Annotated in this window: 50 protein-coding genes and 4 tRNA genes (2 of these 54 only partly in view); 29 read left to right on the forward strand and 25 right to left on the reverse strand. The window is 57.2% G+C overall.

All coding sequences use genetic code 11. The features are described 5' to 3' along the window. Positions 1 to 38, reverse strand: partial view of an acyl-CoA dehydrogenase gene (locus JQ848_RS15795; RefSeq protein WP_003441421.1) — the 5' end (the start) only. 1,177 nt of this gene lie to the left of the window's left edge; 38 of the gene's 1,215 nt are visible here — the first part of the coding sequence; it begins with the start codon at positions 36 to 38; the stop codon falls past the left edge of the window. A gap of 151 nt (positions 39 to 189) precedes the next feature. Here JQ848_RS15795 and JQ848_RS15800 point away from each other — a divergent pair, with 151 nt between their 5' ends. Genes JQ848_RS15800 through JQ848_RS15810 form a run of 3 tightly spaced genes read left to right on the forward strand, consistent with a single transcriptional unit; the run spans position 190 to position 2,524 of the window. Further along, positions 190 to 1,155 carry a LysR family transcriptional regulator gene (locus tag JQ848_RS15800; protein WP_003441420.1) on the forward strand — a complete coding sequence of 322 codons (966 nt, stop codon included), beginning with the start codon at positions 190 to 192 and terminating at the stop codon, positions 1,153 to 1,155. A 26-nt stretch (positions 1,156 to 1,181) separates the two neighbouring features. Beyond that, a complete protein-coding gene (locus tag JQ848_RS15805; RefSeq protein ID WP_003441419.1) occupies positions 1,182 to 1,580 on the forward strand; it encodes a MerR family transcriptional regulator in 399 nt (132 codons plus the stop codon). Positions 1,581 to 1,624: 44 nt separating this feature from the next. Beyond that, positions 1,625 to 2,524, forward strand: coding sequence for a hydroxymethylglutaryl-CoA lyase (locus JQ848_RS15810; RefSeq protein WP_003441418.1), 900 nt, complete (start codon positions 1,625 to 1,627; stop codon positions 2,522 to 2,524). 669 nt (positions 2,525 to 3,193) lie between these two features. Here the strand turns inward: JQ848_RS15810 and JQ848_RS15815 are convergent. Continuing rightward, the gene (locus JQ848_RS15815; RefSeq protein WP_202210931.1) at positions 3,194 to 4,876 is read right to left on the reverse strand and encodes an AMP-binding protein; all 1,683 of its coding nucleotides are present in this window, start codon (positions 4,874 to 4,876) and stop codon (positions 3,194 to 3,196) included. A gap of 206 nt (positions 4,877 to 5,082) precedes the next feature. Here JQ848_RS15815 and JQ848_RS15820 point away from each other — a divergent pair, with 206 nt between their 5' ends. The 4 genes from JQ848_RS15820 (at position 5,083) to JQ848_RS15835 (ending at position 10,680) form a co-directional block, all read left to right on the forward strand. Then, positions 5,083 to 6,246: an isovaleryl-CoA dehydrogenase gene (locus tag JQ848_RS15820; protein WP_003441416.1), complete on the forward strand. Its 1,164-nt coding sequence runs from the start codon at positions 5,083 to 5,085 to the stop codon at positions 6,244 to 6,246. Between the two features lie 9 nt (positions 6,247 to 6,255). Beyond that, on the forward strand, positions 6,256 to 7,863 hold the full coding sequence (locus JQ848_RS15825; protein ID WP_160628221.1) for a carboxyl transferase domain-containing protein: 1,608 nt from the start codon (positions 6,256 to 6,258) through the stop codon (positions 7,861 to 7,863). A gap of 61 nt (positions 7,864 to 7,924) precedes the next feature. Further along, entirely contained in the window at positions 7,925 to 8,743 is an 819-nt protein-coding gene (locus JQ848_RS15830; protein WP_003441413.1) for a gamma-carboxygeranoyl-CoA hydratase, read from the forward strand. Continuing rightward, positions 8,740 to 10,680, forward strand: coding sequence for an acetyl/propionyl/methylcrotonyl-CoA carboxylase subunit alpha (locus JQ848_RS15835; RefSeq protein ID WP_202210932.1), 1,941 nt, complete (start codon positions 8,740 to 8,742; stop codon positions 10,678 to 10,680). Before JQ848_RS15830 ends, JQ848_RS15835 begins: the two co-directional genes overlap by 4 nt. A 53-nt stretch (positions 10,681 to 10,733) precedes the next feature. Here JQ848_RS15835 and JQ848_RS15840 read toward each other — a convergent pair whose 3' ends face one another. Then, a complete protein-coding gene (locus JQ848_RS15840) occupies positions 10,734 to 11,393 on the reverse strand; it encodes a LexA family protein (RefSeq protein WP_202210933.1) in 660 nt (219 codons plus the stop codon). A gap of 129 nt (positions 11,394 to 11,522) precedes the next feature. Between JQ848_RS15840 and JQ848_RS15845 the strand changes: the two genes are divergently transcribed. From JQ848_RS15845 to JQ848_RS15855, 3 genes are all read left to right on the forward strand, one after another. After that, on the forward strand, positions 11,523 to 11,870 hold the full coding sequence (locus JQ848_RS15845) for a DUF6124 family protein (protein ID WP_003441410.1): 348 nt from the start codon (positions 11,523 to 11,525) through the stop codon (positions 11,868 to 11,870). Positions 11,871 to 12,831: 961 nt separating this feature from the next. Further along, positions 12,832 to 13,983, forward strand: a complete 1,152-nt coding sequence (locus JQ848_RS15850) for a M14 family metallopeptidase (protein WP_003441409.1) — start codon at positions 12,832 to 12,834, stop codon at positions 13,981 to 13,983. Positions 13,984 to 14,062: 79 nt separating this feature from the next. After that, the gene (locus JQ848_RS15855) at positions 14,063 to 15,373 is read left to right on the forward strand and encodes a leucine-rich repeat-containing protein kinase family protein (protein ID WP_202210934.1); all 1,311 of its coding nucleotides are present in this window, start codon (positions 14,063 to 14,065) and stop codon (positions 15,371 to 15,373) included. Positions 15,374 to 15,457: 84 nt separating this feature from the next. On the opposite strand, the gene JQ848_RS15860 is transcribed toward JQ848_RS15855, so the two are convergent. The 3 genes from JQ848_RS15860 to JQ848_RS15870 all read right to left on the reverse strand — a co-directional run bounded on the left by JQ848_RS15860 (position 15,458) and on the right by JQ848_RS15870 (position 19,002). Continuing rightward, complete coding sequence (locus JQ848_RS15860; RefSeq protein ID WP_003441407.1) at positions 15,458 to 16,162, reverse strand: YebC/PmpR family DNA-binding transcriptional regulator; 705 nt, start codon at positions 16,160 to 16,162, stop codon at positions 15,458 to 15,460. A 107-nt stretch (positions 16,163 to 16,269) separates the two neighbouring features. Further along, positions 16,270 to 17,661, reverse strand: a complete 1,392-nt coding sequence (locus JQ848_RS15865; protein ID WP_202210935.1) for an FAD-dependent oxidoreductase — start codon at positions 17,659 to 17,661, stop codon at positions 16,270 to 16,272. 15 nt (positions 17,662 to 17,676) lie between these two features. Next, positions 17,677 to 19,002: an MFS transporter gene (locus JQ848_RS15870; protein ID WP_003441405.1), complete on the reverse strand. Its 1,326-nt coding sequence runs from the start codon at positions 19,000 to 19,002 to the stop codon at positions 17,677 to 17,679. Between JQ848_RS15870 and JQ848_RS22855 the strand changes: the two genes are divergently transcribed. Next, complete coding sequence (locus JQ848_RS22855; RefSeq protein ID WP_255401988.1) at positions 19,001 to 19,126, forward strand: hypothetical protein; 126 nt, start codon at positions 19,001 to 19,003, stop codon at positions 19,124 to 19,126. The two genes, JQ848_RS15870 and JQ848_RS22855, sit on opposite strands and share 2 nt — an antisense overlap. 165 nt (positions 19,127 to 19,291) lie before the next feature. Further along, a complete protein-coding gene (locus tag JQ848_RS15875; protein WP_010655825.1) occupies positions 19,292 to 20,161 on the forward strand; it encodes a LysR substrate-binding domain-containing protein in 870 nt (289 codons plus the stop codon). 426 nt (positions 20,162 to 20,587) lie between these two features. Here the strand turns inward: JQ848_RS15875 and JQ848_RS15880 are convergent, their stop codons facing one another. After that, the gene (locus JQ848_RS15880) at positions 20,588 to 21,460 is read right to left on the reverse strand and encodes a LysR substrate-binding domain-containing protein (RefSeq protein WP_010655826.1); all 873 of its coding nucleotides are present in this window, start codon (positions 21,458 to 21,460) and stop codon (positions 20,588 to 20,590) included. 115 nt (positions 21,461 to 21,575) lie between these two features. On the opposite strand from JQ848_RS15880, the gene JQ848_RS15885 reads away from it, so the two are divergent. After that, the gene (locus JQ848_RS15885; protein WP_202210936.1) at positions 21,576 to 22,685 is read left to right on the forward strand and encodes a 2-aminoethylphosphonate--pyruvate transaminase; all 1,110 of its coding nucleotides are present in this window, start codon (positions 21,576 to 21,578) and stop codon (positions 22,683 to 22,685) included. Between the two features lie 69 nt (positions 22,686 to 22,754). Continuing rightward, the gene (gene phnX / locus JQ848_RS15890; RefSeq protein ID WP_003441397.1) at positions 22,755 to 23,582 is read left to right on the forward strand and encodes a phosphonoacetaldehyde hydrolase; all 828 of its coding nucleotides are present in this window, start codon (positions 22,755 to 22,757) and stop codon (positions 23,580 to 23,582) included. 78 nt (positions 23,583 to 23,660) lie between these two features. Here the strand turns inward: phnX and JQ848_RS15895 are convergent, their stop codons facing one another. Next, positions 23,661 to 24,221 carry an NADPH-dependent FMN reductase gene (locus JQ848_RS15895; protein ID WP_003441395.1) on the reverse strand — a complete coding sequence of 187 codons (561 nt, stop codon included), beginning with the start codon at positions 24,219 to 24,221 and terminating at the stop codon, positions 23,661 to 23,663. 196 nt (positions 24,222 to 24,417) lie between these two features. Between JQ848_RS15895 and JQ848_RS15900 the strand changes: the two genes are divergently transcribed. Beyond that, entirely contained in the window at positions 24,418 to 24,657 is a 240-nt protein-coding gene (locus JQ848_RS15900) for a hypothetical protein (protein ID WP_003441392.1), read from the forward strand. Positions 24,658 to 24,752: 95 nt separating this feature from the next. Beyond that, complete coding sequence (locus tag JQ848_RS15905; protein WP_202210937.1) at positions 24,753 to 25,664, forward strand: LysR substrate-binding domain-containing protein; 912 nt, start codon at positions 24,753 to 24,755, stop codon at positions 25,662 to 25,664. Between the two features lie 55 nt (positions 25,665 to 25,719). On the opposite strand, the gene JQ848_RS15910 is transcribed toward JQ848_RS15905, so the two are convergent. From JQ848_RS15910 to JQ848_RS15925, 4 genes are all read right to left on the reverse strand, one after another. Further along, positions 25,720 to 26,292 (reverse strand): GNAT family N-acetyltransferase, encoded by a 573-nt coding sequence (locus tag JQ848_RS15910; protein WP_003441389.1) that lies wholly within the window; start codon positions 26,290 to 26,292, stop codon positions 25,720 to 25,722. A 44-nt stretch (positions 26,293 to 26,336) separates the two neighbouring features. Beyond that, on the reverse strand, positions 26,337 to 27,095 hold the full coding sequence (gene dnaQ, locus JQ848_RS15915) for a DNA polymerase III subunit epsilon (protein WP_003441388.1): 759 nt from the start codon (positions 27,093 to 27,095) through the stop codon (positions 26,337 to 26,339). Beyond that, complete coding sequence (rnhA, locus tag JQ848_RS15920) at positions 27,088 to 27,540, reverse strand: ribonuclease HI (RefSeq protein ID WP_003441387.1); 453 nt, start codon at positions 27,538 to 27,540, stop codon at positions 27,088 to 27,090. Before rnhA ends, dnaQ begins: the two co-directional genes overlap by 8 nt. A gap of 85 nt (positions 27,541 to 27,625) precedes the next feature. Beyond that, positions 27,626 to 28,384: a methyltransferase domain-containing protein gene (locus tag JQ848_RS15925; RefSeq protein ID WP_160628227.1), complete on the reverse strand. Its 759-nt coding sequence runs from the start codon at positions 28,382 to 28,384 to the stop codon at positions 27,626 to 27,628. Between the two features lie 119 nt (positions 28,385 to 28,503). Here JQ848_RS15925 and gloB point away from each other — a divergent pair, with 119 nt between their 5' ends. The 10 genes from gloB (at position 28,504) to JQ848_RS15975 (ending at position 40,839) form a co-directional block, all read left to right on the forward strand. After that, positions 28,504 to 29,283, forward strand: coding sequence for a hydroxyacylglutathione hydrolase (gene gloB / locus JQ848_RS15930; RefSeq protein WP_010655831.1), 780 nt, complete (start codon positions 28,504 to 28,506; stop codon positions 29,281 to 29,283). Between the two features lie 98 nt (positions 29,284 to 29,381). Then, a complete protein-coding gene (locus tag JQ848_RS15935) occupies positions 29,382 to 30,782 on the forward strand; it encodes a transglycosylase SLT domain-containing protein (protein WP_029612344.1) in 1,401 nt (466 codons plus the stop codon). Positions 30,783 to 30,939: 157 nt separating this feature from the next. Then, positions 30,940 to 32,769: an extracellular solute-binding protein gene (locus JQ848_RS15940; RefSeq protein WP_127196569.1), complete on the forward strand. Its 1,830-nt coding sequence runs from the start codon at positions 30,940 to 30,942 to the stop codon at positions 32,767 to 32,769. Further along, positions 32,766 to 34,607, forward strand: coding sequence for an extracellular solute-binding protein (locus tag JQ848_RS15945; RefSeq protein WP_003441382.1), 1,842 nt, complete (start codon positions 32,766 to 32,768; stop codon positions 34,605 to 34,607). The genes JQ848_RS15940 and JQ848_RS15945 overlap by 4 nt, the downstream gene beginning before the upstream one ends. Continuing rightward, a complete protein-coding gene (locus JQ848_RS15950) occupies positions 34,608 to 35,681 on the forward strand; it encodes a microcin C ABC transporter permease YejB (RefSeq protein WP_003441381.1) in 1,074 nt (357 codons plus the stop codon). Between the two features lies 1 nt (position 35,682). Next, positions 35,683 to 36,702 (forward strand): ABC transporter permease, encoded by a 1,020-nt coding sequence (locus JQ848_RS15955; protein WP_003441380.1) that lies wholly within the window; start codon positions 35,683 to 35,685, stop codon positions 36,700 to 36,702. Position 36,703: 1 nt separating this feature from the next. Continuing rightward, on the forward strand, positions 36,704 to 38,314 hold the full coding sequence (locus JQ848_RS15960) for an ABC transporter ATP-binding protein (protein WP_003441379.1): 1,611 nt from the start codon (positions 36,704 to 36,706) through the stop codon (positions 38,312 to 38,314). Positions 38,315 to 38,333: 19 nt separating this feature from the next. Continuing rightward, positions 38,334 to 39,128: an enoyl-ACP reductase FabI gene (gene fabI / locus JQ848_RS15965; RefSeq protein ID WP_003441378.1), complete on the forward strand. Its 795-nt coding sequence runs from the start codon at positions 38,334 to 38,336 to the stop codon at positions 39,126 to 39,128. Between the two features lie 659 nt (positions 39,129 to 39,787). Beyond that, positions 39,788 to 40,498, forward strand: a complete 711-nt coding sequence (locus JQ848_RS22910) for a cytochrome P450 (protein WP_328821626.1) — start codon at positions 39,788 to 39,790, stop codon at positions 40,496 to 40,498. Further along, entirely contained in the window at positions 40,495 to 40,839 is a 345-nt protein-coding gene (locus JQ848_RS15975) for an antibiotic biosynthesis monooxygenase family protein (protein WP_003441374.1), read from the forward strand. Before JQ848_RS22910 ends, JQ848_RS15975 begins: the two co-directional genes overlap by 4 nt. A gap of 78 nt (positions 40,840 to 40,917) precedes the next feature. Here the strand turns inward: JQ848_RS15975 and JQ848_RS15980 are convergent, their stop codons facing one another. From JQ848_RS15980 to JQ848_RS16025, 10 genes are all read right to left on the reverse strand, one after another. Then, positions 40,918 to 42,789, reverse strand: coding sequence for a SurA N-terminal domain-containing protein (locus JQ848_RS15980; protein ID WP_010655837.1), 1,872 nt, complete (start codon positions 42,787 to 42,789; stop codon positions 40,918 to 40,920). A gap of 229 nt (positions 42,790 to 43,018) precedes the next feature. Beyond that, entirely contained in the window at positions 43,019 to 43,291 is a 273-nt protein-coding gene (locus tag JQ848_RS15985) for an HU family DNA-binding protein (RefSeq protein WP_003441370.1), read from the reverse strand. Between the two features lie 147 nt (positions 43,292 to 43,438). Next, positions 43,439 to 45,835 (reverse strand): endopeptidase La, encoded by a 2,397-nt coding sequence (gene lon, locus JQ848_RS15990; RefSeq protein ID WP_003441367.1) that lies wholly within the window; start codon positions 45,833 to 45,835, stop codon positions 43,439 to 43,441. Positions 45,836 to 45,998: 163 nt separating this feature from the next. Next, the gene (gene clpX / locus JQ848_RS15995; RefSeq protein ID WP_003441365.1) at positions 45,999 to 47,282 is read right to left on the reverse strand and encodes an ATP-dependent Clp protease ATP-binding subunit ClpX; all 1,284 of its coding nucleotides are present in this window, start codon (positions 47,280 to 47,282) and stop codon (positions 45,999 to 46,001) included. Positions 47,283 to 47,388: 106 nt separating this feature from the next. After that, positions 47,389 to 48,030: an ATP-dependent Clp endopeptidase proteolytic subunit ClpP gene (gene clpP / locus JQ848_RS16000; RefSeq protein WP_003441363.1), complete on the reverse strand. Its 642-nt coding sequence runs from the start codon at positions 48,028 to 48,030 to the stop codon at positions 47,389 to 47,391. 91 nt (positions 48,031 to 48,121) lie between these two features. Continuing rightward, positions 48,122 to 49,432, reverse strand: coding sequence for a trigger factor (gene tig, locus JQ848_RS16005; RefSeq protein ID WP_003441361.1), 1,311 nt, complete (start codon positions 49,430 to 49,432; stop codon positions 48,122 to 48,124). 370 nt (positions 49,433 to 49,802) lie between these two features. After that, a tRNA-His gene (locus JQ848_RS16010) sits at positions 49,803 to 49,878 on the reverse strand. A 135-nt stretch (positions 49,879 to 50,013) separates the two neighbouring features. Beyond that, a tRNA-Leu gene (locus JQ848_RS16015) sits at positions 50,014 to 50,098 on the reverse strand. A gap of 55 nt (positions 50,099 to 50,153) precedes the next feature. Next, positions 50,154 to 50,229 (reverse strand) — tRNA-His (locus JQ848_RS16020). Positions 50,230 to 50,270: 41 nt separating this feature from the next. Further along, positions 50,271 to 50,347, reverse strand: a tRNA-Arg gene (locus JQ848_RS16025). A gap of 280 nt (positions 50,348 to 50,627) precedes the next feature. On the opposite strand from JQ848_RS16025, the gene folD reads away from it, so the two are divergent. Continuing rightward, positions 50,628 to 51,482 (forward strand): bifunctional methylenetetrahydrofolate dehydrogenase/methenyltetrahydrofolate cyclohydrolase FolD, encoded by an 855-nt coding sequence (folD, locus tag JQ848_RS16030; RefSeq protein WP_003441360.1) that lies wholly within the window; start codon positions 50,628 to 50,630, stop codon positions 51,480 to 51,482. Between the two features lie 115 nt (positions 51,483 to 51,597). Here the strand turns inward: folD and cysS are convergent, their stop codons facing one another. After that, the gene (gene cysS / locus JQ848_RS16035; protein WP_202210939.1) at positions 51,598 to 52,980 is read right to left on the reverse strand and encodes a cysteine--tRNA ligase; all 1,383 of its coding nucleotides are present in this window, start codon (positions 52,978 to 52,980) and stop codon (positions 51,598 to 51,600) included. Between the two features lie 21 nt (positions 52,981 to 53,001). Further along, positions 53,002 to 54,699: a glutamine--tRNA ligase/YqeY domain fusion protein gene (locus JQ848_RS16040; protein WP_127196572.1), complete on the reverse strand. Its 1,698-nt coding sequence runs from the start codon at positions 54,697 to 54,699 to the stop codon at positions 53,002 to 53,004. A 279-nt stretch (positions 54,700 to 54,978) separates the two neighbouring features. On the opposite strand from JQ848_RS16040, the gene JQ848_RS16045 reads away from it, so the two are divergent. Next, positions 54,979 to 55,482: a peptidylprolyl isomerase gene (locus JQ848_RS16045; protein WP_003441354.1), complete on the forward strand. Its 504-nt coding sequence runs from the start codon at positions 54,979 to 54,981 to the stop codon at positions 55,480 to 55,482. Continuing rightward, the gene (gene lpxH, locus JQ848_RS16050) at positions 55,479 to 56,231 is read left to right on the forward strand and encodes a UDP-2,3-diacylglucosamine diphosphatase (protein WP_003441352.1); all 753 of its coding nucleotides are present in this window, start codon (positions 55,479 to 55,481) and stop codon (positions 56,229 to 56,231) included. Before JQ848_RS16045 ends, lpxH begins: the two co-directional genes overlap by 4 nt. A gap of 107 nt (positions 56,232 to 56,338) precedes the next feature. On the opposite strand, the gene JQ848_RS16055 is transcribed toward lpxH, so the two are convergent. Next, positions 56,339 to 57,671 carry the 3' portion of a DHA2 family efflux MFS transporter permease subunit gene (locus JQ848_RS16055; protein WP_060781813.1) on the reverse strand. The gene runs 197 nt beyond the window's last position, so only the last 1,333 of its 1,530 coding nucleotides appear in the window; its start codon lies off the right edge, out of view; its stop codon occupies positions 56,339 to 56,341.

The following is a 57,671-nucleotide window of genomic DNA, read 5'->3' on the forward strand; positions in this document are numbered from 1 at the left end:
CGCAGGGCCTGAACTTTCGGGGAATAAGCGAAATCCATGGGTGGCTACCTTTTACCGGGAATAACGAAATGTGATGCCCGATGCTAGAACAGCCACCTACCATTTACCCCGCCTATTTACCGCGTGTATTACCATTCATAAGCAATATATGATTCGCCGCAGTCAACAACTGAACAAGAGCCCCGGGCCATGAATCTGAACAAGGTCGATCTCAATCTGTTTATCGTCTTCGACGCTATCTACACCGAAGCCAATCTGACTCGCGCCGGGCAAATCATCGGTATCACCCAGCCGGCGGTATCCAATGCCCTTGCACGTCTGCGCGAGAGTTTTAACGACCCGCTGTTCGTGCGCACGGCCCAGGGCATGGTGCCGACCCCCATGGCCCAGAACATCATCAGCCCGGTGCGCAGTGCCCTGGCCCTGTTACGTGTATCCGTCCAGGAAAGTCGTATTTTCAATCCGCTACAAGCCAGTAAAACGTTCCGGATCAGCATGACCGACCTGACCGAGGCGGTGATTTTGCCTCCGCTGTTTCAGCGCTTGCGGCGTCAGGCACCGGCAGTAGTGATCGAAAGTTTTCTTTCCCATCGACGTGAAACCACCAGTGACCTGGCTGCCGGGCGCCTGGATTTTGCCGTGGATGCGCCGCTCAACACCGACCCGCAGGTACGTCACGTCAAATTAATGGAAGACCGCTATGTCTGTGCCATGCGCCAGGGCCATCCATTAGCCAGCAAGCCCGTGATCAACCTGGATGAATATCTGGCACTGACCCATATCCATATCTCGACCCGCCGCAACGGCCTGGGGGAAGTCGACCTGGCGCTGGGCAAAATGGGCCTGCAGCGCAAGATCACCCTGCGCTCGCAGCACTACCTGATGGCCTCCAATGTGTTGCAACAAACCGACATGGTAATGACCGTACCCGAGCGTTTTGCCCGGCGTCATGCCCTGCACTTTGTCAAATTGCCCCTCAACGAACTGCCCAACGTCGAAACCCATTTGTACTGGCATGAAAGTACCGAGCAAGACCCGGCCAATCGCTGGATGCGTGAGCAACTGATTGAAGTGTGCCGGGAACAAGTCATCCGCGAAAATGAAGCCGGGGCCGCCAGCTTGCTTGACGTAAACGTCAAGCAGCCATTAGCTTAAGGGCATGAATTCTCAAGAGCCCGCCCATGAGCAGCCAGACGTACAGTATTTCCGACCTTGCCCGCGAGCTCGACATCACCACCCGGGCCATCCGCTTTTACGAAGAACAGGGCCTGCTCGCCCCCGAGCGACGCGGCCAGGAACGGGTGTACTCAGCCCGGGACAAAGTCAGCCTGAAATTGATTTTGCGCGGCAAGCGCATCGGCTTTTCACTGGCCGAATGCCGCGAGCTGATCGAGCTTTACGACCCCAGCAGCGGCAATCAAAAACAATTGAACAGCATGCTGGGCAAAATCGCCGAGCGCCGTGAGCAACTGGAACAGCAATTGCTGGACATTCAACAGATGCAGCTTGAACTCGATACGGCTGAAGAGCGTTGCATCCAGGCCCTCGAACAAACCATAAAAAACCTGCCGGCCTCCTGAGGCCCAAGCTCCCCCAGGGCGCATACAAAAATACGGTGAATCCCATGACACTCCCTACCCATGTGCGTCTGATTGAAGTCGGCCCGCGCGACGGCCTGCAAAATGAAGCCCGCCCCATAAGCGTGGCGGACAAGGTGCAACTGGTTGACGCCCTGACGGATGCCGGGCTTGGCTATATAGAGGCCGGTAGTTTTGTCTCGCCCAAGTGGGTGCCGCAAATGGCCGGGTCTGCCGAAGTCTTTGCCCATATCCGGCGCAAGCCCGGTGTGGTCTATGGCGCTCTGGCGCCCAACATGCGCGGGTTTGAAGACGCCATGGCAGCGGGTGTGAAGGAGGTTGCGGTATTTGCCGCTGCGTCCGAGGCGTTCTCCCAACGCAATATCAACTGTTCGGTCAGCGAAAGCCTGGCCCGCTTTGTCCCCATCATCGAGGCCGCCCGGCAACATGGCATCAGTGTGCGCGGCTACGTGTCCTGCGTGCTCGGCTGCCCCTACGAAGGCGACATCGCACCGCAACAGGTCGCAGCGGTGGCACAAGAGCTGTATGCCATGGGCTGTTACGAGGTTTCACTGGGTGACACCATCGGTACCGGCACTCCGACGGCGACACGGACAATGATTGAGGCGGTAAGCGCTCATGTCCCGCGGGAAAAACTCGCCGGGCATTTCCATGACACCTATGGCCAGGCGCTGGTCAATATCTACGCCAGCCTGCAAGAGGGCATCGCGGTGTTTGACAGCTCGATCGCCGGGCTGGGCGGCTGCCCGTATGCCAAGGGCGCCAGCGGCAACGTGGCCACCGAAGACGTGTTGTACATGCTCAACGGCATGGGCATCGAGACCGGGGTCGACCTGGACAAACTGCTGCTGGCCGGCGAACACATTTGCAAGGTACTGGACCGTGTTACCGGCTCCCGGGTAGCAAGGGCGCGCCAAGGGGCATAAGTGTGGCTGAGTGTTACCTCGTCATCCCCCAAACGAGTAACACGGAAACAAACCGGCCTGCTCCGCGGCCGGTTTTTTATTGCCTGAAATCTCAAGCCATTGATTTATAAGGATTTTAAAAAGTTGGCACGGCTCCTGCTATCTCTATGGCATAACAAGAATAAAAATCGCAGCAACATAATAAAAACAATACGAAACGACTCTGACATAACAAAAACAACACGACAGAGACGCAGCTAACAGATTTTTTTGGAGAAGGTTTACTTTTCCGAGGAGCCAAAAAGCCACCTCGCAACCGGGCAGAGAATAATAAAACTACCTTCAGGTAGCACCCGCACAGGTTGGATCACAGGTTTGATAGCCGGTGATGAAAGTGGATCAGCGCTCAAAAAAATACGTTTGCTCTTGATCCTGCATGGGGATCGCACAAAACAGCAACAAAGGGCCACGGTTCCAAAAACAACAATAGACCGCCCCTCAATAATAAAAAAAGAGCACGCAACGACATATTAAAGGGGAGCCTCGGCTCCCCTTTGTGTTGTCTGTAATCCCCGTTTTTCTGCAGAAGCGAGCTTGCTTCGCGATGGGGAGGTTGGCGCAACCGTTGCAGTTACGCCGTATTGATCCTGTCGCGAGGCAAGCTCGCTCCCGCAGGGATTTGAGCAAGCCTTAAGGTGTGCCGATTTCCTGAATGCTGATTTCACGCATTTTGAATTTCTGAATCTTGCCGGTCACCGTCATCGGAAACACATCCACAAACTTGAAGTAACGCGGCGTCTTGAAGTGCGCGATGCGCGACTTGCACCAGGTTTGCAGTTCCAGCTCGTTGGCTGTGTGACCCGGATGAAACTTGATCCAGGCGACGATCTCTTCGCCGTACCTGGCATCGGGAATGCCCACCACCTGTACATCTGCCACCGCCGGGTGAGTGAAAAAAAACTCTTCCAGCTCCCGCGGGTAAATGTTTTCACCCCCGCGAATAATCATGTCCTTGTTGCGCCCGACGATGCGCACATAGCCCTGCTCATCCATCTGCGCCAGATCACCGGTATGCATCCAGCCTTCGCTGTCGATTGCCTCGCGGGTGGCCTGCGGGTTGTTCCAGTAGCCCAGCATCACGCTATAGCCCCGGGTACACAACTCACCGATCGCGCCCCGGACCACAACATTGCCCTCGGCATCGATCAGCTTGTTCTCCAGTTGCGGCTGAGTTCGTCCTACGGTGGTAACGCGCAACTCGAGATCATCCGCAGGCGCGGTCTGTATCGATACCGGACTGGTTTCTGTCATGCCATAGGCGATCTGTACTTCCCCCATGTGCATCTCGCTGATGACCCGGCGCATCACCTCTATCGGGCAAGTGGCTCCGGCCATGATCCCGGTGCGCAGGCTCGACAGGTCAAATTCAGCGCGCTGCGGGTGGTCGAGCATGGCGATGAACATGGTGGGTACACCGTACAGGGCCGTTGCCCGCTCCTGGGCAACGGCTTGCAGGGTCAGGCCAGGGTCAAAGGCTTCACCGGGATAGATCATGGTGGTGCCATGGGTCACGCACCCCAGGTTGCCCATCACCATGCCGAAACAATGATAGAGCGGCACCGGAATCACCAGCCGGTCACTGGATGTCAGGCCCAGGCTTTCGCCAACCATATAGCCATTGTTGAGGATGTTGTGATGGCTGAGGGTGGCACCTTTAGGAAACCCCGTGGTGCCCGAGGTGTACTGAATGTTCACCGCTTGACCGGGCTGCACACTGGCCTGACGCCTGTCGAGTTGTTCGGCATTGACCCCGGCGGCCAGCGTGCTCAGTAGCGACCAGGGTAAAAAGCCTGCAGGTGGCTGTGCATCGAGACTGATGACTCCGCGCAATGCGGTAAAGCTTTCACTCTCCAACTGCCCTGCCGCCGAATCGGCGAGCGCTGGAATCAGCTCCTGGAGCATGGCGTGATAGTTGGAGGTTTTGAACGAGCCGGCACAGACCAGCCACTGACATGCTGACTGTTGAAGGACATATTCCAGTTCAGACAGCCGGTAGGCAGGGTTGATGTTGACCAGAATCACGCCGATTTTGGCGCTGGCGAACTGGCACAGGAACCATTCAACACAGTTCGGCGCCCATACTCCCAGCCGGTCTCCGGGCCGCAAGCCCAATGCCAGCAACCCTCTGGCATGCAGGTCAACGGCTGCTGCCAGCTGAGCCCAGGTGAACCGCTGCTGTTGATGGCAGACCACCAGCGCGTCGTTGCCGGCATAACGGGCGGCCGTTTGATCGAACGCCTGACCGATGGTCATCGCCAGCAACGCTTTGTCCTGCGGACCCTGGCTGTAACTGGGGACAGATGGTGACTTCATGAAAACTCCTCTTGTGATTGTTTTGGGAGCATGAGTACGCCGCCTGCAGGCGGCATCTCGATTGAAGAGCAAGAATGACTCTGCCTCAAGTTGACGTTAACGTAAAGGTCATTGACAGCTATCTACGCCAGGCTTACGTTAACGTAAAGCTTACCCATGGCGACGCAGCAAACGCCTCCCTATAAGAACAACGTACAAGGTGCCCCATGAGCTATCCGACTTTGAACTTCGCCCTTGGCGAAACCATCGACATGTTGCGCGATCAGGTGCAGGCCTTCGTTGCAGCAGAGCTGGCGCCACGGGCGGCGCAGATCGACAAGGACAACCTGTTCCCGGCGGACATGTGGCGCAAGTTCGGTGACATGGGCCTGCTGGGCATCACTGTTGCAGAAGAGTACGGCGGTACCGGGCTGAGCTATCTGGCCCACGTGGTGGCAATGGAAGAAATCAGCCGCGGCTCAGCCTCGGTCGCCCTCTCCTATGGCGCCCACTCCAACCTCTGCGTCAACCAGATCAACCGCAACGGCAGCCACGCACAGAAACTCAAGTACCTGCCCAAACTGATCAGCGGCGAACACGTCGGAGCCCTGGCCATGAGTGAGCCGAACGCCGGCTCCGATGTGGTTTCGATGAAGCTGCGTGCCGACAAGCGTGGCGACCACTTTGTGCTGAACGGCAGTAAAACCTGGATCACCAACGGCCCGGATGCCGATACCTACGTGATCTACGCCAAAACCGATATCGAAAAAAATGCCCATGGCATCAGTGCATTCATTGTCGAACGCGACTGGAAAGGCTTCAGCCGCAGCAAGCATTTCGACAAGCTCGGCATGCGCGGATCGAACACTGGCGAACTGTTTTTCGATGATGTGCAAGTCCCGCAGGAAAACCTGCTGGGCCCTCTGAACGCCGGGGTGAAAGTCCTGATGAGCGGCCTGGACTACGAACGTGTGGTGCTCTCGGGTGGCCCCACCGGGATCATGCAAGCCTGCATGGATCTGGTGGTGCCTTATATCCACGACCGCAAACAGTTTGGCCAGAGCATCGGCGAGTTTCAGCTGATCCAGGGCAAAGTCGCCGACATGTATACCCAGCTCAATGCCAGCCGCGCTTATCTGTATGCGGTGGCGGCCGCCTGCGAACGTGGCGAAACCACGCGCAAGGATGCAGCCGGGGTGATTTTGTACAGCGCTGAACGTGCCACCCAAATGGCCCTCGACGCGATCCAGATTCTGGGCGGCAACGGTTATATCAATGAATTCCCAGCCGGACGCCTGTTGCGCGACGCCAAGCTGTATGAAATCGGCGCGGGCACCAGCGAGATCCGTCGCATGCTGATTGGCCGCGAACTGTTTAACGAAACTCGCTAAGGAGCGCGCATGTCCATTCTGCACACGACAATCAACCCGCGTTCGGCCGAATTCCTGACCAATCGTGACGCCATGCTCAAACAGGTTGAGGCCCTGCACACCCTGCTCAACCAGGTACAGCAAGGTGGCGGCGCCAAGGCCCAGGAGCGCCATACCTCCCGTGGCAAACTCCTGCCCCGAGAGCGCATTGATCGCTTGCTGGACAGCGGCTCTGCGTTTCTCGAACTCAGTCAACTGGCCGCTTACGGTGTATACGGCGAAGACGTCCCGGCGGCCGGAATAATCGCCGGTATCGGTCGTGTTGAAGGCGTGGAATGCATGATTGTGGCCAACGACGCCACGGTCAAAGGGGGCTCATACTACCCGCTAACGGTAAAAAAACACTTACGGGCGCAGACCATTGCCGAGCAAAACCGCCTGCCGTGCATCTATCTGGTGGACTCTGGCGGCGCCAACCTGCCGCGTCAGGATGAAGTGTTCCCGGACCGTGAACACTTCGGCCGGATCTTCTTCAATCAGGCCAATATGAGCGCGGCCGGCATCCCGCAAATCGCAGTGGTGATGGGCTCCTGCACGGCGGGTGGCGCGTATGTACCGGCCATGGCTGACGAAGCAATCATGGTGCGCCAGCAGGCGACGATTTTCCTGGCCGGCCCGCCGCTGGTGAAAGCCGCCACCGGCGAAGTGGTCAGTGCCGAGGACCTGGGCGGTGCCGATGTGCACTGCAAAATTTCAGGAGTGGCCGACCATTACGCCGAAAGTGATGAGCACGCCCTGGCCCTCGCGCGGCGCAGCGTAGCCAACCTCAATTGGCGCAAGCATGGCCAGTTGCAACAGCGGCTACCGCTGGCACCGCTGTACAGCTGCGAAGAGCTGTATGGCATCGTGCCTGCCGACGCCAAGCAGCCCTTTGACGTACGCGAAGTGATCGCGCGTCTGGTGGACGACTCGGTATTCGATGAGTTCAAGGCCCTGTTCGGCACCACCCTGGTGTGCGGCTTTGCCCATTTACACGGTTACCCGGTGGCGATTCTGGCCAACAACGGCATCCTGTTTGCCGAAGCGGCACAAAAAGGCGCGCACTTTATTGAGCTGGCATGCCAGCGCGGTATTCCGTTGATTTTTCTGCAAAACATCACCGGCTTTATGGTCGGGCAAAAATACGAAGCCGGTGGCATCGCCAAACACGGCGCCAAACTGGTGACTGCAGTCGCCTGCGCCAAGGTCCCCAAATTTACCGTGATCATCGGCGGCAGCTTTGGCGCCGGTAACTACGGCATGTGTGGCCGGGCCTATGACCCGCGCTTTCTGTGGATGTGGCCAAACGCCCGGATCGGCGTAATGGGCGCCGAACAGGCCGCCGGGGTACTGGTACAAGTCAAGCGCGAGCAGGCCGAACGCAACGGCTTGGTATTTTCCAGCCAGGAAGAAGCCGCAATCAAGCAACCGATCCTTGACCAGTACGAGCATCAGGGCCACCCCTACTACTCCAGCGCCCGCTTGTGGGATGACGGCGTAATCGACCCGGCGCAAACCCGTGATGTATTGGCGCTGGGCTTGTCGGCGGCGTTGAACGCTCCGATCGAAGCCACGCGCTTTGGTGTGTTTCGCATGTAACCCGCCCGGTGCCTGCAACGCTGGCGAGCCAGCGCCCACATCCATTTAAGGACTGACGGACATGATCGATTTCAACACCCTGGAACTGCACAACGACCCCCGGGGCTTTGCCACCCTGTGGTTGAGTCGCGAGCAAAAGAACAATGCCTTCAATGCCGAGATGATCCGCGAACTGATCCTCGCCCTGGACACCGTGCAAGGCGATCCGGCCCTGCGCTTTCTGGTGCTGCGCGGACGGGGCAAGCATTTCAGTGCCGGCGCCGACCTTGCCTGGATGCAACAGTCAGCCGAGCTCGATTATCACACCAACCTCGATGACGCCCGGCACCTGGCTGAACTGATGTACAACCTGGCCAAGCTGAAAATCCCGACCATAGCGGTGGTGCAAGGCGCAGCCTACGGCGGTGCCCTGGGCCTGATCAGTGCTTGCGACATGGCCATCGGCAGCGAGGATGCGCAGTTCTGTCTGTCCGAAGTCCGAATCGGCCTGGCGCCGGCCGTGATCAGTCCGTTCGTGGTACAGGCCATCGGCGAGCGCGCTGCACGCCGTTATGCCCTGACTGCGGAACGCTTCAGCGGTGAGCGTGCCCGTGAACTGGGGCTGCTCTCTGAGTGTTATCCCGGCGCCGAGCTTGAACGGCAAGTCGCCCTCTGGACCGACAACTTGCTGCTCAATAGCCCGCAGGCCATGCGTTCGTGCAAGGATCTGCTGCGCGAAGTCAGCCATGGAGCCACCACTACGGCCATTCGCCGCTACTGCGAAAACTCCATTGCCCGAATCCGGGTCAGCCCCGAAGGCCAGGAAGGCTTGCGCGCCTTTCTGCAAAAACGTGCGCCAAGCTGGCAGACCGACACCTCGTCCCGGGAGCCACGCCCATGAGCGCGCTTCAGATTACGTCTGTACTGGTGGCCAACCGGGGCGAAATTGCCTGCCGCGTGATGCGCACGGCCAAGTCTTTGGGCCTGACCACCGTAGCTGTCCACAGCTCCACCGACCGTGACGCACGGCACTGCCGCGAAGCTGATATCTGCGTCGATCTTGGGGGCAGCAAGGCCGCTGACAGCTACCTGAAAATCGACAAGATCATTGCTGCGGCTAAAGCCAGCGGGGCACAAGCGATTCATCCGGGCTATGGATTCTTGTCCGAAAACGCCGGTTTCGCACGCGCCATCGAGGACGCCGGACTGATCTTTCTCGGCCCCCCGGCTGCGGCGATTGATGCCATGGGCAGTAAATCGGCAGCCAAGGCGTTGATGGAAATTGCCGGGGTGCCGCTGGTGCCGGGCTACCACGGTGAAGCGCAGGATCTGGAAACCTTCCGCGCCGCAGCTGAGCACATCGGTTATCCGGTGTTGCTCAAGGCCACGGCCGGTGGCGGCGGCAAAGGCATGAAAGTAGTCGAGGACGTCAGCGAACTGGCCGAAGCCCTGGCCTCGGCGCAACGTGAAGCGCTGTCCTCGTTTGGCGATGCGCGCATGCTGGTGGAAAAGTATGTACTCAAGCCACGTCACGTGGAGATCCAGATTTTTGCCGACCGCCACGGTAACTGCCTGTACCTCAATGAGCGCGACTGCTCGATTCAGCGCCGTCATCAAAAGGTGGTTGAAGAAGCGCCAGCCCCGGGCCTCAGTATTGAACAACGCCGGGCCATGGGCGAGTCCGCGGTACGGGCGGCGCAGGCCATCGGTTATGTCGGCGCCGGCACCGTGGAGTTTTTGCTGGATGCACGGGGCGAGTTCTTCTTCATGGAGATGAACACCCGCCTGCAAGTGGAGCATCCGGTAACCGAAGCCATCACCGGACTGGATCTGGTGGCCTGGCAAATCCGCGTGGCCCGCGGTGAGGCGCTCCCCATCAGTCAGTCTGAAGTGCCTTTGCGCGGCCATGCGATTGAAGTACGCCTGTATGCCGAAGACCCGGGCAATGATTTTCTGCCGCAAACAGGACGTCTCGAGGTGTACCGCGAATCTGCCGCCGGGCCGGGGCGCCGGGTCGACAGCGGGGTCAGTGAAGGGGACGAAATTTCACCGTTCTACGATCCGATGCTGGGCAAGTTGATTGCATGGGGCGAAGACCGCGAACAGGCGCGCCTGCGGCTGCTCGCAATGCTTGATGAGTTCGCCATTGGCGGCTTGAAAACCAACCTGGCTTTTTTACGCCGCATCATCGCTCATCCGGCCTTCGCTGCAGCCGAACTGGATACGGGCTTCATCCCCCGTTACCAGGAGCAATTACTGCCAGCCACCCAGCCTTTACCTGCAGCATTTTGGTCCGCCGCGGGTGAAGCATTTCATCAGAGCCAGACATCCCAGGTGCGCGAAGATGACCCAGCCTCGCCCTGGGCCATCCGCAACGGCTTTCGCAACGGCCTGCCCCCGCAGACCCTGCTGGCCTTGAGTTGCAACGGCGAGCAGCAGGTCGTCAACCTCCACACGCCGTCAGCGGTGTTGCGCGACGAGCAATTGCTGATTGAACAGGACGGTGTGCGTCGCCAGCATCTGGCAATTCGCCGCGCAGAGACGCTCTACCTGCGCTGGGACGGCGAGTTGCATAGCGTCAGGGTCTATGACCCGATTGCCGCGGCAGGTGCCAGTCATGCCCAGACAGGTGGTTTGAGTGCCCCCATGAACGGCAGCATTGTGCGCATCCTGGTTGAAACCGGACAGACTGTCGAAGCCGGTACCCAATTGGTGGTGCTGGAGGCCATGAAAATGGAGCACAGCCTGCGGGCGCCCCACGACGGTGTGGTAACAGCGCTGTTTTGTCAGGAAGGCGAAATGGTCAGCGAAGGTACGGTGCTGGTTGAACTGACATAGAAGCAACAGCCAAAAAAGGCGGCCCTTTTTCAGGGGGCCGCCTTTTTTTGTTTCTAGAACTTGGCAGTGGCCTGCACTACCACTCCGATAACCCGGCAATGCTCATCAAACACTGTCTTGGGATAGGTCGGGTTCAGCGGCTTGAGATAGCGCTGGCCGCTCTCTTCAATCAACTGCCGGAAGGTGGCCTCTTCAGTGCCCGGAATGCGTGCGATCACCATTTTTCCCGGTTCGGGATCAATATCGGGATCCACCAGAATCATCATCCCTTGTGCAACGCTGATTCCTATCGGAGCGGTCATGGCATCGCCCCGTACTTGCAACCAGAACGCAGCACCTTTGGCGTAATGATCGCTGACCTCGAACACCTCGCCGGGTTGGTAGCCGGCCTCTCGGGCCTGCTCGTTGACCTGCCCCGCCCTCACCCAATTACTGACCGGATAACGAAAAGCAGAAGTGATGTCGTAGGAGCATTCGTTAGCAGCAGACTCATCCGCTGCAGCGCTGCGCTCGCGGATGACCAGGGCAATTTCCAGATGCTCCAGCCCCAGGGCGTGCAGCACTTTGTTCATTGTCGGCAAGTCGGGTTGACGGCGTTTATTGAGCCAATGACCGACACCGCCCTGGGAAGCCCCGACGCGTTCGGCTAGTTTTTCCTGCGTGAGCTTGAGCTCGCGCAATTTGGTTCTGACTAAAGCGATCCATTTATCCATCAGCCGAACAATACGGATTGAACTCGAGGCAACAATACACATTCTGTATTATTTATACCAATAATACAAATACCTTATGTACTAATCTGCTAATGGCTGATTCGATTAATCTTAGAGCGCAGGTAAATCATGACTCCCATAACAAAAATAACCCCGGAAACCGAGATTGAAATCGAGCTCGAAACCTTCAAGGACAGTGCCGCAACCCAGCGTGCACTCGACTATTATTTGAAACCGGCTGTTTCTCAGCACTATTTCGAGAAAAAACTGTTCATCGTACGCAGCGATCTGAGCCAGGAAGAAGCGCTGGTCAATGCATCAGATTTTCTGCGCTGTGCAATCGCTACCGCCCAGGGCGCAGCTGAAAGCCAGCAAGGCTCTCATCGCGACCTGTTCCTGAGCGTGGCGCACTGCGTCGAATCGGCCAAGATGCTGTTGGACAAAGCACTGGACGTGCAACAAGTCTCAGCGCGCTGAGAGACCAAAAGACCCTGGCCAGTCCAGCTGGACCGGCTGGAATTTCGGTATGCCAGAGGCGCGACTCACAATGGCGGCACCGGCCCCATGAGCCAACGCCGCTCAATCAAGGGATCAGGCGTGTAGCTTCTGTTTTGCCGCGCAGTAAGATCTGACGCAATGGCTGACGTACTTGTTAAGGCGCCCCCCTGCAGTACACCCAGGACACATCAATAATTGCGCGCCCATTGATTACCTGATCCGGCGCATGCAACCCATCGCGCCGCCACACCCCTTCGGTATGCCTGCTCACGGTGATGAGCGATGACATCGGCAGAGCGATCACTGGTTGTACAAGCTACAGGTTCAGGAGGCACTGCCAAGTATTGCAATGGGCCAGGTCAAACCATCACGGTGTTGCTGCTGGGGTAAAAAATTTCTGGCCCTAAAGGCCTGAGATAGAGGGGTCTAGCGGGGAATGAGCGGGGAAACCAGGACAAAGCGAGGAAAACAGCTTGACCTGCAAATAAGAATGATTATTATTGCACTTAGCTGGTCGCGAGATCAGTCGATAATTCAAGGAACCTTAGGTCGGTTTTTTGAATTAGCTCCTCATCAGGCTAATCACGGTTATTTGACCCGGCTTCTGGCCGGGTCTTTTTTTTTGCGGCCAGTTATCTGGCTCTGCGTGCTTCAGGCTAATGAAGTCTGGTGTGCGGCCGGTTTTTTTCGGTGACCGCTACGATGCGGGGGATGATAGCAAAAGAACATCGACCAACGGAAGCCTGAAGTCCCGAAACAACGGCCGTTACGGCAAGTTAGCACTTGAGAATCACTCGCAAATACACTATCGTGGCGCTGCGTCAAGGATGACGCCCCCCCTCCCTTCTCCCCGCTTCCCGTTCTCCAAAATTCCGTATTGGCCCGGCGCCGTTGCGATGTAAAGTAACGCCCACAATTATCAGATTCCGGGACTTTGACGATGACCGTGGCGCCCTCTTCCGTTCGCATCAGCAGTGACTTTGACAGCGGCAACATCCAGGTGCTGGATGCCAGTGACCCGCTGCACCTCAAGCTTGCGATCAAGCCCGATACCCGCAGCCCGCACTTTCAATGGTTCCACTTCAAGGCCGAAGGCCTGATACCCGGCCAGACCCACCATTTTCAATTGAGCAACGCCAGCCAGTCCTCTTACAACAAAGCATGGGATGGCTACCAGGCCGTGGCGTCCTATGATCACGAAACCTGGTTCCGTGTTCCCACCGAGTTCGACGGCAAAGCCTTGAATTTCAGTGTGCAGGCCGAGCACCCAGTCATCTGGTTTGCTTACTTCGAACCCTACAGCCGCGAGCGTCATGATCTGTTGATCAAGAATGCACTCCAGTGGTCGGGCTGCGAACTGCTGGCAGTCGGTAAAAGTGTTGAAGGCCGCGACATCCAGCTCTTGCGCAAGGGCAATGGCGCCAGCCACAAACGCAAGATATGGATCATTGCCCAGCAGCACCCCGGTGAACATATGGCCGAGTGGTTCATGCAGGGAGTCCTTGAGCGCCTGGAACAAGGCAGCGACCCGCAGTTGCGCAAGCTACTGGACTTCGCCGACCTGTACCTGATCCCCAATATGAATCCGGACGGCGCGTTCCACGGCCATTTGCGGACCAACGCCAACGGCCAGGACCTGAACCGGGCCTGGCAAAACACCGACCCGAACGTAAGCCCTGAGGTGTTCTTCGCTCTGGAGCAAATGACCCGATACGGGGTGGACCTGTTTCTGGATATTCACGGGGACGAAGAAATCCCTTATGTGTTCACTGCAGGCTGCGAGGGCAACCCGGGTTACACCGAGCGCCTGGCGACCCTGGAAGAGCGTTTCCGCACTCATCTGAGTAACCTGACCCCTGACTTCCAGACGACCCACGGCTACACCCGGGACGAACCCGGCCTTGCCAATATGACCCTGGCCTGCAACAGCGTCGGCCAGCGCTTTGACTGCCTGTCGCTGACCCTTGAGATGCCGTTCAAGGACAACAACGATGCACCGCAGCCACAAACCGGCTGGGACGGTAAACGCTCCATGCAACTGGGCAAGAGTGTGCTCAGCACCTTGTCGGACATGGTTCGCGAGTTGCGCTAAACCCGGAGTAAGCGGCGGCCAGATATCTTCCCCCTGGCCGCCATATCAATAGATTCTCACGAGTACTCAAAGCTCCTTTATGGATACCCTCGCTAAATTGCGCGCCGGCCAACTGGCTGGCTGCAAACGCCTTGATCTGTCCTGTGGACTGACCGAGTTCCCGGCCGAGATTTTTCAGCTGGCGGACTCACTGGAAATTCTCAATCTGAGCGGTAACGCCCTGAGCAGCCTGCCCGAGGATTTACATCGCCTGACTCATTTGCGGATTCTGTTTTGCTCGGACAACAGGTTCACCGAACTGCCCGAATGCCTGGGGCAGTGCGCGCAGTTGAGCATGGTTGGCTTCAAAGCCAACCGCATCACCTCAGTGCCCGGCACTTCGCTGCCGCCCCTGCTGCGCTGGTTGATACTGACCGACAACAGCATCGAGCACATACCCGAAGAACTGGGTCAGCGACCGTTACTGCAAAAATTGATGCTGGCAGGTAACCGCCTGCAACAACTGCCCACCAGCCTGGTTAACTGCAAGCGCCTGGAGCTGATCCGCCTGGCGGCCAACCAATTGCACGAAGTGCCCGACTGGCTGCTGACACTGCCGGGACTGAGCTGGCTGGCCTATGCCGGTAATCCGCTGCACGAAGACGCCAGCGCGCAGCTTACAGCCGACAACACGCCGGACATTCACTGGTCACAGCTCGAGCTTGAACAAAAGCTGGGCGAAGGCGCGTCGGGCATCATCTCCAGAGCCCTTTGGAGCGCACCCGGCCAGGCAAGCAGATCCGTTGCCGTCAAACTCTACAAAGGCAGCATCACCAGCGACGGCTCACCGCTCAATGAAATGAACGCCTGCATTGCCGCCGGCCAGCATCCGAACCTGATCAAAGTCCTGGGCCGTGTCGCGGGTCACCCTGACAACACCGCGGGGCTGGTCATGGAATTGATCGATCCGTCCTTCGCCAATCTCGCCGCCCTGCCAAGCTTCGATACCTGCAGCCGTGACGTCTATCAAACACACACCCGCTTCAGCGCCGACTGCGCGCTACGCATTGCCCGCGGCGTGGCCTCGGCAGCCGGTCATCTGCACGCGCAGGGCATCTGTCATGGTGATCTGTACGGGCACAACATCATGTTCAATGCCCAGGGCGATTGCCTGCTCGGCGACTTTGGCGCAGCGTGCTTTCACGCCATTGACGACAGCCCGCACACCCGCGCCTTGCAGCGCATTGAAGTGCGTGCATTCGGGATTTTACTGGGGGAATTGCTGGAGCGGATCGACACGGGGTTGAGCGATCAACAGCAAGAACGGCTGCACGACCTGCAGCAGCGCTGCATACAAGCCGATGTACTGGCACGCCCGGGTTTTGCCGAAATCACCCGGGCATTGGGCTAAAAGCCTGATGCAGTAGTCGCTGGCGCAGGCTGCGACAAGGAGCGCAGGGCTGCTGCCACAGGCAGCCTGTGGCAGCGACCGGGGTTATGCCAACGCCACAAACATCTCTTGTACGTCGTCCTGCTCTTCCAGCTTGGCCAGAAACTCTTGAACTTCAGCCATTTGCTCATCGGTCAAAGCGCTGACCGGGTTTTTCGGCTGATAGCCCAGCTTGGCCGACAATACGGTGAAGCCTTGCTCCGGCAGGGCTTTTTGCACGGCATCGAGGTCCGTCGGCTCGGTGATGAACAGCGTAGTGCCTTCTTCTTCACCTTCCTCAAAGTCCTGGGCGCCAGCTTCAATCGCGGCCATCTCAGGATCTGCATCCGGGGCGTCCGGCTTGGCTTCGATCATGCCGACATGGTTGAAGTCCCACGCTACCGAACCCGAAGCGCCCAATTGACCCTTGCGGAATGCCACGCGGATTTCAGCCACGGTACGGTTGATGTTGTCAGTCAGGCACTCGATGATCAGTGGTACCTGATGCGGAGCAAAACCTTCGTACGTGACGCGGTGATATTGCACCGCCTCAGTACCGATACCGGCGCCTTTGTTGATCGCGCGCTTGATGGTGTCCGCCGGCATCGACGCCTTTTTGGCCTGTTCATATACCAAACGCAGATGCGAATTCATGTCCGGGTCTGCGCCATTACGAGCAGCGACCGTCAGCTCCTTGGCCAGCTTGCCAAAAATCTTGCCGCGGCTGTTGGCGGCGTCCGCTTTGTGTTTAACCTTCCACTGTGCGCCCATTACTCACTCTCTCAATCTGGTGTGTCGCGGCGGGTTGGCCGTCGAATGGGCGCAAGTTTATACGGCAAGAAGTCCTCAATCGACCAAAAAATCCAATCGATCGGTCCTCAACCTTTGTCAGCCTTGCCCGCAGCGGCGGCAAATTTGGCCAGACGCACGTCCAGATGCCTTGGCCGGCGCCCGTGGTCCTCCGCCCGTTCCTTGCGTCGAATGGCATTGCGCACCATCAACGAGCCCAGGTAGCGGATAGGTTCAGGCGGAAAATACCCCAGCGGACCATTGACCAGCGGCGAACGTGTCCAGTCGTTGGCCTGCCCCTGCACCAGCGAGGCCAGAATCTGCCCGCCCATGTGACAGGGCCCCACTCCGCTCCCTGAGTAGCCGAAACCATAAAACACATTGCCATGGCCGCTCATCTGGCCGAAGAACGGCAAGCCGGTCACTGAGCGGTCCGAGGGACCGTTCCAGGTGGCCTCGACACCCACCCCGGCAAATGCTGGAAAAAACTGCTGCAAACTTTTCTGCAACGACCCGGCGTAGGGCGAAGGCTGATCAAACACCGGCAGCATGCGCCCGCCATAGGCAAAGGTATTGCCGCCCTTGCCGAGCATGATCCGGCCGTCCGGAGTGTTGTGGTAGTAGTGCACAAAAATTCGCGAATCGAGCACTGTCACGCCGCTGGTCAGGCCGATCTCTTGCAGTAAGTCCGGGCGCGGCTCGGTGATCAGCATGTCGCTGGAGACAATCGCCACACTGCGGGAAAACTGCGGGAATGCCCTGGCCATCCAGGCGTTCATCGCCAGCACCACGCGCTCGGCGCGAATGCTGCCGGTCGGGGTCCGGATCAGGGCCGTGGCACCTTCTTCCAGACCGACCATAGGGGTGTTTTCATGGATCCGTACCCCCAGCTGCAATGCCACCCGGCGCAAACCGCGCACCAGTTTGCCCGGCTGTACACTGGCGGCGGCCGGAGAGAACCAGCCCTCCGTATGTTGAGCCGAACCCGCACGGCGCTGCACTTCGTCCACCGCCAGCTTGCTGAACGAGTTGATGGCCTGACGCTCCAGCGCTGCAATCACCCCGTCCGTCGAGCCGACCTGGGCCTGATTGGTCGCGGTGTACAGCGTGCCGTCCAGCCGGTAATCGGCATCTACCCCGTACTTTTCGCAGAACGCGCCAATGGCATAAATGCTTTGCTCGGAGGCCTTCACCAGGCGCACCGCCTCCTCTACCCCGAACAGACGCTCCAGGGTGAAATACTTGGCCGACCACGACAATGCGCAGCCGCCATTGCGCCCGCTGGCCCCTGCCCCGCAGATATCGGCCTCTATCAGCAGCACATCCAGCTGCGGGTTCTGCTCCTTGAGCATGATGGCCGTCCACAGTCCGGTATAACCGCCGCCCACAATGCAGACCTGGGCACGGGCCTCACCCGTCAATGCTTCACAAGGCTCGACATGTTCCAGGGCAAGCGCCTGCTCCAGCCAAAAAGGTCGCATGGATAGTTCTCCCACTCAGGTACGAAAAGGTTTGATCAACAACGGATGATTGGGCACGAAGGCACATTCGCGTTTGTACCCGTCAGGACGACTGTTCCAGTGCGGGATCAGTACCAGCGCGCTAAAGAGTGCGCAGACGGCAAAGACGATAAACACTGTGACCGTGTCGAAATAGCCCGGCAGCAGACCACCCAGCACCGCCCCGACCGAGCCGCAGCCGTTTACAAACCCCGCCGCCGTAGCACCGGCTTTGGCCGTACCAAAATCAATCGCCGCGGCGCCACAGATCATCGAATCCGGGCCGTACAGGGTCAGCCCCATCACAAACAGCAGGGCGACCACCAGCAGCACACTGCCGGACTGCAAGGCCCCCATAAAGAAAGCCAGGGAAACGGTTAGCGCCAGCAGGCTCAGAATGCAGGCGGGCATGCGCCGGGCACCGAAGATTTTGTCCGACGCCAGCCCAATCATGATCGGCCCCAGCAAACCGGCCAGCTCAAACGCCGTAGGAATAATCGCGGCGCCAACCTTGCCCACTTGTGGCATCTGTTCGAAGACAATTACCGGCCCCCACAACAGAATCGCGTAACGCGCCGGCTTGAGCATGAAGTACGCAAGCCCCAGGGTCAGCACCGTTCGATTGCGCATGATTTCGCGTAGTGGCGCCCAGATACTGAGGCGTTTTTCCGCAGCTTCTTCCTCGGCCGTCATCTGCGGCTCGGGTTCGACGGCTGGCAAACCGACATCTTCAGGCTTGTTGCGCTGAAAGATAAAAAACAGTACCGCGACCACCGCCACTACCGCCGCACTGGAAATAAATGCCGCGTGCCAGGTGCCCATCAGGGTGTATGCCCACCAACCGGCAAACGGCGAAGCCACCAGCCCGCCAAAGGCGTAACTCGAACTCCACAACCCCAGCACCCGACCACGCTGTTCTGCCGGAAAGAAGCTGCCAATGTTTTTGCACAACGCCGACCAGCCCGTGGATTGCGCCAGGCCCTGAATCAGCATGCATGTGGCGAAGATGGGCAAGGTGGCAAAAGTGCCCATCATCAGGGCAGCCAGGGCCGAGATGATCAGCCCGCCCATGACCACCACCCGCGGCCCATAGCGATCGGCGAGGATGCCCCAGGTAAATTGGCCGATGGCGTAAGCCGCAAGATAGACCGCATCGAGGTTGGCCATCGCCATCTTGTCCAGATGGAAGGTCGGATCTTCACCAATTCCCAGCTTTGCTACGGAAAATGCTTTGCGCGTGAAGTAAAAGGCCGCGTAGGCCAGCCAGGTGATGGCGAAAACCTGCATCCGCCAACGCTTGATGGTGCCAATGGACTTGTTCATGTCGGGTCTGACCTCTGATGTGGATGTGCCGGCAGAATCAGAAAAGATCGCCTGTTTTTTTATTGTGTTGAGCACTTCAATGCCGCTGTTCAGACCAGGGCGGCATCAATCAGACAAGCCATGACGGTCCTGTTTTTATTAGATTTCAGGATCGCTCAGGGGCATGTCACAACCCGGCGCTATCGAGGACATAACGCCGGGCCGGAATCGATCAAAGCAATTACTGACTAATAGGTAAAATCGATTTATCGTATTTCACTAATAAGCTCAGCTTGTAAGAGGTTGTCCGATGCCGGTTTCCCATGCGCAGTTGAAAGCCTTTCATGCGGTTGCCGTCCACGGCAGTTTCACCCGCGCAGCCGAGCGGTTGTTTTTGAGTCAGCCGGCAATCTCCGATCAGGTACGAAAACTCGAAGAGCGCTTCGGTGTTTTGTTGTTCCATCGCAACAAACGTTCGGTGCGCCTGACCGATCTGGGGGAGCGCTTGCTGAGCATCACCCAGCGCCTGTTTGTGGTGCAGGCCGAAGCCCAAGAGTTGTTACAGGACTCCCAGGCCCTGCAAACCGGCAGCCTGGTGCTGGCCGTAGATGCGCCTGTACACGTACTGCCGCAGATCGCCCGGTTCTGCGAACGCTACCCCGGCATCAGCGTCAAAATCGAAACCGGTAACACCGACGAATCTCTGGCCCGGCTGTTCAACTATCAGGCCGATCTCGCGTTGCTGGGGCGCGAGGTCAGTGATGACAGGCTGCTTAGTCTGCGATTGCGCAGTGATCCCATGGTGGCGTTTGTTGCCCGCACCCATCCGTGGGCCGGTCGCAGTTCGATATGCCTCTCCGACCTGGAGGACACCCCGCTGGTATTGCGTGAAATCGGCTCTGTAACCCGCCAGACCCTGGAAGAAGAAATGAGTCAGGCGGGTCTGCGGATGCGGGCCGCGATTCAGGTGGAAGGTCGCGAAGCCGCGCGGGAGGCAGTGGTGGTCGGGATTGGCGTAGGGGTGGTTTCAGCGGCAGAGTTCGGCTCGGACTCACGGGTGATCGCCTTGCCCATCACTGACTGTAAACGACGCCTGACCGAGACCCTGGTCTGCCTGCAGGAGCAGAGTTCCCGGCGGGTGGTGGCGACATTTCTGGATATTGTGCGCGAGAGTTTGTAAGCCCTTGCCAATCGCCCCCGGGAAAGAACCACCCCCTCTGTAGGAGCGAGCTTGTCTCGCGAGCTTTTCAACCAAGCCGCAAAGAGCTCGCGAGCAAGCTCGCTCCTACGGGATTTGTGCCGTGCAGAAATGCCGGAGACAAGGCAGATCGCAGCCTTCTCCGTCCAGGCCGGCAGGCACCCCATGCAGGAGGTTGCAATTGCACCTGTAGGAGCGAGCCTTTCAACCAAACCGCAAAGAGCTCGCTCCTACGGGGTTTGTGCCGTGCAGAAATGCGGGAGACAAGGCAGATCGCAGCTTTCTCCGCCCAGGCCGTCAGGCACCCCATGCATGAGGCTGCAATTGCACCTGTAGGAGCGAGCTTGTCTCGCGAGCTTTTCAACCACCGCAAAGAGCTCGCTCCTACAAGGGATCTCCCACGAGGTGTCAGACCGTTTCAAATGCCGGGGCCAGTTCCATAAACGCCTTGATCAACCGCAATCCGGCACGCCGCTCCATGCAGCCGAGCATGTGCCGGTTGAGCAATCCGGCCCCGTTGATCGGCACCGCTCGTACGCGAGGGTCATGGCTGACCTCCAGCGACGACACGATCCCGATACCCAACTGTGCCGCCACGGCTTCGGTCACCGCCTCGCGACTGTCCAGCTCCAGCAGTACCCGCGGTGTCACGCCGACGCCCTCGCATGCCTCATCAAAGGTGCGCCGGGTGATTGAGGTGGGCTCACGCAACACCATGATCACCTGGTCCAGCAGGGAAATGTCGATGCCATCCGCCAGCGCCAGCCATGGATGACTGGCCGGCACCAGGGCACAAATCCGGGACTCCCCGAGTGCCCGCAAAGTCAGCCCTTTACGCGGTTCAACCTCGGTCAGCACCGCCACATCGGCGTGTTCTGAAAGCAGGGCAGCCAGGGTTTCCTGAGCATTTCCCAGACGCAAGTTGACGGTGATCCCGGGGTAACGCGCCCTCAGGCTTGCCAGCATCGGCATGACCATGTGCGGACCGTCCGCCGCCACTTCAAGCCGCCCTGTGAGCAACTGGCGATTAGCCTCAAGCATAACCTGCGCTTCATCCACCAAACCGAACATGGCACGGGTGATGGCCGCCAGCTTTATCCCCTCCTCCGTCAGTTCCACACGCCGGGCAGTACGCCGCAGCAAGGTAATTTGATAGTGCTCCTCAAGGGTCTTGATATGCCCGGTCACCGCCGGCTGGCTGATAAACAATCGGGCCGCGGCGCGGGTAAAACTGCCCTCACGGGCCACAGCATCAAACGCACGGAGCTGGAACAAATTCATCGCATAAGTCTCACTGATGACTGGCATAACAATAAACAATTTGATTGATATCAACTCAAACTGCAACTTATGCCGTGTATCCAGTAGCCATCCCAAAGTTTGTGAGGAAACCAGAATGAGTACTGTCGCGCCGATCCTGCTGACCCCTGGCCCACTGACCACTTCGGCGCGTACCCGCCAGGCGATGATGGTCGACTGGGGTTCATGGGATGACAGCTTCAACCAGCTGACCGCCAGCCTCTGTGAGCAACTGCTGGCCATTATCAATGGCGCCGGGAGTCATCACTGCGTGCCCTTGCAGGGCAGCGGCACCTTCGCCGTCGAAGCCGCAATCGGCACACTGGTGCCACGCAATGGCAACGTTCTGGTCCTGATCAACGGCGCCTACGGCAAACGCCTGGCAAAAATCTGTGAAGTCCTGGGCCGGCGTTTCAGCACCTTTGAAACAGCCGAAGACCAGCCCACTACTGCCGCTGACGTTGAACGCCTGCTGCAGGCCGATCCGGGCATCACCCATGTGGCATTGATTCATTGCGAAACCAGCACCGGGATTCTTAACCCGCTGCCGGAAATTGCTGCAGTTATTGCCCGACATGGCAAACGTCTGATTATCGATGCCATGAGTTCTTTCGGTGCCCTGCCCGTCGATGCACAAAAAGTACCCTTTGATGCGCTGATCGCGGCCTCGGGCAAATGCCTGGAAGGCGTACCGGGGATGGGCTTCGTATTCGCCCGCAAAGAATCACTGGCTGGCGCAACGGGTAACTCCCACTCACTGGCAATGGACCTGCAAGACCAGCATGCCTACATGGCCAGGATCGGACAATGGCGGTTCACCCCGCCGACCCACGTGGTCGCCGCCTTGCATGAAGCCCTGCTGCAATACAACGAAGAAGGCGGCTTGCCGGCGCGTCACCGGCGCTACGCCGACAACTGCCAGGTGCTGCTCGACGGCATGGCCGCACTGGGCATTCGCAGCTTCCTGCCAGAGTCAATCCAGGCTCCGATCATCGTCACGTTCCACGCGCCGAAAGACCCGCGGTATCAGTTCAAGGAGTTCTACGAGCGCGTCAAGGCCAAGGGTTTCATCCTGTACCCGGGTAAATTGACCCAGGTCGAAACCTTCCGTGTGGGCTGCATCGGCCATGTCAATCAGGCCGAAATGCAAGCCGCGGTGAACGCTGTGGCCCAGGTGCTGCAGGAAATGGAAGTGCAGGAAATCTGAAGTTCGCAACGCTCAAAACCAACCTAATTATTGCGTGCGGCCACGGCTGCTCATACAGGACTTACTGACATGAACTACACCAATCCAGGCAAACTTCAGGCCGCCATTCTCGACTGGGCTGGCACCGTGGTCGACTTCGGCTCGTTCGCTCCGACGCAGATCTTTGTCGAAGCCTTCGGCGAGTTCGACGTCCAGGTCTCCATCGAAGAAGCCCGCGGGCCGATGGGCATGGGCAAGTGGGATCACATCCGCACCCTGTGCGATCAGCCTCAGGTCGCCGAGCGTTACAAAAAAGTATTTGGCCGCACACCCACCGACGAAGATGTGACCGCGATTTACGAGCGTTTCATGCCACTGCAAATCGAAAAGATCGCTGACCACTCGGCACTGATTCCCGGCGCTCTGGAAACCATTGCCGAGCTGCGCCAGCAAGGGATCAAAATCGGTTCGTGCTCGGGCTATCCGGCGCAAGTGATGGCCAAGGTGGTCGAGCTGGCCGCAACCAACGGCTACATCGCCGACCACGTCGTTGCCACCGACGAAGTTCCCAACGGTCGCCCATGGCCGGCCCAGGCACTGGCCAACGTGATTGCCCTGGGTATCGACGATGTGGGTGCCTGCGTGAAGATCGATGACACCGTTCCGGGTATCCTCGAAGGCCGTCGGGCCGGGATGTGGACGGTGGCACTGGTGTGCTCCGGCAACGCCCTGGGCCTGACCTACGAGCAGTACAAGGCGCTCGACGCGCAAACCCTGGCCAGCGAACGCAAACGCATCCACACCTTGTTCGAAGGCTCACGCCCGCACTACATGATCGACACCATCAGTGATCTGCCGGACGTGATTGCCGATATCAACAAGCGCCTGGCCAATGGCGAGATGCCACAAAGCAGCTGAGTCTGCAGAAACAAAAACGCGGCAGCCTGTGACCAGGTCTGCCGCGTTTTTTATTTGCAGGTCGGCGCTTCTAAAGCTTCAGACCTTGTGCTGCTGTTCGACCCACTTGGCAAATTCGTCGATGAACTTCTGCAAAAATGGCCGGGTTTTCTCGGACAATTTGCCCGCCGCATCAAACGCATCACCTGCTCCGCTCAGATAGGCTTCTGGCTGTTGCATGCACGGCACATTGAGAAATACCAGCGACTGGCGCAAATGATGGTTGGCCCCGAAGCCACCGATCGCCCCCGGCGAGACGCTGATCACGGCTCCCGGCTTGGCGTTGAATACGCTTTGACCATAAGGCCGGGACCCGACGTCAATGGCGTTTTTTAATACCCCGGGGACCGAGCGGTTGTACTCAGGAGTGACAAACAGTACGGCATCGGCCGGACGGATCAGATCGCGAAAGGTCGTGTAAGACGCAGGTGGCGGCGTCACATCAATGTCTTCGCTGTACAGCGCCAGTTCGCCAATCTCTACAATCTTCAGTTTCAGCTGGGCCGGTGCCAGTTCTGCGAGCGCCAGGGCCACCTTTCGGTTAAGGGAATCCTTCCTCAAACTGCCGACCAACACTGCAACGTTGTAGACCTTGCTCATAAAAAACCTCGAGAGTCTGGCGATAGGAAGACTAGTTATAGATGATCGGAAGCCTTTCTTGCACCCCGGTTCACCTTATCGGCTTGCAAGCCTGTAAAGTAGACGGACTATTTTTTCCAAATCGTTAAACTTCCCCTACTGATCAACGGTCTACAGAACCGCAAATTGGGTGTTTATCTCCAGAGGTTCTCTACAAATGGCTGCAGTTCTCGTTGGGCAATTTCATGCAAGGGACGCGGAAGGTCGTGTCTATTCCGTGCATGAGTTTGAAAATTTAGAAGCAACAGGCGACCAGCCCGTAACAACGTACAAACTGGCTATTGGCGATCGCGTCAAAAAGACTGATGACGACAACTTCGAACTGGTGCAGTCGGGCGTCATTCTGATTCGCGAAACCGAGTATGTCGCACCTGTAGTCCCTGTAATCCCTGCATAACCTGCTGCACTCGGCATACCGCTGAAGTCACAGGATGAGACTTGGGTCAGGCTTCACAACGCTGAAACCTCATCCGCTGAACATGGACTTCACGCATGCGCTTACGCCATATCGAAGTGATTCAGGCCATCTTGCAGACCGGTAGCCTCGACCATGCTGGCGAGCTGCTGCAAATGCCAGTGGCCACCCTCAGTGCCACGCTGCATGAGGCCGAGCAACAGCTCGGCTTCATGTTGTTTGCCAGCGTACGCGGACGGCTGCAGGCCAGCCGCGAAACCCTTCTGCTGCAACCCCTCGCCAATCAGCTGTACCTGGACTTCGAGCCACTACGCCGGCTTGCCGACGCCTTGCGCCAGCATCAGGAGCCCGTATTGCGCGTGACCTGTAGCGAAACACTGGCCCAGACCCTGCTGCCCTACAGCATTGCACTGCTGCGACGGCGCATTGCCGATACGCCCAGCACCTTGAGCAGCGCGCCCTGCGGCGAAATCGCGCGCCGCTTGTTGATGGACGAATGCGATGTGGGCTTCAGCCTGCACCCGGCTGAACAACCGGGCATTGATTGCCTCAAGCTGACCCAGGGCAAGGTGCAGTTGCTGGCCCCCCACGGCTGGTTATCCCCCAAGCAAAAATACATAGGTCTGCAAGATCTGGCAGGCCAGGCAATGATTGGCCTGCAACACCAGGACCCGCTGAGCCGCGTGCTGGACAGCAAGCTGCAAGCCTTGCGCCCGGCACCCGTGGTGCAGATTCAGGTTCAGAATTATCAGATGTTGCGCAGCATGGTGGAGGCTGGCGAAGGGTTGGCCCTGGTCGACCCGTTTACCGCTGCGGGTGCCAAAGCCGGCGGGCTGGACGTGTGCCCGCTCTCGCCTGCGATCCCGGTGACCCTGTATGCACTGACTCCCAAGGGCTCGGAGCCAGCCCCGGCGTTGCAGGCATTGTTCGATATCGTGCGGCAGAAGGCCGAAGCCATGCTGGCTGATCAGGGGTTGATGGCGCTGTAATCGAATCGTGCATCTTGCTGGCGATCCCGTCGCCGGCAAATCAGTTCCTGCAACGTCAGCAGTGGTTTTCGAACAACAGATACCAAAAAATCGCGACCTCGCGGGTCAGCGGGTCAATGCCTCGATAACGCAGATGATCGATACCCCCCACCTGATACCCGCAGCGCTCATACAGCCGACAGGCGCCAATGTTGTTGTTCTGGGTTTCAAGCATGATGCCTGGCAGTTTTTTCTTCAGGCTCCAGAACCTGACCACGTCCAGTAATGACTTGGCCACACCATGGCGCCGGGCACAGGCGGCGACAGCCAGTTCATCGACATGGGCAAAACCGTTCCAGTTGGTGCTGACCACAACATGGCCGACCGGCTGGTTGTCCAGATACGCCATGAAGATCGCACTGTCTGGCGCCCCGCGGTAGCTGGCGAATTCGTCAGGGTCAATCCCGTAGCATTTGCGGTAAGGCGTGATCGTATCCAATGGCCAGTGCTCGACCTTTTTATGTTGGTCGACACGGGCATAGGCACAGACGTCAAAACTGAAATCATTGCCCCACACGTAGGGAGCAAAGCCTTCATCGGCCAAACGCACAGAGACTTCCGGGTCCTTTGGATTCATAACCAGGTACATGAAAAATCCTTCTTCGTGCGCAATAGCCCCGGCGTCAAACGGGGTTATTGCAGTGTCTGTTCTTTGGCTTCGAGAAGCTGGGCCCACAGCGATGGCCCACCCGCAGACTTGGCAATAGCCTCCAGACGAGCCGCGTGCTCGGCCAGATCGCTTTCACTTGCACGGATAATCCGGCCAGGCTGGCGATCGGCTGACAAGCGGATGATTTCGCTGGCCTGGTTGCCTGAACCTTCGCCGGAACCATTACCGTCAGATGCGTTACCGGCCAGCGACAGGCTGGTCTGGCCACCGGTCATGGTCAGGTAAACGTCCGCCAGAATCTCGGAGTCGAGCAGTGCGCCGTGCAGTTCACGCCCCGAGTTGTCGACGCCATAGCGTTTGCACAAGGCATCCAGGCTGTTGCGCTGACCCGGATGACGCGCTCGCGCCATCGCCAGGGTGTCGAGAATAGTGCAATGGCGGGTGATGTCGGCGCGGTCGGTCTGCCCGATCAGGGCAAATTCGTTATTCAGAAAGCCCACGTCGAACGCGGCGTTATGAATGATCAGTTGCGCGCCTTTGATGAAGTCAAAAAACTCGTCGGCGACTTCTGCGAAACGGGGCTTGCCCACCAGAAATTCGTTAGTAATACCGTGAACGCCAATTGCGCCCTCGTCACTTTCACGATCGGGTTGCAGATACACGTGAAAATGCCGGCCGGTCAGACGGCGGCCCATCAACTCGACGCAACCGATCTCGATCACCCGGTGGCCATCGGTAACCGGCATACCGGTGGTTTCAGTATCGAGAACAACACTACGCATGCTTGATGCCCCTCATTTCGTCCACCCCGCGATTGGCCAGCTGGTCGGCGCGCTCGTTGCCATAATGGCCGATATGCCCGCGTACCCACTGCCACTTCACGGTGTGACGATTGACTTGCTCATCGAGCAACTTCCACAGGTCGGCATTTTTAACCGGTTCTTTGGCCGCAGTTTTCCAGCCGCGTTTTTTCCAGTTGACCATCCACTCGGTAATGCCTTTCATCACGTACTGCGAGTCGGTCACCAGCAACACTTCACAGGGGCGCTTGAGCTCTTCAAGGCCACGAATGGCCGCCATCAGCTCCATGCGGTTGTTGGTGGTAGCGGGTTCGCCGCCCCAGAGTTCTTTTTCGACCCCCTGGCAGACCAGTAAAGCACCCCAGCCGCCCGGGCCAGGATTGCCCTTGCAGGCACCATCGGTGAACATCTCAACGCTATCGCTCATTACAAACTATCCAGAAAAGGCTGCCTTGGCCTGCCAATCGAGGATCAGCAGCACCTGAGGCCGGGCAAACCCGACCTGACATTAATTAAGGTTCAGTGTGACGCCGATTGACCTTGGCCATCTGCAAGGGGATCAGCTTGCCCATCGGCTCTCTGCGCATCGGATTGACGGGACGCAAGCCCACCACCATTTTACGCGCGACCAATACATAGAAGCCGCCACCGGCCAATTGCCAGCTACCGGCCTTGCGCTCCCAGCCTGAAAATCGGCTTTGCCACGCTTTCGATGCGAGCGGCGGACGATAGCACCCAAAGCGGCGTTTCTCCAGCGCAAAGCCCAGCAGGTTCAGCCAGTCGGCCACTCGCGAAGGTGAGATGCAACGAGCCTTGCCGAGGGCATCCTTGGCGAATACATGGCGCAATCCCCAGCCGCTCCAGGGGTTGATACCGACAATCAACAAATGGCCGCCGGGACGCACGCTACTGGCCGCTTCACGCAACAGGCCGTGGGGCGACAGACAGAAATCCAGGCCATGCTGCAACACCACGACATCGGCGGCGTGCTCACATAAAGGCCAGGCCTGTTCTTCACAAATGATTTCGACACCGGGCAGGGGGGCCCCCAGGCGTACATTGCGTTGCACTTGCGGCGCCTTGGGCGGGCTGTCGGCGCCAGGGCCGTAATGCACCAGATAACCGCCGAAATAGCGCCCGAGCTCCTCCTCGAGAACCCGCTGCTCATCGTTGAGCAGCACTTGTCCAAGGGGGCTGGACAACCACTCTCGGGCTGAACTGATCAGCTCCAGCCACTCAGGATCTGCCTGAGCCAATGCTTTATCGGTCATTGCTCCTCCAACTCGCCATATGCCTATTACCAAACCCGGGGCTGCTGTACATCGTGGCTCGCCATGAACCGGCAACAACCCCTAAGATGCGCCATTGTTTCGCACTTGGGAATTGCACCATGTTACAGATCGACGCCCTGCCCGCCTTCAGCGACAACTACATCTGGTTGTTACAGGACATGACCCGCAAATGTTGCGCCGTGGTCGATCCGGGTGACGCCGCGCCTGTTCTGGCCTGGCTGGCCCGACACCCGGACTGGGTGCTAAGCGACATTCTGGTGACCCATCACCACTTCGACCATGTGGGGGGTGTTGCCCAGCTTCACGAGCACACTAACGCGAAGGTCTGGGGACCTGCACTCGAGACCATCCCGTCCCGACAAGTGGCACTCAACGACAGCGATCAAATCGAAATCCTGGGCCTGACGTTCAAGGTTCTGCTCGTGCCCGGCCATACCCTGGGACACATTGCCTATTATCACGCTGACCAGGCGGCGCCGATATTACTGTGTGGCGATACCCTGTTCGCCGCCGGTTGCGGCCGGCTGTTCGAGGGCACCCCCGAACAGATGCACCAGTCCCTGAGCCGGCTGGCCGCACTGCCCGCCAACACGGCTGTGTACTGCACCCACGAATATACTTTGAGCAATCTGCGCTTCGCCCAGGCGGTAGAGCCTGGCAACCCGGATATTGCCGCGCGAATCGCTCAAGTCACCGAATGGCGGGCAACAGGTCACATCAGTCTGCCATCAACTATTGCCCTCGAATTGCTCACCAATCCGTTTCTGCGGGTCAATGAAACATCCGTTAAAGAAAAAGCTGACGAGTGGAATTCCCGTGACAATGACTCGCCCAGTGCGGTCTTTGCCAGCTTGCGCAGCTGGAAAGATAAGTTCTAAACAGGGTCGCGGTTGGCACAAAAATTCTGAACAGTTGACCGCGTCTCCCCTGCTTTCTAGAATCCCCCGACATTTTTGCCTGAACTATCTTCTAGCCAATGTCGTCATCTATAGGTAACTCCATCAATTCAGACGCATTGACGCGCTTGGTCAAAGCTATCGCGGTGGCTGTCTCTGCCATTCTCGCGGGCTGCCAATCCATGGACCATTCGGCTCAGCCAACCGAACGCGCCAGCCTGAAAATCACCAAACGTATTCCTCAGGAGCCTCTCTGGCTCAGTGAAAAACCTAGCCCCGTGGCCCCGCAAGATGTATGGGAACGGATGCGCCAGGGCTTCAAGTTGCAAGACGGTCAGAACGTTAACCCGCGCATTGAACAGCAGCGTTTGTGGTTTGCCAGCAACCCGTCCTTTCTCGAAAACGCCGGAGAGCGCGGCAGCCTCTATATCCACTACATCGTTGAACGCCTCGAAGAGCGCAACATGCCGCTGGAACTGGCGCTGCTGCCAGCCATCGAAAGCGCCTACAACCCGATGGCGTATTCCCACGCCAATGCAGTCGGGCTCTGGCAGTTCATTCCTTCGACAGGCCGTTACTTCAATTTGCGTCAAACCCGTGCCTACGACGGTCGCCGCGACATTACGGCCTCCACCATCGCAGCGCTTGACTACCTTAACCGCCTTCACGACATGTTCAACGGTGACTGGCTGCTGGCACTGGCCGCTTACAACTCCGGTGAAGGCACCGTAAGCCGGGCCATCGAGCGCAACCAGAAACTGGGGTTGCCTACTGACTACTGGAACCTGCCCCTGCCGCAGGAAACCAAAGACTATGTGCCCAAATTACTGGCACTGTCTCAGGTGGTCATGGCCCCTGAGGCCTATGGCATCAACCTGAACCCCATCGCCAACGAACCCTACTTCGAAATGGTCGAAATCAAACAGTCCATGGACTTGTCACGCGTGGCAGCGCTGGCCGAGATCGACGAAGACGAGATGTTCCAGCTGAACCCGGCCTATAAACAGCGCGCCACCATCGACGGCCCGCAGCACTTGTTGGTCCCCACTTCCAAAGCGCAACTGCTGACCGCCAGCCTGTCCAACCTCAACCCTGAAGAACTGATCAGCCTGCGCCCTAAAAAGCCGGTATTTGACAACGTTGCAAGCGTTTCACCAACCCGGCTTAACCGTAAGTACCGGGTCAAGAGTGGCGACAACCTGACGCTGATTGCCAAGGCCAACAAGGTCAATGCCAAAGACCTGCAGCACTGGAACAAATTGAGCGGCAACAACCTCAAGGTCGGCCAGATTCTGGTCATGCAAGACACACGCAAACCGGCAGGCAAAAAACCGACGCAATACAAGGTTAAAAAAGGCGACTCGCTGTACATCGTTGCCAAGCGTTTCAACGTTGAAATGCAGCACCTCAAGCGCTGGAACCCGAGCAGCGCCAAAGCCCTGAAACCAGGGCAAATGCTGACGGTTTCCAAACCTCGCTAAGCTCCTGACTGGCAATACTGCGGGCAAGCTGTTTCCTACAGATATGTAAGAAGCAGCTTGCCCGCAGTGCTTTCCAGAGTGGCCTTTTTCCCACAGATACAAGCTGTTACTGTACGGAAACCCTAAGCCCAACGCCTGGATCGGATCTCTTGCCTTGATGCGACCCCTCCTCCCGTTATTAATCGGCCTGGCCTTGAGCTTCCCCGCAAGCGCAACCCTGAGTGAAAGCCACGGTTATGCGCAGTTCGGCACCCTCAGGTACCCGGCCACGTTTACCCATTTCGACTGGGTCAACCCTGACGCGCCTAAAGGCGGGACGCTGAAGGTCATGGCGTTTGGAACCTTCGACACGCTCAACCCCTACACTTTCAAGGGCACCAGCCCGGTATCGACCGCAAATTTCCTGCAGTACGGGGTCAACGAGCTCAACGAAACCCTGATGGCCGGGACTGGCCAATACGCCCCCTCCGGCGATGAGCCCACTTCCAGCTACGGGCTGATCGCGCAATCGGTGGAGTACAACGAAGGCCGCAGCTGGGTGGTGTTTAACCTGCGCCCGGAAGCCCGCTTTCACGATGGAACGCCCATCACCGCCTACGACGTAGCGTTTTCCTACAACCTGCTGCTCAAAGAAGGCCATCCGCAGTACCGGACCAACCTTCAGGAGGTCCAGCGCGTAGATATCCTGGGGCCCAAGCGCATTCGCTTCGTGTTCAAGCGCGCGGGCAACCCCTTGCTGATTCTGCGCCTTGGTGAATTACCCGTCCTGCCACAGCACTACTGGGTAAACCGCAACTTTAAAGCCACCACCTTCGAACCGCCGCTGGGCAGTGGCCCCTATCGCATCACCAAGGTCACACCCGGCCGGCAACTGGTGTTTGAGCACGTCAAAAACTGGTGGGGGGCCAACCTGCCGGTCAATCGCGGAAAATACAATTTCGACCGGGTTGAAGTGGAGTTCTACCGCGACAGCGATGTGGCCTTCGAAGCATTCAAGGCGGGCGAGTTCGACATTTATATCGAACACCAGGCCAAGAATTGGGCCAATGGCTATAACTTCCCGGCCGTCCGTCGCGGCGAGGTGATCAAAGCCGAAATCCCCCACCAGATCCCGACGCAAACCCAGGGCTTGTTCATGAACAGCCGGCGTCCTGCCTTTGCCCAGGCAAAAGTCCGTGAGGCCCTGGGCCTCATGTTCGACTTTGAATGGACCAACCGCACGCTGTTCAACGGTGCCTACAAGCGCGCCGCCAGTTACTACCCCAACAGCGAGTTCTCGGCCAGCGGCATTCCACAAGGGCATGAGTGGCTGATGCTCTCACCCTGGCGCAGTCAGCTGCCGCCAGAACTGTTCAGCCAGGCCTTTGGCCTGCCGCAGACCGGAGGCCGGGGCATTCCCCGGGACACCATGCGCCAGGCACTGGGTTTACTGGCCGAGGGTGGCTGGAAACTTTCCGGACAGCGCCTGCTCGATATAGATGGCAAACCGCTGCGCTTCGAAATACTGCTGGTAAACCCCAACCTTGAGCGCATCCTGCAACCCTACGTGGAGAACCTGGCCAGTATCGGGGTCGATGCCCGACTGCGCACCGTGGACCGCGCTCAATACAAACAGCGCCTGGATCAATTCGACTTCGACATGATCCTGATGACCCTGGATCAGACCCTGAGCCCCGGACTTGAGCAGTGGCAGTACTTCCATTCCAGCCAGGCCAATGTCAAAGGCAGCAAGAACTATGCAGGCGTGGCGAACCCGGTGGTCGATCAATTGCTCGAACGCCTGCTGGCAGCCCAGACCCGCGAAGAACAACTGGCCGCAGGCCGGGCGCTGGATCGCGTCCTGCTCTGGCAGCACTACAGCATTCCTAACTGGTATTTGAATTATCACCGCCTGGCGTACCGCAACCGGTTCGCCTTCGTGACTACGCCGCCCTACGCCCTGGGCCTTAGCGCGTGGTGGCTCAAGCCTACGGAGAAAACCCGATGATGCCTTTGCGTACGTTGCTCAAACCTCTCTGCGCCATGCTGCTGGCGAGTCTTGCCTGCGCGGCACTGGCGGCCCCGCAGCATGCTTTGACGCTCTACGATGAGCCGCCGAAATATCCGGCCAACTTCAAGCATGTGGATTACGTCAATCCGGATGCCCCCAAGGGCGGCATCTTCCGAAAATCGGCACTGGGTACTTTTGACAGCCTTAACCCCTTTATCAACAAAGGTGTGCCGGCCGATGACATTGACCTGACCTTTGACACGCTGGCCCGGCAAAGCCTGGACGAACCTTTCACCGCCTATGGCGTGATCGCCGAAAAGATCGAGAAAGCGCCGGACAACAGCTGGGTGCGCTTTTACCTGCGCCCCGAAGCCAAATTCAACGACGGTCATCCGATTCGCGCCGAAGACGTGGTGTTCAGCTTCGATACCCTGATGAAAAATGGCTCGCCGCTGTACAAGGGCTACTACAGCGATGTTGACCAGGCCATCGCGGAAAACCCGCTGCAGGTGAAGTTCACGTTCAAGCACAACAAGAACCGCGAGTTGCCACTGATCCTTGGTCAACTTCCCGTCCTTCCCAAACACTGGTGGGAAAACCGGGACTTCGGCAAGGGTAATCTTGAAATCCCGGTAGGCAGCGGCCCCTACACCATCAGCGAGATCAAGCCGGGGCGCTCAATTCGTTACGAAAGGAACAAAAACTACTGGGGCAAGGATCTGCCGATCAACAAAGGGCTGTACAACTTCGACACGATTACCGTCGATTACTTCCGTGACAACAGCGTGGCCTTTGAAGCGCTCAAGGCCGGGCAGTTCGATTACTGGTTCGAGATCAGCGCCAAGAACTGGGCCAGCGCCTACAACGCCCCGGCGTTCACTCAGGGACGCTTGAAAAAAGAAGAAATACGCAACCACAACCCCACAGGCATGCAGGGTTTTATCTTCAACCTGCGCAAGCCCATGTTTCAGGACGTTCGGGTCCGCGAGGCGCTGAGCCTGCTGTTCGACTTTGAATGGGCCAACAAACAGTTGTTCAGTGGCGCTTACGCACGGACCAACAGTTTTTTTGAAAACTCGGACATGGCCGCAAAAGCACTGCCCACGGCCGAAGAACTGGCCATTCTGGAGCCCTTGCGCGGCCAGATCCCCGACCAGGTGTTTACCGACGTGTTCAACCCTGGGGTCACCGATGGCAGCGGCATGATTCGCGACCAGCAGCGCCGTGCCTATCAATTGCTGCAGGACGCCGGATGGCGGATTGTCGACGACAAGATGGTCGACGCCCAGGGCAAGCCGGTAAAAATCGAATTTTTGCTGGCGCAAACCGAGTTCGAACGAATTCTGCTGCCTTACAAACGTAACCTCAGCGACCTGGGCATCGATTTGCAAATTCGTCGGGTTGACACCTCCCAGTACCTCAACCGCCTGCGCTCCAGGGATTTCGACATGATCGTCGGCGGGTTCCCGCAGTCCAGCTCCCCTGGCAGCGAGCAGCGCGAGTACTGGGAATCGCAGAGCGCCGATAAACCCGGCAGCCGCAATTTCATAGGTCTCAAAGATCCGGCCATTGACCAACTGACCGAGGGGCTGATCAACGCTGAATCGCGTCAAAGCCTGATCAATCACGCCCGCGCTCTGGACCGCGTCTTGCAGTGGGGCTTCTACGTGATTCCCAACTGGCACATCAAAACCTGGCGCGTGGCCTATTCAAATCATATCGGTCATCCCGCGGTCACCCCCTTGTACGACATTGGAACCACTACGTGGTGGGCAAAGCCTGACACCAAACCCGCGACTCCAACCGAAACCAAAAGTGCAAACCTGGAGCCTTAAATGCTGGCGTATATATTCAGGCGACTGCTGCTGATCATTCCGACATTGCTCGGTATTTTGCTGATTAACTTCATCATCATCCAGGCCGCACCCGGGGGGCCGGTTGAACAGATGATCGCCAAACTTGAAGGCTTCGATGGCGCAACCAGCCGCATTGCGGGCGGTGGCTCCGAAGTCTCGGTGGCGGGCTCCAACTATCGCGGCGCCCAGGGGCTGGACCCGGCCCTGATCCAGGAAATCGAAAAGATGTACGGCTTTGACAAGCCCGCCCCCGAGCGCTTGTGGATCATGATCAAGAACTACGCCCGACTGGACTTCGGCGAGAGCTTTTTCCGGGATGCCAAGGTCATCGACCTGATCAAGGAAAAGATGCCTGTCTCCATCTCGCTGGGTCTATGGAGCACGCTGATCATGTACCTGGTGTCTATCCCGCTGGGCATTGCCAAGGCCACGCGACACGGCAGCCAGTTCGACGTCTGGACCAGTTCGGCCATCATTGTGGGCTACGCCATTCCGGCCTTTCTGTTTGCCATCCTGCTGATCGTGGTGTTTGCCGGCGGCAGCTATCTGGACTGGTTTCCGTTACGGGGCCTGACCTCCAACAACTTCGACGAGCTGAGTCTGGGGGGCAAGATTCTCGATTATTTCTGGCACCTGGCCTTGCCCGTCACAGCCTTGGTGATCGGCAACTTCGCCACCATGACCCTGCTGACCAAAAACAGCTTTCTGGATGAAATCAACAAACAGTACGTAGTCACCGCCAAGGCAAAAGGCCTGACCAACCACCGGGTGCTCTACGGTCACGTGTTTCGCAATGCCATGTTGCTGGTAATTGCCGGCTTCCCGTCGGCCTTTATCGGGATTTTCTTTACCGGCTCATTGCTGGTCGAAGTGATTTTCTCGCTGGACGGACTGGGACTCATGAGTTTCGAAGCGGCGATCAATCGCGATTACCCGGTGGTCTTCGGCACCCTGTTCATCTTCACCCTGGTCGGACTGCTGGTGAAACTGATCGGAGACCTCTCTTACACCCTGGTTGATCCGCGCATCGACTTCGAAAGCAGGGAGCATTGAGATGAAACTGTCCCCTCTTAACCGGCGACGTTTTGAACGTTTCAAGGCCAACAAGCGTGGTTGGTGGTCGCTGTGGATCTTTGTACTGCTGTTCGGACTCAGCCTGGGTGCGGAGCTGATCGCCAACGATAAACCGCTGGTAATCAATTACGACGGTGAATGGTATTTCCCGGCACTCAAGCGTTACCCGGAGACGGACTTTGGCGGCGAGTTCCCCCTCGAAGCCAACTACAAGAGCCCCTATATCCGTGAACTGCTGGCCAAGAAAGACGCCTGGGTCTTGTGGCCGCCCATCCCGTACAGCTATCAGAGTATTAACTACGACCTGAAAGTCCCGGCACCGGCCCCGCCTTCCGCCGAGAACTGGCTGGGCACCGATGACCAGGGCCGCGATGTATTGGCGCGGGTGATTTATGGTTTCCGGATCTCGGTGCTGTTCGCCCTGACACTGACCATTTTGAGTTCGATCATTGGCGTGATCGCGGGAGCCCTGCAGGGTTTTTATGGTGGCTGGATCGACCTCGCCGGTCAGCGCTTTCTTGAGATCTGGTCAGGTTTGCCGGTGCTGTATCTGCTGATCATTCTCGCCAGTTTCGTCCAGCCGAACTTCTGGTGGCTGCTGGGGATCATGCTGCTGTTCTCATGGATGAGCCTGGTAGATGTGGTACGCGCCGAATTCCTGCGCGGACGCAATCTGGAATATGTGCGCGCCGCACGGGCACTGGGCATGCAGGACATTGCGATCATGTACCGACATATCCTGCCCAATGCGATGGTTTCGACCATGACTTTCATGCCGTTTATTTTGACCGGCGCCATCGGTACCCTCACCGCGCTGGACTTTCTGGGCTTCGGCCTGCCCCCCGGCGCGCCGTCGCTGGGCGAACTGGTGGCGCAAGGCAAGTCCAACCTGCAAGCGCCATGGCTGGGCATCAGTGCTTTCGCCGTGCTGGCCATCATGCTCAGCCTGCTGGTGTTTATCGGCGAGTCCGCTCGCGATGCTTTCGACCCGAGGAAATGAGATGACGCAGGAAAATCTGATCGAAGTGCGTGATCTCTCCGTGGAGTTTGTCAGCGCTGAACAACCCCATCGCGTAGTGCAAGGCATCAGTTTCGATATCAGGCGCGGCGAAACCCTGGCGCTGGTTGGCGAAAGCGGCTCGGGCAAATCGGTGACCGCGCATTCGATTCTGCGCCTGTTGCCATACCCCCTGGCCCGCCATCCCACGGGCAGCATCGTCTATGCCGGCGAGGATCTGCTGACGCTGCCGGAGAAAAAGCTCAGGCATATTCGTGGCAATCGCATTGCCATGATTTTCCAGGAGCCCATGACCTCGCTGAACCCGTTGCATTGCATTGAAAAACAAATCAATGAAGTGCTGGGCATTCACAAGGGATTAACCGGCAAGGCAGCCACCCTGCGCACCCTGGAGCTGCTGGAGCTGGTTGGCATACCCGAGCCCCACAAACGCCTCAAAGCGCTGCCACACGAGCTCTCAGGCGGCCAGCGCCAGCGCGTGATGATCGCCATGGCCCTGGCGAACGAACCCGAACTCCTGATCGCAGACGAACCCACCACGGCACTGGACGTTACAGTGCAGTTGAAAATTCTGGAATTGCTGAAGCAATTGCAGGCCCGCCTGGGGATGGCGCTGTTACTGATCAGTCACGATTTGAACCTGGTTCGACGAATTGCGCATCGGGTATGTGTCATGCAGCGCGGTTTAATCGTCGAACAGGCATCGTGCGAACAGTTGTTCCGTTCGCCACAGCATCCGTACACCCGGGAACTGCTTAGCGCAGAGCCCAGCGGAGGCCCGGCCGATACTGTTGCGGGGCCGCCATTGCTGGAAATCGAGGACCTGAAAGTCTGGTTCCCGATCAAAAAGGGACTCCTGCGCAAGACGGTGGATTACGTCAAAGCGGTCGACGGCATAAACTTCAGCCTGCCACAGGGACAGACCCTGGGCATTGTGGGAGAAAGCGGATCGGGCAAGTCGACCCTGGGCCTGGCGATTTTGCGTTTGATTGCCAGCAAGGGTTTGATCCGTTTCGAAAACAAACGGCTAGACTGTCTTTCCCGCCAGGAGGTCAGACCGCTGAGGCGGGAAATGCAGGTGGTGTTCCAGGATCCGTTTGGCAGCCTCAGCCCACGCATGAGCGTCAGCGAGATTGTCGGTGAAGGTTTGCGTATTCACCGCATGGGCACCGCTGAAGAACAGGAAGTGGCAATTATTGAAGCCTTGCGCGAAGTAGGTCTGGATCCGGAAACCCGGCACCGCTACCCTCACGAGTTTTCAGGCGGGCAGCGGCAACGAATCGCCATTGCCCGGGCACTGGTTTTAAAACCGGCGTTGATTCTGCTGGACGAGCCAACCTCCGCGTTGGACCGGACCGTACAACGCCAGGTGGTTGAGCTGTTGCGCTCGCTGCAAGCCAAGTACAACCTGACGTATTTGTTTATCAGCCATGACCTGGCTGTCGTCAAAGCGCTTAGCCACCAACTTATGGTGGTCAAGCATGGCCAAGTGGTCGAACAGGGTGATGCGCAAAATATCTTTGCCTCACCGCAACATCCATATACACAGCAGCTGCTGGAAGCCGCCTTTTTGGCGCCAGTGGCTGTCGATTAACCTGATAGAGGAACAACACATGGGTTTTCTCGCCGGTAAGCGCGTCCTGATCGTCGGTGTCGCTAGCAAATTGTCCATCGCTTCTGGCATTGCTGCCGCCATGCACCGTGAAGGCGCTGAACTTGCTTTCACTTATCAGAACGAAAAGCTTAAAGGCCGCGTTGAAGAGTTCGCTGCAGGCTGGGGTTCCAACCCTGAACTGTGCTTCCCTTGCGACGTAGCCAGCGATGAAGAAATCGCCAAGGTCTTCGAAGACCTGAGCAAGAAATGGGACGGCCTGGACTGCATCGTGCACTCCGTTGGCTTCGCACCTGGCGATCAGCTGGACGGCGACTTCACGGACGCAACTACCCGTGAAGGCTTCCGCATCGCTCACGACATCAGCGCCTACAGCTTCGTGGCCCTGGCCAAAGCCGGCCGTCCGATGATGAAAGGCCGCAATGGCAGCCTGCTGACCCTGTCCTACCTGGGCGCCGAGCGCACCATGCCTAACTACAACGTGATGGGCATGGCCAAGGCCAGCCTGGAAGCGGGTGTACGTTACCTGGCAGGCAGCCTGGGCCCGGAAGGTACGCGCGTTAACTGCGTATCGGCTGGCCCGATCCGCACCCTGGCAGCATCGGGGATCAAGAACTTCCGTAAAATGCTGGCGGCCAACGAAGCGCAGACCCCTCTGCGTCGTAACGTCACCATCGACGAAGTCGGCAATGCCGGCGCGTTCCTGTGCTCGGATCTGGCATCCGGCATCAGCGGTGAAATCATGTACGTAGACGGCGGCTTCAACACCACCGCAATGGGCAGCCTCGAAGAGTAACTCTTTGCTTGCAGCCTGTACCCGAAACGCCCGGTGCATTGACTGCATCGGGCGTTTTGCGTTGCGGGCTTTTATAAACTCATTGCCCGTGGGCAGCCACACTTGCCCCCCGCGGGTGCGGGAAGCAACATCCATACTTCGCTCCTGAGCGAATTATCGGCCAAAGGGATGGGAGAAAGTCATGGTTCTTCATGAAAAGGACGCTCTGAATGACACCCTTCGAGGCTGCAACCCACCCCGATCCCTATACCTTTTATGCGCAACTGAGACACAGGGCCGACCTGTACTTTGACTCCCGACTGGGATGTTGGGTCGCAAGCGGTGCAAGGGTCATACAGGCCATTGTGCAACATCCTGATTTGCTGGTACGCCCCCCACATGAGCCCGTTCCACCGGCCATAGCACAAAGGCCTTCAGGCCAGGTGTTCGGCAACTTGATGCGCATGAATGAAGGGCCGCGCCATCAGTGCCCCCGGCACGGGATAGAACCGGCACTGGCGTCAGTGTCGGCAGCAGACATCGCAACACTGGTTGCACACCTCTTCCCCATCACAGACAGCTCTGCCGATAGCCTGAACTCACTCATGTTCAAATTGCCGGTTTCAGTGCTATGCCGCTTGCTGGGCTTCGATGACCACCAGCTTGATACCCTGAGCGCTTTGACCGGTGATTTCGTGGCCTGCCTTTCTCCTTTGGCCAGCGAGTTACAACTGCGCAGCGCTGACATTGCAGCAACCCGGCTGAGTCAGATGTTTGAGGTTCTGTTGAACGACGAAGCTGGACACAGCGCTTTTCTCAACGCTATTTGTCCAGCTTACCGATCTGGCACCCAGGCCGATCGCCCCGCGCTTATCGCCAATTTGATCGGTCTGCTATCTCAGACCTGCGAAGCCACTGCCGGCCTGATCGGCAATGCACTGGTGGCCCTGCAGCAACAGCCTGAGCTGCTTGAAGCGGTCAGCCGAACCCCGGCGCTTGTCCCCGAGCTGGTTGCCGAGGCAGCACGTCACGACCCATCGGTACAGAACACCCGGCGCTTTGTCGCGAAACGCTGCGTCATCGGCAATTGCACTCTGCAAGCCGCAGATACGGTTCTGGTGTTGCTGGCATCTGCAAACAGAGATCCGGCCATCAATCATGACCCGGACTGTTTTCTGCTCAACCGGCCCCTGCGTCAAAATTTCAGCTTCGGCCATGGCCGGCATCAATGTCCGGGTCAACAAATAGCACTGGCGATCGCCGCACAAACCATCGCAGTACTACTACAACGCCATGGCACATCCTTTATCCGGACCTGCCACTGGAGCTATGTCCCATCACTCAATGGCCGAATTCCACGATTCCGCCAGCAGCCGGAGATTGCGCAATGATTGCCGTTATTTTCGAGGCGTGGCCACGCACCGACCAATACCAGCGTTACCTGGACCTTGCAGCCGAACTCAGGCCACTGCTCGCTGACCTTGAGGGCTTCATTTCCATCGAGCGCTTCCAGAGCCTCAGTGAACCCGGGAAGCTGCTGTCGCTGTCATTCTGGCGCGACGAAGACTCCATCCAGCGCTGGCGCCAACTGGAACAACACCGCATGGCCCAGGCCGCAGGACGTACTCAAGTCTTCGAGGACTATCGTTTGCGCATCGCCCATGTTTTGCGCGACTACTCCCTCACTGAGCGATCCGAGGCGCCGGCTGACAGCCGTAAAGTTCACTCGTGAGCGCAGGCTTGCTTGAATCCGCCCCATAAAAAAGGCCGCTCAATGAGCGGCCTATTCGTCGTGCGGATGATCCAGCGCTTAGTAGCGCTCGACCTTCGCCTCATTTTGCAACTGCTTGCGGTAGGCTTCGAAGTCTTGCTGGCCCACACGCGAAGCGAGGAAGCGACGGTACGACGCCTTCTCTTCTTCAGTCGGCTTCGCAGCATCGTTCACGCCATCCAGACGCAGTACAACAACGGTGCCATCGGCCAGGGTGACGCTACCAAAGGTCGGTTTGTCCTTGGATACTGGCTTGGCCAGGCGGAACACAGCTTGCAGCACGGCAGGGTCAATACCTTCCTGACCGCGGGCAACTGCCTCGTGAGCCTTCCACGACAGGCCATCAACCGGCTTATCCAACGGCAACTTGCCATCGCGTAGACCTTTGATGATTTCTTCAGCTTTGGTTTTAGCCGCTGCACTGGCGTGCTCTTTAACCAATTGCCCACGAATGCTTGCGGCAACGGCTTCCAGAGGCAACTGCTCAGGCTTGAGGTGTTCCTTGACGCGCAACACCACTACCGTCTCGGGATCGAGTTCGATGGCAGTACTGTTTGCCCCCTCATCCATCACTTCAGTGCTGAATGCTGCCTGGATCACGTCACGGTTGGCAGCAATCCCCTCCCCGCCCTGACGACCGAACGGTGCAGAGGTATGCACGGTCAGCTTCAGTTCCTGAGCAGGTTGAACCAGATCGGACGCCTCAAATGCGGAGTCTTCCAGCTGCTTGGTTGCATCAACAAAGCGACGCTCAACCTGTTGGGTTTTCAGGTCACGGGTCAGCTTGTCTTTCAGGCTGGCAAAGCTCGGCACTTCAGGTGCCTCGACGCCCATCAACTTGATCAGGTGGTAGCCAAAGCTGGTGCGAACCGGCTCAGAAACCTGATCTTTTTTCAGAGCGTAAAGCGCTGTTTCAAACACAGGATCGTAAACACCCGGACCTGCGAAACCCAGATCACCGCCATTGGCAGCCGAGCCTGGATCCTGAGAGAACTCTTTGGCCAAAGCCTCGAAGCTTTCACCCTTGGCCAGACGCTGCTCAATATCAGCAATCTTGGCTTTGGCCTGCTCGTCGCTGACCTTGTCGTTCACTTCAATCAGGATGTGTGCAGCACGGCGCTGCTCAGCAAGGTTGGCGGTTTCTTTCTGATAAAGGGCTTGCAGCTCTTCATCCTTCACAGCCACCTGATCAAAGAACGAAGACTTCTTCAACTCGATGTAGTCGATCACGACCTGATCGGGCGTCATGAACTCTTTGGCGTGCTCGTCGTAGTAAGCCTTGATTTCGTCGTCGCTGACTTTCACCGCAGCCGGGTCGGCCTTGATGTTCAGAGAAGAGAAATCACGGGTCTGTTTTTCGAGACGGGCAAAAGCGTTCACTTGCTCATCGGTCACGAAACCACTGCCCGCCAAACCGGCGCGCAGCTGACCAATCAGCATTTCCTGGCCCAGCATGTCGCGGAACTGCAGGCGACCGTAACCCAGCTGACGAATCACCTGGTCGAAACGTTCAGCGCTGAACTGGCCGTTATCCTGAAACTCAGGTGTCTGCAGAATGACCTGATCCAGGGCCGCTTCAGAGAAGGAGAACTTCGCCTGATTAGCACCCTGCAGCAGCAACTTACGATCGATCAACCCTTTAAGGGCTGCTTCACGCAGCATTTTCTCGTCCAGCAAAGAAGCGTCGAAATCTTTGCCCAGCTGTTGCATCAGCTGACGACGTTGCATGTCGACAGCCTGGCTGAGCTCAACTTGAGTGATTTCGTCACCGTTGACCTTGGCCGCATCCTGGCTGGTCGAGGTGGCTTGAAAAATAGCATCGAAACCGGTCAACGCCATTAACGCGACGATGACACCGATGATGGTCTTGGCAATCCAGCCTTGTGAATTGTCCCTGATATTTTGCAGCATGCTTCCCCCAGAAACGGTCTTGCATAATGAGCAACCGTGGAGCGTGGGTAGAGTCCGGATAGAAGAAAGGCGCATCCGAGGATGCGCCTTCTCGTAACTGGCGGAGCGGACCGGGCTCGAACCCGCGACCCCCGGCGTACCACGTCGATATAACCATCGACTGCACTACCGCTCCGCTGCCAAGCCTGGCGTGCGCCTGACCCGGTTGGGTAAAAAGTGTTACAAAAACTTAGTTAACCGCTTCTTTCAGTGCTTTACCGGCTTTGAAGCCTGGTTTTTTAGCAGCAGCAATTTCCAGTGCTTGACCAGTCTGTGGGTTACGACCAGTGCGAGCAGGACGATCAGTCACAGAGAAAGTACCAAAACCAACCAGTACCACAGAGTCGCCAGCCTTAAGAGCGCCAGTGACGGATTCGATTACTGCGTCCAGCGCACGGCCAGCTGCAGCTTTCGGGATATCAGCAGATGCAGCGATAGCATCAATCAGTTCCGACTTGTTCACTCTAAGTCCCCTTATATCTATCTGAGTATGTTTCTAAAGTTTTTTGGTAAAAGCAAACGATTGCTGAAGCACTTACGGACACTTATAGAGCCGCTTTATAACAAGGGCTCTAAAAAGCGTCAAGAAAGCCCGTCAGGCAAATCCGTATTAATGCGTGCTAATTCTTTCCTTAGAGTCAGACTCTCGCTTGTCATCCTTGGCAACGATCTCGGGAGCCACATCCGGCAAGGGCTCCGGCGCGTATTGCAGCGCAATTTGCAGGACCTCGTCAATCCATTTAACCGGTTTAATCTGAAGATCCTGTTTGATGTTGTCAGGAATTTCCTTCAGATCGCGGACATTCTCTTCAGGAATAATTACAGTCTTGATCCCACCTCGGTGAGCAGCCAGTAACTTTTCCTTCAAGCCCCCAATCGCCAGCACCTGGCCACGCAGGGTAATTTCGCCGGTCATCGCAACATCCGCACGTACTGGAATCAAAGTCAGCGCAGAAACCAGAGCTGTACACATTCCTACACCAGCACTAGGACCATCTTTGGGCGTAGCCCCTTCCGGCATGTGAATGTGAACGTCACGTTTCTCGTGGAAATCCAATGGGATACCCAGGCTCTTGGCGCGACTTCGAACCACTGTCAACGCAGCAGTAATCGACTCCACCATCACGTCACCGAGAGAACCGGTCTTGATCAGCTGACCCTTGCCCGGCACTACCGCAGCTTCAATTGTCAGCAATTCACCACCGACCTGAGTCCAGGCCAGACCGGTCACCTGACCAATCTGGTCCTGCACCTCGGCCAGTCCGTAGCTGTATTTTCGAACACCCAAAAAGTGCTCGAGAAGCTCGGGCGTCACAGTCACTGCAAAACGTTTTTCCATCGCGTGTTCTTTGACCGCCTTGCGGCAAATTTTCGCAATTTGGCGCTCAAGGCCCCGCACACCGGCTTCGCGGGTGTAATAGCGAATGATGTCGCGGATGGCTTCGTTGTCGAACGCTATCTCGCCTTTTTTCAAGCCATTGGCTTCAATTTGCTTGGGGGCGAGGTATTTGACGGCAATGTTGATTTTTTCGTCTTCGGTGTAACCCGGCAGACGAATGACTTCCATCCGGTCCAGCAACGCTGGAGGAATATTCATCGAGTTGGAGGTACACAGGAACATTACGTCAGACAGGTCGTAGTCGACCTCGAGGTAATGGTCATTGAAATTGTGGTTTTGCTCGGGATCGAGCACCTCAAGCAATGCAGAGGCCGGGTCACCGCGCATGTCGCTGCCCATCTTGTCGATTTCATCGAGCAGGAACAGAGGGTTGCGCACCCCCACTTTTGTCATCTTCTGAATCAATCGACCTGGCATCGAGCCAATGTAGGTACGACGATGACCGCGAATTTCCGCTTCGTCACGCACGCCACCCAAGGCCATACGTACGAATTTGCGGTTTGTTGCATGGGCTATGGACTCTGCAAGGGAGGTTTTACCTACACCAGGAGGTCCTACCAGGCACAAAACCGGACCACGGATTTTCTTCACCCGTTTTTGCACGGCGAGGTATTCGAGAATCCGCTCTTTGACTTCATCCAGACCGTAGTGGTCTGCATCCAGAATGTCTTCAGCGCGCTTGAGATCCAGGCGGACCTTGCTCTGTGCTTTCCATGGCACCTGAACCAGCCAGTCAATGTAGGAGCGCACGACAGTGGCTTCAGCGGACATGGGGGACATTTGCTTGAGCTTGTTCAGCTCAGCCTGAGCCTTGGCCATTGCATCCTTGGGCAAACCAGCGGACTCGATGCGCTTTTTCAGCTCTTCGATTTCGTTATGCCCATCATCACCATCGCCGAGCTCCTTCTGAATGGCCTTCATCTGCTCATTCAGGTAGTACTCGCGCTGGCTGCGCTCCATCTGCTTTTTGACACGGCCACGGATACGCTTTTCAACTTGCAGCAGGTCGATCTCGGCATCAAGCAATGCCAATACGTGCTCAACCCGGGTTTGCAGGTCGATAATTTCAAGAATCTCCTGCTTCTGCTCGATCTTGAGTGCCATATGGGCAGCCATGGTATCGACCAGACGGCTTGGTTCGTCGATGCTGTTAAGCGAGGACAGAACCTCAGCCGGGACCTTTTTGCCCAGCTGTACATATTGCTCGAACTGCGAGATCAGGCTGCGGACAAAGACTTCGGATTCACGCTCCGGGGCAGCCACCTCATCAATCAGGGAGACTTCGGCACTCAGATAGCCTTCAGCCTGGCCAAAGCGCTCGACAGCGCCACGCTGCTCGCCTTCGACCAAAACCTTGACGGTGCCATCCGGCAGCTTGAGCAACTGCAGAACGGTCGCAATGGTACCTACACGATAGAGCGCGTCTTCGCCCGGATCATCGTCAGCAGGATTTTTTTGGGCCAACAGCAAGATCTGCTTGTCGCCCGTCATCGCAGCCTCGAGGGCCTCGATTGATTTCTCGCGTCCCACGAACAGTGGGATCACCATGTGCGGATAGACCACAACATCGCGCAATGGCAGGAGAGGCAATTCAATGGTTGTCTTCATGATTTCGCCTCTACGGCGGCCATAAGGCCGTAATCAGATGGAAGTAAGCTTGAAGCCAAGATGGGGGCAGTTCCGAAAAAAAACAAGCGTTGGACGACAGGAAAAAAAAAGGGGCCCGAAGGCCCCTTCTTTAACACGCAATGTGTAATACGCAGCAATACACTTACGCGTCAGGTGCAACCTTGGCAGTCGCTTCGTTGTTTTCATAAATCAACAACGGCTTGGACTTACCTTCTATAACGCTTTCGTCGATCACCACTTTACTCACCTCGGACTGCGAGGGGATTTCAAACATGGTGTCGAGCAGAACGCTCTCCAGAATCGAACGCAAACCACGCGCACCAGTCTTGCGCTCAAGCGCACGCTTGGCCACGGCTTTCAAGGCATCAGCACGGAATTCGAGATCAACACCCTCCATCTCGAACAACTTTCCATACTGCTTGGTCAGCGCATTCTTCGGCTCGGTCAGAATCTGCATCAATGCAGCTTCATCCAGCTCATCCAGTGTCGCCAGAACAGGTAGACGGCCAACAAACTCCGGGATCAGACCGAACTTGACCAAATCATCAGGTTCTACTTCACGCAGGGACTCGCCAACCTTCTTGCCCTCTTCCTTGCTGCGTACTTCGGCACTGAAGCCGATGCCGCCGCGAGTAGAGCGTGCCTGAACAACCTTCTCCAGGCCCGAGAACGCACCGCCACAGATAAACAGGATGTTACGGGTATCAACCTGCAAGAATTCCTGCTGCGGATGCTTGCGACCACCCTGAGGCGGTACGGAAGCCACAGTGCCTTCGATCAGTTTGAGCAAAGCCTGCTGCACGCCTTCACCGGAAACATCACGGGTGATGGACGGGTTGTCAGATTTGCGCGAAATCTTGTCGATTTCATCGATATAGACGATACCCATCTGGGCTTTTTCTACGTCGTAGTCGCACTTCTGCAGCAGCTTCTGAATGATGTTTTCCACATCTTCGCCTACGTAACCCGCCTCAGTCAGCGTGGTTGCATCAGCAATAGTGAAAGGTACATTCAGCAGACGAGCCAGGGTTTCGGCCAGCAAGGTTTTACCCGAGCCAGTAGGTCCGATCAGCAGAATGTTGCTCTTGCCGAGTTCGACGTCGTCATTTTTCTTGTCACGCTGGTTAAGGCGCTTGTAGTGGTTGTATACCGCTACGGCCAAAACCTTTTTGGCACGTTCCTGACCAATGACGTATTGATCAAGGATGCCGCTGATTTCTTTTGGCGAAGGTAATTTATGCGCACTGCTCTCGGCCTGGGCTTCCTGCACCTCCTCGCGGATGATGTCATTGCACAGGTCGACGCATTCGTCGCAGATAAAGACCGAGGGGCCGGCAATCAATTTGCGCACTTCATGCTGGCTTTTGCCACAGAAGGAGCAATAGAGCAATTTGCCGTTGTCCTCGCCGTTGCGGGTGTCAGTCATTCGATCGATCCAAATCCGATAGGCTTGCAACACAAGATGAAGGCAACTGCGGGCTTTTTCAAGCCCGCAGGAGGTCAGTTAATCCAACCGCCTTCATTTGTACTACTTAAGCGGGCATTTGACGCTTGCTGAACACAGAGTCGATCAAACCGTATTCGGTTGCACGCTCAGCGCTCATGAAGTTGTCACGTTCGGTGTCACGCTCGATGGTTTCGAGCGACTGACCGGTATGGTGGGCCAACAGCGAGTTCAAACGATGACGAATGTTGAGGATTTCCTTGGCATGGATGTCGATATCCGACGCCTGCCCCTGGAAACCGCCCAACGGCTGGTGAATCATCATCCGCGAGTTAGGCAGGCAATGACGCTTGCCCGGAGCACCGCCGGCCAACAGGAAAGCACCCATGCTGCACGCCTGACCGATACAGATGGTCGACACGTCTGGCTTGATGAACTGCATGGTGTCGTAGATCGACATCCCTGCTGTTACCGAGCCGCCCGGGGAGTTGATGTAGAGATGAATGTCCTTGTCCGGGTTTTCGGCTTCAAGGAAAAGCAGCTGCGCAGCAACCAGGTTCGCCATGTAGTCTTCGACAGGGCCTACCAGGAAGATGATCCGCTCCTTGAGGAGGCGCGAATAGATGTCGTAGGAGCGCTCGCCACGGGCAGACTGCTCAACAACCATCGGGACCAGGCCGCCAGCGGCCTGAATGTCAGAGTTCTGCTGAATATAAGAATTGCGGGACATGTCCGGCAGTCACTCCCAAATAGTCTTGTCTGGAATACGCATAAGCCAGCTCGAGGCTGGCTTATGGTTGTGTTTTCTAACGAGTCAGAATTCAGTCGGCTTGTGGAGCTTCCACCGGCTTAACTGCTTCTTCGTAAGAGACCGCTTTATCGGTCACCTTAGCCTTCTGCAGAACAGTATCCACAACTTGCTCTTCCAGCACAACCGAACGAACCTCGTTCAATTGCGCGTCATTTTTGTAGTACCAAGCAACAACCTGCTCAGGCTCCTGGTAAGCGGAAGCCATTTCCTGAATCATTTCGCGAACACGATCTTCGTCAGGCTTGAGGTCGAATTGCTTGACCACTTCAGCCACGATCAGACCCAGAACCACACGGCGATTGGCTTGTTCTTCGAACAGCTCGGCCGGCAGTTGGTCAGGCTTGATGTTGCCACCGAATTGCTGAACAGCCTGAACGCGCAGACGATCAACTTCGTTGGACAGCAGCGATTTTGGCACTTCGATCGGGTTGGCAGCCAACAGACCGTCCATTACCTGATTCTTGACCTTGGATTTGATCGCCTGACGCAGCTCACGCTCCATGTTCTTGCGAACTTCGGCGCGGAAACCTTCCAGACCTGTTTCCTTGATACCGAACTGGGCGAAGAACTCTTCGTTCAGCTCTGGCAGCTTAGGCTCGGAAACAGTGTTGACAGTAACGGTGAACTCGGCGGCTTTGCCAGCCAGGTCCAGGTTCTGATAGTCAGCAGGGAAAGTCAGGTTCAGAACGCGTTCTTCACCAGCTTTAGCGCCTACCAGGCCTTCTTCGAAGCCAGGAATCATACGGCCCGAACCCAGAACCAGCTGAGTACCCTTGGCGGAACCGCCAGCGAACTCTTCACCATCTACCTTGCCAACGAAATCAATGTTCAACTGATCTTCGTTCTGGGCAGCACGCTCAGTCAGCTCAAAACGGGTGTTCTGCTTGCGCAGCACGTCCAGCATTTTGTCCAGGTCGGCATCAGCCACTTCGGCGCTCAGGCGCTCGATAGCGATGGTGTCCAGACCGGTAACTTCGAATTCAGGGAATACTTCGAAGGTCGCAACGTATTCCAGATCCTTGCCTTTTTCGAAGACTTTAGGCTCTACCGAAGGTGCGCCAGCCGGGTTCAGCTTTTGCTCAACCACTGCTTCATAGAACGAAGCCTGGATCACGTTGCCCAGTGCTTCTTGACGCGCATCAGCTTCGTAACGCTGACGAATCACGCTCATTGGCACCTTGCCTGGACGGAAGCCCGGGATTTTGGCCTTTTGGGCGGTCTGCTGCAGACGCTTGTTGACTTCAGCCTCAATACGCTCAGATGGCACGCCAATGGTCATGCGACGCTCAAGAGCGGAAGTATTTTCAACAGAAACTTGCATGGATATTCCTCGTTGCACAGACATTAGCCGGCCGTTTCCGACCCCATAATCAAGGGCATGCATTCTAGTGGGTCAAACTCAAGAAGTCACCCTACCGCAATCGCGCACAGAAACAGCAGGCACATTATTAAGCGCAAGCAGTGATCTGCTTAAACACCCGAATACACAAAAATGCTTACATAGCCCCAACTCAGAGCCTCCTTCCTTATATATAGAAGAAGGCATCAAGCAAGAGCATGACAACACCCGCACCGACACACGGACGCAAGACAGGCATCATTCAGCAACACAATGCCGCCCGTCTGCCCCCCCTTCAAAAAAGCCGGAACGAAAAAAAACGCCAGATTATTAATCTGGCGTTTTCTAAATATGGGGTGGACGAAGGGGATCGAACCCTCGACAACGGGAGTCACAATCCCGTGCTCTACCAACTGAGCTACGCCCACCATATTGCATTTACAGCTCTATTTGCATCGCTACGAATGCGCATCAAAGCGCAGCTTCGTAAAAGAATAAAGCCGCTCTAGGCGGCTTTATTCATCAGCCTGGCGAACCCGATTCAGGCATCGCCAAACCTTATTTGGTGCGGACGGAGAGACTCGAACTCTCACACCTTGCGGCGCTGGAACCTAAATCCAGTGTGTCTACCAATTCCACCACATCCGCATTCAAACTTTTGAAGCAAAGACGCCAGACTATTAATCTGGCGCCTTTCTAAATATGGGGTGGACGAAGGGGATCGAACCCTCGACAACGGGAGTCACAATCCCGTGCTCTACCAACTGAGCTACGCCCACCATATTGCCTTTGTAACCCTACTTGTGCCAAAGCTGCCTAATGGCGCACCCGGCAGGACTCGAACCTGCGACCATCCGCTTAGAAGGCGGATGCTCTATCCAGCTGAGCTACGGGCGCCTTGTTAATCTGTATTCTGTGACGACTACAAACTAAGTGCTTTCAGTATCACCAAGCCAGACATCAACTTCGCTCTACCTTCTTAACCAGTGCTAGGCTGTGCCCGACAAGTGCGACGAATATTATAGGCGACCCCGAAAGCCGTCAACTCTTTTTTGAAAAAAGTTTAGAAATATAAAGGAGTTAGGGGAATAAGCAGACCAAGCGCCTTTGCCCTTACGTCACGGCATGCGAGAATGCACGTCCTTTTTCCACCCTTTACGATGGTTAATCACGCGTAATGACTGCACAACTAATCGACGGCAAAGCGATCGCCGCCAGCCTGCGCAAGCAGATTGCAAAACGTGTCGCCGAGCGTCACGAGCAAGGCCTGCGCACTCCCGGCCTGGCAGTGATTCTGGTCGGCAGCGATCCTGCCTCCCAGGTTTATGTTTCGCACAAGCGTAAAGACTGCGAAGAGGTAGGCTTTCTTTCACAAGCCTATGACCTGCCTTCGGACACTAGCCAGCAAGCACTGACCGACCTGATTGACCGTCTTAATGAAGACACGGATATCGACGGCATTCTGCTTCAGCTGCCACTGCCCGAGCATCTGGACGCCTCCAAGTTGCTGGAGCGCATTCGTCCGGACAAGGACGTAGACGGTTTCCACCCCTACAACGTCGGCCGTCTGGCCCAGCGCATCCCGCTACTGCGCCCCTGCACTCCTAAAGGCATCATGACCCTGCTGGAAAGCACCGGCCAGGACCTTTACGGAATGGACGCAGTAATCGTTGGCGCCTCCAACATTGTTGGTCGCCCGATGGCCATGGAACTGTTGCTGGCCGGCTGCACCGTAACGGTTACCCATCGTTTCACCAAGGACCTGGCCGGCCACGTAGGCCGTGCAGATCTGGTGGTCGTGGCTGCCGGCAAGCCGGGCCTGGTCAAAGGCGAATGGATCAAGGAAGGCGCGATCGTGATCGACGTCGGCATCAACCGCCAGGCTGATGGCAAGCTGGTAGGCGATGTGATTTACGAAACCGCCCTGCCCCGCGCCGGCTGGATTACACCGGTTCCTGGCGGCGTTGGCCCGATGACTCGCGCCTGCTTGCTGGAAAATACTTTGTACGCCGCCGAAACGCTGCACGCATAAGCCCCAGCATCGATACCAGCAACGGCACCTTCGGGTGCCGTTGTTATTGGTGCAGCCAAAACCCGGACAAACAAAAGCCCGCACTTGGCGGGCTTTCGTTCAAACAGCGATAAACCTAGTCAGCCAGGCGCCAGGTCGTACCGCCTTTACCATCTTCAAGCACAACACCCATGGCGGTGAGCTGATCACGAATCCGGTCCGATTCAGCCCAGTCCTTACCGGCACGAGCCGCCAGACGAGCCGCGATCAAGGCATCAACCTGGACCGCATCCACCCGACCTTCTGCGCCAGCCTGCAAGAAATCATCCGCCTCAAGCTGCAATACACCCAGCACATCAGCCAATTCTTTCAAGCGCGCAGCCAGGCCAGCCGCGGCCTGCAAATCGGTATCGCGCAAACGGTTGATCTCGCGAACCATCTCGAACAGCACCGCGCAGGCTTCCGGAGTACCGAAGTCATCGTTCATCACCTGGGTAAAACGCTCAACGAACGCTTCACCACCGGCCGGCGCCACTTTTGGCAGCCCCTTGAGGGCGTGATAAAAGCGCTCAAGAGCCGCTTTCGCGTCCTTGAGGTTATCTTCGGAGTAATTGATCGAGCTGCGGTAGTGGCTGGACACCAACAAGTAACGCACCACTTCCGGGTGATATTTCTCCAGAACGTCGCGAATGGTGAAGAAGTTGTTCAAGGATTTGGACATCTTCTCGCCATTGATGCGAATCATCCCGCAATGCATCCAGGCATTGGCGTAGGTTTTACCCGTCGCCGCCTCACTTTGGGCGATTTCGTTCTCATGGTGCGGAAACTCAAGGTCGCTGCCGCCACCATGAATATCAAAGGTCTCGCCCAGGCAGCAGGTCGACATCACCGAGCACTCGATGTGCCAGCCCGGACGACCTGCACCCCACGGCGACTCCCAGCTCGGCTCGCCCGGCTTGACGCCCTTCCACAACACGAAGTCCAGCGGATCGTCCTTGGCTTCGTCGACTTCAATACGTGCACCGATACGCAGATCTTCGATCTTCTTGCGCGACAGCTTGCCGTAGCCCATGAACTTGGCGACACGGTAATACACGTCGCCGTTGCCCGGGGCGTAGGCATAGCCCTTGTCGATCAGGGTCTGGATCATCGCGTGCATGCCGGGGATATAATCCGTGGCACGCGGCTCCATGTCCGGCTTGCGGATATTGAGTCGCGCTTCGTCTTCATGCATTGCAGCGATCATGCGCGCGGTGAGCACCTCAAACGCTTCGCCGTTTTCACGGGCACGGTTGATGATCTTGTCTTCGATGTCGGTGATGTTGCGCACATAGGTCAAATCGTAACCGCTAAAACGCAACCAGCGTGTTATCAGGTCAAAAGCCACCATGCTGCGGCCGTGACCCAGATGGCAATAGTCGTACACGGTCATGCCGCACACGTACATGCGCACATTGTTGCCGTCCAGCGGCTTGAAAACTTCTTTGCTCTTGGTGAGCGTGTTGTAAATCGTTAGCACGATGGCTCCCTCAAAACTTGATCACTGACCCCAGGAATCACGCAAGGTCACAGTACGGTTGAATACCGGCTGGCCAGGTTTCGAGTCCTTGATATCTGCGCAGAAGTAACCTTCGCGCTCGAACTGGAAACGGTCTTCCGGCTGTGCGTTGCCCAGCGACGGCTCAGCACGACAACCCGTAAGAACCTGCAGCGAATCCGGGTTGATGTTTTCCAGGAAGCCCGCACCATCCTCAGCCTTTTCAGGGTTCGGCGAGCGGAACAGACGATCGTACAGACGCACTTCGCATTCGACACTGGCAGCAGCCGGCACCCAATGCACAACACCCTTGACCTTGCGGCCTTCAGGGTTCTTGCCCAGCGTTTCGGGATCGTACGAGCAATGCAGTTCAACGATGTTGCCATCGGCGTCTTTAATCGCTTCGTCAGCACGAATCACATAGCTGCCGCGCAGGCGTACTTCACCGGCAGGCTCAAGGCGCTTGTAACCTTTTGGCGGCTCTTCCATAAAGTCGTCACGATCGATGTAAATCTCACGGGCGAATGGCAGCACTCGTACACCCATGTCTTCTTTAGGGTGGCGAGGCAGCTCCAGGTTTTCGACCTGGCCTTGCGGATAGTTGGTGATGATGACCTTCAATGGACGCAGCACACACATCGCGCGCGGAGCGCTGTGGTCCAGATCGTCACGAATGCTGAATTCCAGCATGCCGAAGTCAACCACGCCATCGGAGCGGTTGGTGCCAACCATGTCGCAGAAGTTGCGGATTGATTTGGGCGTGTAACCACGACGACGGAAACCCGAGAGGGTCGACATGCGCGGGTCATCCCAGCCATGTACGTGCTTTTCATCAACCAGTTGCTTGAGCTTGCGCTTGCTGGTGATGGTGTAGTTCAGGTTCAGGCGCGAGAACTCGTACTGACGCGGCTTGCTCGGCACCGGCAGGTTGTCGAGGAACCATTCGTACAGAGGGCGATGACCTTCGAACTCCAGGGTGCAGATCGAATGGGTAATGCCTTCGATCGCATCCGACTGACCATGGGTGAAGTCATAGTTCGGATAAATGCACCACTTGTCACCGGTCTGATGGTGATGGGCATGACGAATGCGATACAGGATCGGATCGCGCAGGTTCATGTTCGGTGAAGCCATGTCGATCCTGGCCCGCAACACACGCTTGCCGTCTTCGAACTCGCCAGCCTTCATGCGGGCGAACAGGTCGATGTTTTCTTCGACGCTACGCTCACGAAACGGGCTGTTTTTGCCAGGCTCGGTCAAGCTGCCACGGTATTCCTTGGCCTGTTCAGGTGTCAGGTCGCAGACATAGGCCTTACCTTCCTTGATCAGGTAAACCGCCCACTCATGCAACTGATCGAAATATTGCGAGGCAAAGCGCACTTCACCCGACCACTCAAAGCCCAGCCACTTGACGTCACTTTCGATCGCATCAATGTATTCCTGGTCTTCTTTGGCCGGGTTGGTGTCGTCAAAACGCAAATGGGTGACGCCGCCAAATTCCTGAGCCAGCCCAAAGTTCACGCAAATGGACTTGGCGTGACCGATGTGCAGGTAGCCGTTGGGCTCAGGCGGGAAGCGGGTCACGATCTGTTTGCATTTACCCGAGTCAAGGTCCGCCTGCACGATGGGACGCAGGAAATTAGCCGGTACAGCAGGGCCAGCCTTAGGATTCAAAGTAGGGTCGACAGTGGGCTTGCTCATAGGATCCTTGAACGTAACAGGTGCGCGGCCTGGGTCGGCCGACTAAATCAAAGCGCCTATCATAGCCGATGCTGTCAAGTCCCTGACAGAGCAGGCGCTCAATCAACGCATTTGAAATAGCGCCTTTTAGCCCCCATATCGCAAAAACAGCATCGAAATGCCGTGCGGGCACGCTAAACTGCGCCGCGCGGCTGTATCTACCCAGCCAGCTTTTAGTCTCCGAGCCAATTGGCCGGACCAAAAAGCTCACCGAATTCATCTGATAGAGCGATAGCAATCATGTCCAAAGTAAAACTGACTACCAACCACGGCGACATCGTGATTGAGCTGAACGCTGAAAAGGCGCCGATCACCGTCGCCAACTTCATCGAGTACGTAAAAGCCGGTCACTACGAAAACACTGTGTTTCACCGTGTAATCGGTAACTTCATGGTTCAGGGCGGCGGTTTCGAACCTGGCATGAAAGAAAAGAAAGACAAGCGTCCAAGCATCAAGAACGAAGCTGATAACGGTCTGCCGAACGAGAAGTACACCGTGGCCATGGCTCGCACCATGGAGCCGCATTCGGCTTCCGCCCAGTTCTTCATCAACGTGGCTGACAACAGCTTCCTCAACCACACCGCACCGACCGCTCAAGGCTGGGGCTATGCAGTGTTCGGTAAAGTGGTTGAAGGTCAGGACGTGGTCGACAAGATCAAAGGTGTCAAAACCACTTCCAAAGCGGGCCATCAAGACGTGCCGGCTGAAGACGTGATTGTCGAGAAAGCAGAGATCATTGAGTGATACTGCTGATTTCAGATTTGCATCTGGAAGAGGAGCGCCCGGACATAACCCGGGCGTTTCTGGATTTCCTGACCGGGCGTGCGCGCTCGGCTCAGGCGCTGTACATCCTGGGTGATTTTTTCGAAGCCTGGATAGGCGACGATGCAATGACGCCCTACCAGCGCTCTATCTGTGAAGCGCTGCGAACACTGAGCGATAGCGGCACGCAGATTTTTCTGATGCACGGCAATCGCGACTTTTTGCTTGGCCAGGCCTTTTGTAAAGCGGCTGGCTGCACCCTGATCAAAGACCCCAGCGTTGTAGATTTCTACGGCGAACCGGTCTTGCTGATGCACGGCGACAGCCTGTGCACCCGCGACGAATCCTACATGCGCCTGCGGCGCTACCTGCGCAACCCCGTAATCATGTGGATTTTACGCCACCTGCCACTGGGCACCCGGCAAAAACTGGCGCGCAAGTTACGCAGCGAAAGCCGCGCCCAGACCCGCATGAAAGCCAACGACATCGTTGATGTGACCCCCGAAGAAGTACCGCTGATCATGGCCCGGCATGGCGTACGCACGCTGATTCATGGCCACACTCACCGCCCGGCCATTCACAAGCTGCAGATCGGCGAACATGCCGCCAAACGCATTGTGCTCGGCGACTGGGACAAACAGGGCTGGGCACTGCAGGTGGATGAGCAAGGCATGCAACTGGCGCCGTTTGATTTCGCCACCCCGCCTTTACTGCAACACAGCCAACAGTAGGATGGTGGGAGCCGGCTTGCCAGCGATGGCATCACCCGGCATCAGCCAGACCCCGGCGATATTATCGCCGGCAAGCCGGCTCCCACAGCCTTGCGGCTTTTACCGCATTAATGTCCGCTCGCCTCCGGCCCCGCCTTCGCGGCAAACGGCGGTTTGGCCAGCCACACCAGCAAGATCAGCCCCATGAACATCCAGCCCATCAACGTGAAGTAGTCCACAGTCGAGAGCATATAGGCCTGACTGGTCAGGACTTGATCCAGCTGGGCGTAAGCCTTGGTGCTCGCCCCGCCGAGATTCTCCAGCGCGTGCCGGGTGATGGGGTCATAGGTACTCATGCTTTCACTCATGTAGGCATGGTGCTGATCAGCACGACGAATCCAGATCCAGGTGGTCAGGGATGCCGCAAAACTCCCCCCCAGCGTTCGCAGGAACGTCGCCAGCCCGGCGCCATCGGCGATCTGATGTGGCGGTAAATCCGACATCAAAATGCTCAAGGTCGGCATAAAGAACAGCGCCACACCTATCCCCATAAACAGCTGCACCAGTGCCACATGCTGGAAGTCCACCTGGCTGGTGAAATCGGCCCGCATAAAGCAGCTCAGGCCAATGGCCAAAAAGGCCAGCCCCGCCAACAGGCGCAAATCGAATTTATGCGCGTACTTGCCCACAAACGGCGACATCAGTACCGGCAAGATACCGATCGGTGCCACGGCCAGACCGGCCCAGGTCGCGGTATAGCCCATCTGCGTCTGCAGCCATTGCGGCAAAATCAGGTTGATGCCGAAGAAGCCTGCATAGCCCAATACCAGCACGATGGTACCGATACGAAAGTTGCGATAGGCAAATAAACGCAAATTCACGATGGGGTGCTTGTCGGTCATTTCCCAAATGATAAAAGCCGCCAGCGCCACCACTGACAATGCAGTGCCCATAAGGATGAAATTGGATTCGAACCAGTCCAGATCATTGCCCTTGTCGAGCACTATCTGCAGCGCACCGACGCCAATGATCAGGGTTATAAGACCCACATAGTCCATCGGCTGACGGGTAATCACCACCGGACGCGCCTTGAGTTGCTGGCGAACCACCATCACGGCAAAGAAGCCGATCGGGATATTAATGAAGAAGATCCACGGCCAACTGTAACTGTCCGTGATCCAGCCACCCAATATGGGGCCCGCAATGGGCGCAACCACCGTGACCATCGCCAGCAATGCCAATGCCATCCCCCGTTTCGCAGGCGGATACACCGCAATCAGCAGGGTCTGGGTCATGGGATACAAGGGGCCGGCGACCAGGCCTTGCAACACCCGAAAGCCCACCAGTTCAGGCATCGAGGTTGAAATACCGCACAGGAACGAAGCCAGCACGAACAGAACCGTGGCCCACAGAAACAGCTTCACCTCACCAAAGCGCCGGCTCAGCCAGCCAGTCAACGGC

Source organism: Pseudomonas paraversuta, assembly GCF_904067025.1.
Classification (GTDB): Bacteria; Pseudomonadota; Gammaproteobacteria; order Pseudomonadales; family Pseudomonadaceae; genus Aquipseudomonas; species Aquipseudomonas paraversuta.

Excerpts from the sequence above, each read along its gene's own strand:
- JQ848_RS15800 (WP_003441420.1), top strand. The coding sequence starts at position 190 with ATGAATCTGAACAAGGTCGATCTCAATCTGTTTATCGTCTTCGACGCT.
- JQ848_RS15805 (WP_003441419.1), top strand. The coding sequence starts at position 1,182 with ATGAGCAGCCAGACGTACAGTATTTCCGACCTTGCCCGCGAGCTCGAC.
- JQ848_RS15810 (WP_003441418.1), top strand. The coding sequence starts at position 1,625 with ATGACACTCCCTACCCATGTGCGTCTGATTGAAGTCGGCCCGCGCGAC.
- JQ848_RS15815 (WP_202210931.1), bottom strand. The coding sequence starts at position 4,876 with ATGAAGTCACCATCTGTCCCCAGTTACAGCCAGGGTCCGCAGGACAAA.
- JQ848_RS15820 (WP_003441416.1), top strand. The coding sequence starts at position 5,083 with ATGAGCTATCCGACTTTGAACTTCGCCCTTGGCGAAACCATCGACATG.
- JQ848_RS15825 (WP_160628221.1), top strand. The coding sequence starts at position 6,256 with ATGTCCATTCTGCACACGACAATCAACCCGCGTTCGGCCGAATTCCTG.
- JQ848_RS15830 (WP_003441413.1), top strand. The coding sequence starts at position 7,925 with ATGATCGATTTCAACACCCTGGAACTGCACAACGACCCCCGGGGCTTT.
- JQ848_RS15835 (WP_202210932.1), top strand. The coding sequence starts at position 8,740 with ATGAGCGCGCTTCAGATTACGTCTGTACTGGTGGCCAACCGGGGCGAA.
- JQ848_RS15840 (WP_202210933.1), bottom strand. The coding sequence starts at position 11,393 with ATGGATAAATGGATCGCTTTAGTCAGAACCAAATTGCGCGAGCTCAAG.
- JQ848_RS15845 (WP_003441410.1), top strand. The coding sequence starts at position 11,523 with ATGACTCCCATAACAAAAATAACCCCGGAAACCGAGATTGAAATCGAG.
- JQ848_RS15850 (WP_003441409.1), top strand. The coding sequence starts at position 12,832 with ATGACCGTGGCGCCCTCTTCCGTTCGCATCAGCAGTGACTTTGACAGC.
- JQ848_RS15855 (WP_202210934.1), top strand. The coding sequence starts at position 14,063 with ATGGATACCCTCGCTAAATTGCGCGCCGGCCAACTGGCTGGCTGCAAA.
- JQ848_RS15860 (WP_003441407.1), bottom strand. The coding sequence starts at position 16,162 with ATGGGCGCACAGTGGAAGGTTAAACACAAAGCGGACGCCGCCAACAGC.
- JQ848_RS15865 (WP_202210935.1), bottom strand. The coding sequence starts at position 17,661 with ATGCGACCTTTTTGGCTGGAGCAGGCGCTTGCCCTGGAACATGTCGAG.
- JQ848_RS22855 (WP_255401988.1), top strand. The coding sequence starts at position 19,001 with ATGTCGGGTCTGACCTCTGATGTGGATGTGCCGGCAGAATCAGAAAAG.
- JQ848_RS15870 (WP_003441405.1), bottom strand. The coding sequence starts at position 19,002 with ATGAACAAGTCCATTGGCACCATCAAGCGTTGGCGGATGCAGGTTTTC.
- JQ848_RS15875 (WP_010655825.1), top strand. The coding sequence starts at position 19,292 with ATGCCGGTTTCCCATGCGCAGTTGAAAGCCTTTCATGCGGTTGCCGTC.
- JQ848_RS15880 (WP_010655826.1), bottom strand. The coding sequence starts at position 21,460 with ATGAATTTGTTCCAGCTCCGTGCGTTTGATGCTGTGGCCCGTGAGGGC.
- JQ848_RS15885 (WP_202210936.1), top strand. The coding sequence starts at position 21,576 with ATGAGTACTGTCGCGCCGATCCTGCTGACCCCTGGCCCACTGACCACT.
- phnX (WP_003441397.1), top strand. The coding sequence starts at position 22,755 with ATGAACTACACCAATCCAGGCAAACTTCAGGCCGCCATTCTCGACTGG.
- JQ848_RS15895 (WP_003441395.1), bottom strand. The coding sequence starts at position 24,221 with ATGAGCAAGGTCTACAACGTTGCAGTGTTGGTCGGCAGTTTGAGGAAG.
- JQ848_RS15900 (WP_003441392.1), top strand. The coding sequence starts at position 24,418 with ATGGCTGCAGTTCTCGTTGGGCAATTTCATGCAAGGGACGCGGAAGGT.
- JQ848_RS15905 (WP_202210937.1), top strand. The coding sequence starts at position 24,753 with ATGCGCTTACGCCATATCGAAGTGATTCAGGCCATCTTGCAGACCGGT.
- JQ848_RS15910 (WP_003441389.1), bottom strand. The coding sequence starts at position 26,292 with ATGTACCTGGTTATGAATCCAAAGGACCCGGAAGTCTCTGTGCGTTTG.
- dnaQ (WP_003441388.1), bottom strand. The coding sequence starts at position 27,095 with ATGCGTAGTGTTGTTCTCGATACTGAAACCACCGGTATGCCGGTTACC.
- rnhA (WP_003441387.1), bottom strand. The coding sequence starts at position 27,540 with ATGAGCGATAGCGTTGAGATGTTCACCGATGGTGCCTGCAAGGGCAAT.
- JQ848_RS15925 (WP_160628227.1), bottom strand. The coding sequence starts at position 28,384 with ATGACCGATAAAGCATTGGCTCAGGCAGATCCTGAGTGGCTGGAGCTG.
- gloB (WP_010655831.1), top strand. The coding sequence starts at position 28,504 with ATGTTACAGATCGACGCCCTGCCCGCCTTCAGCGACAACTACATCTGG.
- JQ848_RS15935 (WP_029612344.1), top strand. The coding sequence starts at position 29,382 with ATGTCGTCATCTATAGGTAACTCCATCAATTCAGACGCATTGACGCGC.
- JQ848_RS15940 (WP_127196569.1), top strand. The coding sequence starts at position 30,940 with ATGCGACCCCTCCTCCCGTTATTAATCGGCCTGGCCTTGAGCTTCCCC.
- JQ848_RS15945 (WP_003441382.1), top strand. The coding sequence starts at position 32,766 with ATGATGCCTTTGCGTACGTTGCTCAAACCTCTCTGCGCCATGCTGCTG.
- JQ848_RS15950 (WP_003441381.1), top strand. The coding sequence starts at position 34,608 with ATGCTGGCGTATATATTCAGGCGACTGCTGCTGATCATTCCGACATTG.
- JQ848_RS15955 (WP_003441380.1), top strand. The coding sequence starts at position 35,683 with ATGAAACTGTCCCCTCTTAACCGGCGACGTTTTGAACGTTTCAAGGCC.
- JQ848_RS15960 (WP_003441379.1), top strand. The coding sequence starts at position 36,704 with ATGACGCAGGAAAATCTGATCGAAGTGCGTGATCTCTCCGTGGAGTTT.
- fabI (WP_003441378.1), top strand. The coding sequence starts at position 38,334 with ATGGGTTTTCTCGCCGGTAAGCGCGTCCTGATCGTCGGTGTCGCTAGC.
- JQ848_RS15975 (WP_003441374.1), top strand. The coding sequence starts at position 40,495 with ATGATTGCCGTTATTTTCGAGGCGTGGCCACGCACCGACCAATACCAG.
- JQ848_RS15980 (WP_010655837.1), bottom strand. The coding sequence starts at position 42,789 with ATGCTGCAAAATATCAGGGACAATTCACAAGGCTGGATTGCCAAGACC.
- lon (WP_003441367.1), bottom strand. The coding sequence starts at position 45,835 with ATGAAGACAACCATTGAATTGCCTCTCCTGCCATTGCGCGATGTTGTG.
- clpX (WP_003441365.1), bottom strand. The coding sequence starts at position 47,282 with ATGACTGACACCCGCAACGGCGAGGACAACGGCAAATTGCTCTATTGC.
- clpP (WP_003441363.1), bottom strand. The coding sequence starts at position 48,030 with ATGTCCCGCAATTCTTATATTCAGCAGAACTCTGACATTCAGGCCGCT.
- tig (WP_003441361.1), bottom strand. The coding sequence starts at position 49,432 with ATGCAAGTTTCTGTTGAAAATACTTCCGCTCTTGAGCGTCGCATGACC.
- folD (WP_003441360.1), top strand. The coding sequence starts at position 50,628 with ATGACTGCACAACTAATCGACGGCAAAGCGATCGCCGCCAGCCTGCGC.
- JQ848_RS16040 (WP_127196572.1), bottom strand. The coding sequence starts at position 54,699 with ATGAGCAAGCCCACTGTCGACCCTACTTTGAATCCTAAGGCTGGCCCT.
- JQ848_RS16045 (WP_003441354.1), top strand. The coding sequence starts at position 54,979 with ATGTCCAAAGTAAAACTGACTACCAACCACGGCGACATCGTGATTGAG.